The sequence below is a fragment of the Microcoleus sp. Pol12B5 genome (assembly GCF_036701335.1).
Taxonomy (GTDB): Bacteria; Cyanobacteriota; Cyanobacteriia; order Cyanobacteriales; family Microcoleaceae; genus Microcoleus.
This window is the reverse complement of the sequence record NZ_JAUBQQ010000031.1, coordinates 1-57671: the sequence shown is the minus strand read 5'-3', so window position 1 is coordinate 57671 and position 57671 is coordinate 1. Positions and strand designations below refer to the sequence as shown.

At 46.3% G+C, this 57671-nt stretch carries 52 protein-coding genes, 1 tRNA gene and 1 riboswitch (1 of these 54 running past the window's edge); of the genes, 29 read left to right on the top strand and 24 right to left on the bottom strand.

Features of this window, described 5'->3' with window-relative positions:
- On the bottom strand, positions 1-55 hold the 5' portion of the coding sequence (locus tag QUA24_RS15430) for a precorrin-8X methylmutase (RefSeq protein ID WP_333230629.1). It extends 575 nt beyond the left edge of the window; the window shows 55 of its 630 coding nt (coding positions 1-55); the start codon lies at positions 53-55; the stop codon falls past the left edge of the window.
- Between the two features lie 154 nt (positions 56-209).
- Entirely contained in the window at positions 210-1784 is a 1575-nt protein-coding gene (cobG, locus tag QUA24_RS15425; protein WP_333230628.1) for a precorrin-3B synthase, read from the bottom strand.
- An 8-nt stretch (positions 1785-1792) separates the two neighbouring features.
- A riboswitch (adenosylcobalamin-variant (AdoCbl-variant) riboswitch) is annotated at positions 1793-1872 on the bottom strand.
- Between the two features lie 209 nt (positions 1873-2081).
- Between cobG and psbA the strand changes: the two genes are divergently transcribed.
- Both psbA and QUA24_RS15415 read left to right on the top strand, forming a co-directional pair.
- Entirely contained in the window at positions 2082-3164 is a 1083-nt protein-coding gene (gene psbA, locus QUA24_RS15420; protein ID WP_333230627.1) for a photosystem II q(b) protein, read from the top strand.
- A gap of 421 nt (positions 3165-3585) precedes the next feature.
- Positions 3586-4341 (top strand): GerMN domain-containing protein, encoded by a 756-nt coding sequence (locus tag QUA24_RS15415; protein WP_333230626.1) that lies wholly within the window; start codon positions 3586-3588, stop codon positions 4339-4341.
- A 129-nt stretch (positions 4342-4470) separates the two neighbouring features.
- On the opposite strand, the gene QUA24_RS15410 is transcribed toward QUA24_RS15415, so the two are convergent.
- From QUA24_RS15410 to efp, 3 genes are all read right to left on the bottom strand, one after another.
- Complete coding sequence (locus QUA24_RS15410) at positions 4471-4863, bottom strand: ArsR/SmtB family transcription factor (RefSeq protein ID WP_006631662.1); 393 nt, start codon at positions 4861-4863, stop codon at positions 4471-4473.
- Positions 4864-4893: 30 nt separating this feature from the next.
- Positions 4894-5451, bottom strand: coding sequence for an acetyl-CoA carboxylase biotin carboxyl carrier protein (gene accB / locus QUA24_RS15405; RefSeq protein WP_333230625.1), 558 nt, complete (start codon positions 5449-5451; stop codon positions 4894-4896).
- Positions 5452-5649: 198 nt separating this feature from the next.
- Complete coding sequence (gene efp, locus QUA24_RS15400) at positions 5650-6207, bottom strand: elongation factor P (RefSeq protein ID WP_041622404.1); 558 nt, start codon at positions 6205-6207, stop codon at positions 5650-5652.
- A gap of 438 nt (positions 6208-6645) precedes the next feature.
- Between efp and QUA24_RS15395 the strand changes: the two genes are divergently transcribed.
- The 3 genes from QUA24_RS15395 to thiL all read left to right on the top strand — a co-directional run bounded on the left by QUA24_RS15395 (position 6646) and on the right by thiL (position 9355).
- The gene (locus tag QUA24_RS15395; protein ID WP_333230624.1) at positions 6646-7770 is read left to right on the top strand and encodes a peptidylprolyl isomerase; all 1125 of its coding nucleotides are present in this window, start codon (positions 6646-6648) and stop codon (positions 7768-7770) included.
- A 242-nt stretch (positions 7771-8012) separates the two neighbouring features.
- On the top strand, positions 8013-8327 hold the full coding sequence (locus tag QUA24_RS15390; RefSeq protein ID WP_333083817.1) for a hypothetical protein: 315 nt from the start codon (positions 8013-8015) through the stop codon (positions 8325-8327).
- Positions 8328-8359: 32 nt separating this feature from the next.
- Complete coding sequence (gene thiL / locus QUA24_RS15385) at positions 8360-9355, top strand: thiamine-phosphate kinase (protein ID WP_333230623.1); 996 nt, start codon at positions 8360-8362, stop codon at positions 9353-9355.
- Positions 9356-9426: 71 nt separating this feature from the next.
- Here the strand turns inward: thiL and QUA24_RS15380 are convergent, their stop codons facing one another.
- From QUA24_RS15380 to QUA24_RS15370, 3 genes are all read right to left on the bottom strand, one after another.
- Complete coding sequence (locus QUA24_RS15380; RefSeq protein WP_333230622.1) at positions 9427-10083, bottom strand: hypothetical protein; 657 nt, start codon at positions 10081-10083, stop codon at positions 9427-9429.
- 237 nt (positions 10084-10320) lie between these two features.
- Positions 10321-11511 carry a cysteine desulfurase family protein gene (locus QUA24_RS15375; RefSeq protein WP_333230621.1) on the bottom strand — a complete coding sequence of 397 codons (1191 nt, stop codon included), beginning with the start codon at positions 11509-11511 and terminating at the stop codon, positions 10321-10323.
- Positions 11512-11592: 81 nt separating this feature from the next.
- The gene (locus QUA24_RS15370) at positions 11593-11994 is read right to left on the bottom strand and encodes a DUF7682 family zinc-binding protein (RefSeq protein ID WP_006631653.1); all 402 of its coding nucleotides are present in this window, start codon (positions 11992-11994) and stop codon (positions 11593-11595) included.
- A 191-nt stretch (positions 11995-12185) separates the two neighbouring features.
- Between QUA24_RS15370 and QUA24_RS15365 the strand changes: the two genes are divergently transcribed.
- The gene (locus QUA24_RS15365; RefSeq protein WP_333230620.1) at positions 12186-13850 is read left to right on the top strand and encodes a DUF655 domain-containing protein; all 1665 of its coding nucleotides are present in this window, start codon (positions 12186-12188) and stop codon (positions 13848-13850) included.
- Positions 13851-14331: 481 nt separating this feature from the next.
- On the top strand, positions 14332-14697 hold the full coding sequence (locus QUA24_RS15360; protein WP_333230619.1) for a hypothetical protein: 366 nt from the start codon (positions 14332-14334) through the stop codon (positions 14695-14697).
- Between the two features lie 254 nt (positions 14698-14951).
- Here QUA24_RS15360 and cax read toward each other — a convergent pair whose 3' ends face one another.
- Positions 14952-16052, bottom strand: a complete 1101-nt coding sequence (cax, locus tag QUA24_RS15355) for a calcium/proton exchanger (protein WP_333230631.1) — start codon at positions 16050-16052, stop codon at positions 14952-14954.
- 194 nt (positions 16053-16246) lie between these two features.
- On the opposite strand from cax, the gene QUA24_RS15350 reads away from it, so the two are divergent.
- The gene (locus tag QUA24_RS15350; protein ID WP_333230618.1) at positions 16247-16975 is read left to right on the top strand and encodes a Uma2 family endonuclease; all 729 of its coding nucleotides are present in this window, start codon (positions 16247-16249) and stop codon (positions 16973-16975) included.
- A gap of 225 nt (positions 16976-17200) precedes the next feature.
- Here the strand turns inward: QUA24_RS15350 and QUA24_RS15345 are convergent, their stop codons facing one another.
- The 4 genes from QUA24_RS15345 to QUA24_RS15330 form a co-directional block, all read right to left on the bottom strand.
- Positions 17201-17821, bottom strand: coding sequence for a DUF6391 domain-containing protein (locus QUA24_RS15345; RefSeq protein WP_333230617.1), 621 nt, complete (start codon positions 17819-17821; stop codon positions 17201-17203).
- Positions 17822-17998: 177 nt separating this feature from the next.
- Complete coding sequence (locus tag QUA24_RS15340; RefSeq protein ID WP_333212119.1) at positions 17999-18712, bottom strand: MORN motif-containing protein; 714 nt, start codon at positions 18710-18712, stop codon at positions 17999-18001.
- A gap of 105 nt (positions 18713-18817) precedes the next feature.
- A complete protein-coding gene (locus QUA24_RS15335; RefSeq protein WP_333041824.1) occupies positions 18818-19570 on the bottom strand; it encodes an MORN motif-containing protein in 753 nt (250 codons plus the stop codon).
- A 183-nt stretch (positions 19571-19753) separates the two neighbouring features.
- Entirely contained in the window at positions 19754-21148 is a 1395-nt protein-coding gene (locus QUA24_RS15330) for a hypothetical protein (protein WP_333230616.1), read from the bottom strand.
- A 224-nt stretch (positions 21149-21372) separates the two neighbouring features.
- Here QUA24_RS15330 and QUA24_RS15325 point away from each other — a divergent pair, with 224 nt between their 5' ends.
- From QUA24_RS15325 to QUA24_RS15305, 5 genes are all read left to right on the top strand, one after another.
- Positions 21373-22020 (top strand): retropepsin-like aspartic protease, encoded by a 648-nt coding sequence (locus tag QUA24_RS15325; protein WP_333230615.1) that lies wholly within the window; start codon positions 21373-21375, stop codon positions 22018-22020.
- Positions 22021-22449: 429 nt separating this feature from the next.
- Positions 22450-24048, top strand: a complete 1599-nt coding sequence (gene gpmI, locus QUA24_RS15320; protein ID WP_333230614.1) for a 2,3-bisphosphoglycerate-independent phosphoglycerate mutase — start codon at positions 22450-22452, stop codon at positions 24046-24048.
- 334 nt (positions 24049-24382) lie between these two features.
- A complete protein-coding gene (secG, locus tag QUA24_RS15315) occupies positions 24383-24622 on the top strand; it encodes a preprotein translocase subunit SecG (RefSeq protein WP_015175238.1) in 240 nt (79 codons plus the stop codon).
- A gap of 100 nt (positions 24623-24722) precedes the next feature.
- Complete coding sequence (locus QUA24_RS15310) at positions 24723-25448, top strand: peptidase (RefSeq protein ID WP_333230613.1); 726 nt, start codon at positions 24723-24725, stop codon at positions 25446-25448.
- Positions 25449-25485: 37 nt separating this feature from the next.
- A complete protein-coding gene (locus QUA24_RS15305; protein WP_333212086.1) occupies positions 25486-25953 on the top strand; it encodes an NUDIX domain-containing protein in 468 nt (155 codons plus the stop codon).
- A 259-nt stretch (positions 25954-26212) separates the two neighbouring features.
- Here the strand turns inward: QUA24_RS15305 and QUA24_RS15300 are convergent, their stop codons facing one another.
- Complete coding sequence (locus QUA24_RS15300; protein ID WP_333230612.1) at positions 26213-26692, bottom strand: rhodanese-like domain-containing protein; 480 nt, start codon at positions 26690-26692, stop codon at positions 26213-26215.
- A 126-nt stretch (positions 26693-26818) separates the two neighbouring features.
- Positions 26819-26950: a hypothetical protein gene (locus QUA24_RS15295; protein WP_333230611.1), complete on the bottom strand. Its 132-nt coding sequence runs from the start codon at positions 26948-26950 to the stop codon at positions 26819-26821.
- 154 nt (positions 26951-27104) lie between these two features.
- On the opposite strand from QUA24_RS15295, the gene QUA24_RS15290 reads away from it, so the two are divergent.
- The 3 genes from QUA24_RS15290 to QUA24_RS15280 are packed head-to-tail and all read left to right on the top strand — an operon-like array spanning position 27105 to position 31145.
- Positions 27105-27824: a hypothetical protein gene (locus tag QUA24_RS15290; protein WP_333230610.1), complete on the top strand. Its 720-nt coding sequence runs from the start codon at positions 27105-27107 to the stop codon at positions 27822-27824.
- 17 nt (positions 27825-27841) lie between these two features.
- A complete protein-coding gene (locus QUA24_RS15285; protein WP_333230609.1) occupies positions 27842-29662 on the top strand; it encodes a hypothetical protein in 1821 nt (606 codons plus the stop codon).
- A gap of 1 nt (position 29663) precedes the next feature.
- Positions 29664-31145, top strand: coding sequence for a DUF1802 family protein (locus QUA24_RS15280; RefSeq protein ID WP_333230608.1), 1482 nt, complete (start codon positions 29664-29666; stop codon positions 31143-31145).
- Positions 31146-31204: 59 nt separating this feature from the next.
- Here QUA24_RS15280 and QUA24_RS15275 read toward each other — a convergent pair whose 3' ends face one another.
- The 3 genes from QUA24_RS15275 to QUA24_RS15265 all read right to left on the bottom strand — a co-directional run bounded on the left by QUA24_RS15275 (position 31205) and on the right by QUA24_RS15265 (position 36169).
- Complete coding sequence (locus QUA24_RS15275) at positions 31205-31921, bottom strand: Uma2 family endonuclease (RefSeq protein WP_333230607.1); 717 nt, start codon at positions 31919-31921, stop codon at positions 31205-31207.
- A 133-nt stretch (positions 31922-32054) separates the two neighbouring features.
- Positions 32055-35066, bottom strand: a complete 3012-nt coding sequence (locus tag QUA24_RS15270; protein ID WP_333230606.1) for an EAL domain-containing protein — start codon at positions 35064-35066, stop codon at positions 32055-32057.
- Between the two features lie 269 nt (positions 35067-35335).
- Positions 35336-36169 (bottom strand): prohibitin family protein, encoded by an 834-nt coding sequence (locus QUA24_RS15265; protein WP_333230605.1) that lies wholly within the window; start codon positions 36167-36169, stop codon positions 35336-35338.
- 727 nt (positions 36170-36896) lie between these two features.
- On the opposite strand from QUA24_RS15265, the gene nfi reads away from it, so the two are divergent.
- The 12 genes from nfi (at position 36897) to QUA24_RS15205 (ending at position 50383) form a co-directional block, all read left to right on the top strand.
- Positions 36897-37544 (top strand): deoxyribonuclease V, encoded by a 648-nt coding sequence (nfi, locus tag QUA24_RS15260; protein WP_333230604.1) that lies wholly within the window; start codon positions 36897-36899, stop codon positions 37542-37544.
- A 458-nt stretch (positions 37545-38002) separates the two neighbouring features.
- Complete coding sequence (locus QUA24_RS15255) at positions 38003-38233, top strand: KGG domain-containing protein (protein WP_333083789.1); 231 nt, start codon at positions 38003-38005, stop codon at positions 38231-38233.
- A 476-nt stretch (positions 38234-38709) separates the two neighbouring features.
- Complete coding sequence (locus tag QUA24_RS15250) at positions 38710-39240, top strand: FHA domain-containing protein (protein ID WP_333230603.1); 531 nt, start codon at positions 38710-38712, stop codon at positions 39238-39240.
- A 234-nt stretch (positions 39241-39474) separates the two neighbouring features.
- Positions 39475-41478: an FHA domain-containing protein gene (locus QUA24_RS15245; protein WP_333230602.1), complete on the top strand. Its 2004-nt coding sequence runs from the start codon at positions 39475-39477 to the stop codon at positions 41476-41478.
- Positions 41479-41537: 59 nt separating this feature from the next.
- Positions 41538-41966, top strand: coding sequence for a hypothetical protein (locus tag QUA24_RS15240; protein WP_333230601.1), 429 nt, complete (start codon positions 41538-41540; stop codon positions 41964-41966).
- A gap of 118 nt (positions 41967-42084) precedes the next feature.
- The gene (locus QUA24_RS15235) at positions 42085-43239 is read left to right on the top strand and encodes a DNA cytosine methyltransferase (RefSeq protein WP_333230600.1); all 1155 of its coding nucleotides are present in this window, start codon (positions 42085-42087) and stop codon (positions 43237-43239) included.
- Between the two features lie 253 nt (positions 43240-43492).
- Positions 43493-44833: a tRNA (N6-isopentenyl adenosine(37)-C2)-methylthiotransferase MiaB gene (miaB, locus tag QUA24_RS15230; RefSeq protein ID WP_333163413.1), complete on the top strand. Its 1341-nt coding sequence runs from the start codon at positions 43493-43495 to the stop codon at positions 44831-44833.
- Positions 44834-45031: 198 nt separating this feature from the next.
- The gene (locus QUA24_RS15225; RefSeq protein ID WP_333230599.1) at positions 45032-46102 is read left to right on the top strand and encodes a D-alanine--D-alanine ligase family protein; all 1071 of its coding nucleotides are present in this window, start codon (positions 45032-45034) and stop codon (positions 46100-46102) included.
- Positions 46103-46363: 261 nt separating this feature from the next.
- Positions 46364-47446: an AI-2E family transporter gene (locus QUA24_RS15220; RefSeq protein ID WP_333212058.1), complete on the top strand. Its 1083-nt coding sequence runs from the start codon at positions 46364-46366 to the stop codon at positions 47444-47446.
- A gap of 236 nt (positions 47447-47682) precedes the next feature.
- A complete protein-coding gene (locus QUA24_RS15215; RefSeq protein ID WP_333230598.1) occupies positions 47683-47922 on the top strand; it encodes a hypothetical protein in 240 nt (79 codons plus the stop codon).
- Between the two features lie 102 nt (positions 47923-48024).
- The gene (locus tag QUA24_RS15210) at positions 48025-49263 is read left to right on the top strand and encodes an HhoA/HhoB/HtrA family serine endopeptidase (RefSeq protein ID WP_445242618.1); all 1239 of its coding nucleotides are present in this window, start codon (positions 48025-48027) and stop codon (positions 49261-49263) included.
- A 247-nt stretch (positions 49264-49510) separates the two neighbouring features.
- Positions 49511-50383, top strand: coding sequence for an MBL fold metallo-hydrolase (locus QUA24_RS15205; RefSeq protein ID WP_333230596.1), 873 nt, complete (start codon positions 49511-49513; stop codon positions 50381-50383).
- Between the two features lie 102 nt (positions 50384-50485).
- Here QUA24_RS15205 and QUA24_RS15200 read toward each other — a convergent pair whose 3' ends face one another.
- The 3 genes from QUA24_RS15200 to gcvH form a co-directional block, all read right to left on the bottom strand.
- Positions 50486-50758, bottom strand: coding sequence for a hypothetical protein (locus QUA24_RS15200; protein WP_333230595.1), 273 nt, complete (start codon positions 50756-50758; stop codon positions 50486-50488).
- Between the two features lie 196 nt (positions 50759-50954).
- On the bottom strand, positions 50955-53906 hold the full coding sequence (gene gcvP / locus QUA24_RS15195; RefSeq protein WP_333230594.1) for an aminomethyl-transferring glycine dehydrogenase: 2952 nt from the start codon (positions 53904-53906) through the stop codon (positions 50955-50957).
- 309 nt (positions 53907-54215) lie between these two features.
- On the bottom strand, positions 54216-54605 hold the full coding sequence (gene gcvH / locus QUA24_RS15190; RefSeq protein WP_333085720.1) for a glycine cleavage system protein GcvH: 390 nt from the start codon (positions 54603-54605) through the stop codon (positions 54216-54218).
- A gap of 59 nt (positions 54606-54664) precedes the next feature.
- Here gcvH and QUA24_RS15185 point away from each other — a divergent pair, with 59 nt between their 5' ends.
- Positions 54665-55507 (top strand): alpha/beta hydrolase, encoded by an 843-nt coding sequence (locus tag QUA24_RS15185; protein WP_333230593.1) that lies wholly within the window; start codon positions 54665-54667, stop codon positions 55505-55507.
- 100 nt (positions 55508-55607) lie between these two features.
- On the opposite strand, the gene gcvT is transcribed toward QUA24_RS15185, so the two are convergent.
- The 3 genes from gcvT to QUA24_RS15170 all read right to left on the bottom strand — a co-directional run bounded on the left by gcvT (position 55608) and on the right by QUA24_RS15170 (position 57382).
- Positions 55608-56759 (bottom strand): glycine cleavage system aminomethyltransferase GcvT, encoded by a 1152-nt coding sequence (gene gcvT, locus QUA24_RS15180; RefSeq protein ID WP_333230592.1) that lies wholly within the window; start codon positions 56757-56759, stop codon positions 55608-55610.
- A gap of 193 nt (positions 56760-56952) precedes the next feature.
- A tRNA-Ala gene (locus QUA24_RS15175) sits at positions 56953-57025 on the bottom strand.
- A gap of 153 nt (positions 57026-57178) precedes the next feature.
- On the bottom strand, positions 57179-57382 hold the full coding sequence (locus QUA24_RS15170; RefSeq protein WP_333085722.1) for a hypothetical protein: 204 nt from the start codon (positions 57380-57382) through the stop codon (positions 57179-57181).
- Positions 57383-57671: the final 289 nt, after the last annotated feature.

Genomic DNA, 57671 nt, shown 5'->3' with positions numbered 1-57671 from the left:
TTGTGGCGAAGGATTTGGTGTAGATTTCTGTTCCGTCTCGAATGTAGTCAATCATTCTTTAAAACTGCTATGGGAAGTTTGTGGGATTTGTGAAATAGATTTTTTGAATTAACCGCGAAGGCGCGAAGGACGCGAAGGAAGAAATATCAAGAGAGATAGGAAGAGAAATGCTTAAAATTTGTCTTTTTTCATGGGCTCTTTTTTGACTTTCAATGCCGATTTTCGGTGTTCAACAACTCCTGCAATTGGTCGATCGCCCGCCGATCGATAAACTCACCAAATGACTCCAAAGGATCTCGAAACCGCTGATACACTTGCAACAAAAGCTCGATAGCACCGGGCATCTCGGCCGCACTTACCGCCGGAAAAATTGGTCGCCCGAAGGGCAAATCTTTTCTACCCGCATAAATGTCGTAACCTTCGATCGTCTCGTGTCCTCGCTCAATCTGAATTCCCACCAGGGTGATATCAATTGGCCGGTGCTGGGCGCAGGACTTTTGGCAACCGCTGAAATGAATGTTAATCGGCAGGTCGATCGTCAATTTTTGCGCTAAATCCCTCGCCATTGCTAGGGCGTGACTTTGAGTATCTGTCGCCGCCGACGCACAGCCGCTGCTGCCGGCACAAGCCACCAAGCACGAATCTAGGCGAGTCGCCGACGAGTGCAATCCCAAATCGGCGATTTGCTGTTCGATCTCAAAAAGCTGGGGGTTGGGGATATCAGAAATCAACAGATTTTGCCACGGCGTAAGTCTCAGGGTACCGCTGGCTAGATTTTGGGCTAAATTTGCCAAATTCCGCAGTTGCTTTGATTCTAGCCTACCGAGAGGCAGCGCAATTCCTATGTACGAGAAATCCGACTGTCGCTGAGGGTGGATGCCGAGATGTCGGGATTGTTCGATCGCCCTTGCAGATGGGTCGATCGAGTGGGCGGGCAAGAGGCCCACCCCACAAGGAAATTCACTCTTTGTGGAACAGGCATCTTGCCTGTTTTTGGGAAAGGTGCAAGATGTGTGTTGCAATAAAAATGGTAAATTCTGCTGTACCCGTTCTAGATAACTTTCAGCGCCCCAATCTGCCAGCAGGTGACGCAAACGCGGTTTTTTGCCATCAATTCGAGGCTGATTTTTTGTGTATTCAAGATATGCGCTCGCAAGGGCGGCTAAGACTGAAATACATTGCGATTCTTGGATTAAAATCCCTGTATCGCTGTTTAAATGCAGCCGAAAAACGATTTCTGATTTTGCCGATCGCTCTGCTGCTAATAAAATATCGTTGCGCAAATCGCGGATCGAAACCGATTCCCCGCCATCCCAGCCAATGCTGAACTTAGGCGAAAGTTCCGACAATTCGGGATGCGTTTGCAGGTAATCATCCCAAGCTTTCACTAGCGGGCGAGTATCCAGTAACTGCTGGCGATCGATCCCTGCTGTCGGACTTGCCATTATATTGCGAATCGGGTCAACTTCAACGCGGCGAGACGCTATCCCCAATTCCTGCAAGCGGTTCCACACTTCAGGGGGAATTTCCGAGTGGACTTCTCGGATTTGCAAATTTGCCCGATTGGTCACTTGCAAACAGCCGATACTGTATTGATCTGCCAAATCGGCGATCGTCCAACACTGCTGCGCGTTTAAAATTCCCCCCGGAATCCGCATTCTCGATAAAACTCCGTCTCGGGCGATCGAACCGTAAAATAAACCCGGACAAGTCGGCAAATCAGTCAAAGCTAACAAATAATCTCCTCCCCGTGCTGCGCAGGGAATCCAAAAGTAAACGCCCACAAAGCGCCCCCGAAATCGGCATTCTGACTTTTACAGTTGCGGCACAGCGCCGGAATTGCACCGGACTTTCCCGCTTTCAGGTTTTAGAAAGGTATCACGAGCTGACCCACAGAAAGCAAAACTCTCAACTTTCTTAACAAAACCCCTGGCGATCGCCCCTGTCAATCATTTTATAAGCTTTCCTGATGAGTTCAATCAGTTTAACTGTCGCTAGACCCCTTTACAAACACTCTTGATACCGTTAATAATAGAAACATCATCCGAACATTGAAAACCAAATAAAGCAATCATAAACAAATGACCACAACTTTACAGCAACGCGAAAGCGCCAATCTGTGGGAACAGTTTTGTAACTGGGTAACATCAACCGACAATCGCATTTATGTAGGTTGGTTCGGCGTCTTGATGATTCCTACCTTGCTAACTGCAACCATCTGCTACATCATCGCCTTCATCGCTGCTCCTCCAGTGGACATCGACGGCATCCGCGAACCTGTTGCAGGTTCCTTAATGTTTGGTAACAACATCATCACAGGTGCTGTTGTTCCTTCTTCTAACGCCATCGGCTTGCACTTCTACCCAATCTGGGAAGCTGCTTCTCTCGATGAGTGGTTGTACAACGGCGGCCCTTACCAATTGGTAATTTTCCACTTCCTGATCGGTGTATTTTGCTACATGGGTCGCGAGTGGGAACTGTCTTACCGCTTAGGTATGCGTCCTTGGATCTGCGTCGCTTACTCTGCACCAGTTGCAGCAGCCACCGCAGTATTCTTGATTTACCCGATCGGTCAAGGTTCGTTCTCAGACGGTATGCCTTTGGGTATCTCCGGCACATTCAACTTCATGATCGTGTTCCAAGCAGAGCACAACATCCTGATGCACCCGTTCCACATGTTGGGAGTAGCTGGTGTTTTCGGTGGTAGCTTGTTCTCCGCAATGCACGGTTCCTTGGTAACATCTTCCTTGGTTCGTGAAACAACCGAAACCGAATCACAAAACTACGGTTACAAATTCGGTCAAGAAGAAGAAACCTACAACATCGTTGCAGCCCACGGCTACTTCGGTCGTTTGATTTTCCAATACGCTTCTTTCAACAACAGCCGTTCCTTGCACTTCTTGTTAGGTGCATGGCCAGTAGTCGGCATCTGGTTTACCGCTTTGGGTATCTCCACGATGGCTTTCAACTTGAACGGTTTTAACTTCAACCAATCGATTATCGACTCGCAAGGTCGTGTTATCAATACTTGGGCTGATGTGATCAACCGCGCTAACTTGGGTATGGAAGTAATGCACGAGCGCAATGCTCACAACTTCCCGCTTGATTTGGCTGCTGGTGAGACAACTCCTGTAGCTTTGGTTGCTCCTTCTATCAATGGCTAAGTTTTAGCTTTTGATTGATAAAAAGCGCTCCTAGTAATAGGGGCGCTTTTTGTTTGGGGAAAATATTTTAGAGACCTGTTTTTATCCGTTAAATCCCTTAAATCCGTTACCCCCTTACCTCGGTTGCCTTCCTTATTGCTTTTTACTTATTTTTTTTCCTTTATTCTTTAATTTTTTATGATTACTATAGAATATAGCCACTAGGCCGATCGAGATACTGTGACATACTCCACGGGCGAAATCTTATATGATGGTCTAGGATTCCAATAGTCGGATTCAGAATATGTTGGGCTTGCTATAAAGTGTTCGCTAGCAGCAATGCAATTGTGTCAATTCCAGAATCTAACCATAGACAAATGTAGCTGATCGGGAGTCGCTCCTCACCGTCCCAAGCGCTCTATCTGTAAGGAGAATTTGTATTATGAAAGATGGACAAGAAGTACGCCGCGTCTCCACAGCCGTCATTGCCGGTGTTTGCGGGTTGGCTTTACTGACGGGAGGGGGCATTGCCTGGTGGACCGCGAACCGTTCGCCAAGCCCCGCAGACACACAGTCTTCCGCTCCGACTAACGCTCCGGCGCTGTCTCCAAGTCCTGGGGAATCCCCTGTTGTAATTATCCCGGTACCCCCTCCAAATCCTGTACAAGTGCCACAGGTTCAGACGCCACAGGTTCAGACGCCGCAGGTTCAGACGCCTAACGCTCTGATCCCAAAATCGCCGCAGCCAAAGCCTTTGCCGCAGACTGATGTCCAGACAGTGCAAGTCTACTGGGTTAAAGATGCCAGCGGCAAATTTGAGGGAGTTCCTACGAAAGTAGCTGTCAAACAAGCTGACAACCCTGATGCAGCTTTACAAGCTGCTTTTAACAGTTTGTTGGCTGGGCCGAAAGATGGAACTGTTTCTAGCGAAATTCCTAATGGGACAAAACTCAGGGGTTTGAGTGTCAAAAATGACGGAGTTTATGTCGATTTGTCGGCCGAATTTACTTCGGGGGGAGGGAGCAATTCGATGACTGGCCGGTTAGGGCAAGTTATCTATACGGCTACGAGTTTACAACCGAATACCAAGGTTTGGATTTCGGTGGAAGGCAAGCCTTTAGAACTTTTGGGTGGCGAAGGTTTGGAGGTGGCTCAGCCGAGTACCCGCCAAAGTTTTGACAAAAATTTTCCCCTTTAGTAATTATGAGTCATTAGTTAGGAGTCATTAGTTAGGAGTCATTAGTCACCGGTCTGAAGGCAGAGAGTAGGGGTTGATAACTTATGACTCATGGCTGATGACTCATGACAGGGGGCTGGGCACTAATTTTTAGTGCTTCGTAGTTAGACTAAATGCCCGAAAGTGTAGGGCTTGCTGTTCGATCCGGCTGGCAAGCCGATCGCACACCATATTACACAGCTCAAAAATTAACTCGTCTTGCACCTTATAATAAGCTGAAGTCCCTTCACTCCGGCGAGTGAGGATACCAGCTTGGAGCATGAGTTTTAGGTGCTTAGAAACATTGGCTTGACTCGTTTGAGTAGCTTCCACCAATTCTTGCACGCATTTTTCGCCGTCGCGAAGCAAGTTCAAAATTCGTAAACGCATGGGTTCGCTCAAAATACTGAAATACTCAGCAACTTGTTGCACAACCTCTTGCGGGACAGGCTGGGATGACTTCATCAAACTCACCGGAGAGAAGTGATCGGGAAATATTAGCATTTATTCTGTCCATAACAATAAAGTAATCCTTCAATCCGGATTAATTCGCATCAACACTTGACCGTATTCGACAGGTTCGCCATTTTGAACTAAAATTTCCATCACTTGACCGGAGACTTCATCAGCATCGATCTCGTTCATCAGCTTCATCGCTTCGATAATACAGACTGTCTGGCTGACCTTGATGCGATCGCCCACATTGACAAAAGGTGGCTCGTCAGGAGCAGCAGCGCGATAAAAGGTTCCTACCATTGGCGAGATAATTGGCACCCATTTAGTATCGACAGAAGCAGGTACGGCAGCAGGTACGGCGACAGGGGCGACGGGTACAGGTGCAGCCAGATCCGCTGCTAAATGTTGGTCAATAGCAGGAGGTGACGCTAAGGTGGGGCTAGCAACAGCGCCCAACAGGCTCGGAGCGACACTCGTCACAGCAGCAGGGAGCGCAGCAGAGGTGCCTGGTGAACTTGCCAGAATGCCTTTGCGTACTGTCAGTTCGATATCCCCACTTTTTAAGGTGAGTTCCGAAATGCTAGTTTTGTCTAATACAGTTAGCAGGTCACAAAGCTGGTTTAAGTCTAGTTGCACAGCAGATTCAAGGGTAATTGAGAATTGAAAATTGAGAATTGAAAAGTGAAAATTCAGAATCAGGCGAAGCTAGGAGTATCAACGACTTTGGAGGAAAAAGGGATAGTTTTTAAGCTGTGAGAGATGAGTATTGAATTTGGAATTCTTTAACTCATAACTCAGAACTAAAAACTAAAACTCCCTTTTATTCCCTCGTTTCTATTCTCGGCCGAGGTACTTGTCTTCACGAGTGTCAATCCGAATCCGTTCTCCAATGGAAATAAATAGAGGCACCATAACCTGAGCTCCGGTGGAGACGATCGCGGGTTTGCTGCCACCGGTGGCAGTATCTCCTTTGACTCCGGGATCGGTTTGCAGCACTTCCAAGACAACAGAGTTGGGCAGTTCCACTTCCATGATTTGGTCGTTCCAGCGCAGGATGCTGACTTCCATCCCTTCACTGAGGTACTTGACTCGATCGCCTATTTGCTTAGCATTGAGGCGACTTTCCTCGTAAGTTTCCATATCCATAAAGACGAAATCGTCGCCCTCTTTATAGGTATGCTGCATCACACTCTTTTCCAGGTTGGCTTGAGGCATAGTCTCGCCCGCCCGGAAGGTTTGTTCTACTACGTTTCCGGTTTGGACGTTTTTTAATTTTGTCCGCACGAAAGCCGAGCCTTTTCCTGGCTTGACGTGGAGGAATTCGATAACCCGCCACACGCCGTTATTCCATTCAATTGAAACACCTGGTCGAAAGTCGTTACTGGAAATCATATAAATTTTTGCGGGCAATCCCGTCGCCTTGGCGGCACGGGGGAACTACAGTCAGTCGATTTTAGATTTTAGATTTTAGATTTTAGATTTACTCCACAGATGAATTTGGGAGATTGAACCTTGGTCTAAAATTTTGATCTCTCCACGACAGGAGTCTGGGGATTGTATCCGTTTTTGAGCGGGTCAGCTTAAAGCCGCAGTCTAGCTGACGGCATCAAAAAGCAATTGGCATTTTATTTTACCGTTCAAAGGGAGCAAGTGCTTTACTGAAATGTTAATGGCAGTGGGCTGTTGTCAGTTGTCAGTTGACTGTTGACTGTTGAGTGTTGTTAGTGGGCAACTCCTCCCCAGCCAAATCAACAGGCACTTTAGATGGGTAGCAGCTTAGAGGGCGGGCAGCGCTGTGGGAAGATAAGAGAGGCAATAAAAGTTAAAGTTATGTTGCAGTGGCCTAATTTCTCGATCAATACGTGCAAGCGCTGGGTCAAAACCGTCGCTTTAGCGCTCTTGCTGTTCACTCTCTCCCTGAGTTTCAGTGCAGTCTCCCATGCCAAACGCCCCAGCAGCAGTATGCCTGCTGGGAATGCGATTACGGACGGGCGGGCGCTGCTGCGCTTCGCTTTACCTATTGACAATCAGACTGTACGAGAGTTGCAAATCAGTCTCGAAGACATTGGCAACCACATACGGTCTAAACGTTGGGGGCCCATTAGCAGTGATGTCAGCAAGGCTTCCAGGATTCTCAACCTTCGGGAATCTGACCTTTTAGAGAGTATTCCCGACGCCAAAAAGCCGGAAGCTGAGGCGCTAGTTGCAGGAGTCAAGGAGAAAGTTGCTCAACTGGAAAAGGCTGTTGAGGCTAAAGACAGGGACAAAGTGATTGACTTGAAAGCCACAATCTTAGGTTCGGTAGGCGAAATCGAAGAGTTGATGGTGACAAAGTTTCCGTTTGAAGTGCCTGCCAAGTATGCTAATCTGCCTCAACTGAAAGGGCGCGCTACTGTTGCTGTACAAACTGAAAAAGGGGAAATTACTGTTGTGCTTGACGGCTACAGCGCCCCGGTTACGGCTGGTAATTTTGTGGATTTGGTCGATCAAGGTTTTTATGACGGTTTGCCGTTTATTCGATCGGAAGAATCCTACGTTTTGCAAACCGGAGACCCCGAAGGCAAGGAAGAGGGTTTTATTGACCCAGCTACTGGCAAATACCGAAATATACCGCTAGAAGTGCTCGTTAGGGAGGAAAAAGAACCTATTTACGGGATTACTCTAGAAGATGCGGGGCGTTATCGCGACGAGCCTGTTTTGCCTTTTTCTGCTTTCGGTACTGTGGCCATGGCCCGTACAGAAACTGACCCTGATAGCGCTTCTTCTCAGTTTTTCTTTTTCTTGTTTGAACCTGAACTCACGCCCGCTGGCCTGAATCTGTTGGACGGCCGCTATGCTGTTTTTGGTTACATGATTGAAGGAAAAGAAGTTTTGGAGCAACTGAAGCAGGGAGACAAGATTGTATCTGCTAAGGTAGTTAAAGGAATCGAAAATTTGGTGCGACCTCAAGTTTAATTAATGACGGCGATTGAAATCGCTTTGACACCAAAGTGACGGCGATTGAAATCGCTTTTACAGAAACAAAGCCCGCCTGCGCGGGCTGAAAAAATCAATAGTGACAGGCATTAAAATCTTTTCTAAATACAGATGACGGCGATTGAAATCAATTTGACACAGACAAAGCCCGCCGGAATCAGGCTGGAAGAAGAGATAATTTTTATAGTTTCGTTATTGAAAATAGGAATTCAATCGAGAATATGGCTATTTTACAATTTTTATTGGTAATGGGTTTGGGCGGATTCGCAGGCTTGTTGATTGTAAAAAATGTGAATGAAAACAAGCAAAAGCAGCGGTTGGATGAGGCTTTTTATCAGTTGTTGGAAACTCAAAATAGTCAAATTGCGCTGATTCAACTGGCGGCTAATGCTAGGGTTGAGGCTGAAGTTGCTCAGCAGTATTTAACTCGGCAAGTTAAGATTTTTTCGGCGGTTTTAGAGGTAGATGATGAAGGAGATACTTTTTATAGGTTTCCTAGGTTGCGCTTACCACCGAGTTCGGGTAAGGAATGGTGAAGTGAGAAAGCGCGATCGACTAATTCAAATTTATGCAAGTTAAAGATATCGGTGAACAAGGTCTTTTAAGAATATTGCAAAAATTCTGCCCCGCAGAAATAGTTGGTGATGATTGCGCTGTCATGCCTACAAATCCCAACCAATCTCTGGCTATCACTACAGATATGTTGGTGGATGGAGTGCATTTTAGCGATCGCACTACGGGGCCTTATTACGCAGGATGGCGCGCCGCAGCGGCGAATTTGTCGGATCTGGCTGCGATGGGAGCAAAGCCTCTGGCGGTGACTGTAGCCATTGCTGTGGCGGCGGATACGGCTGTGGAGTGGGTTGAAGAGTTTTATCGGGGAATGACGGCTTGCTTGCAAGAATATCATACGCCGATCGTCGGTGGGGATGTTGTGCGATCGCCTGTTGTGACTGTGGCGATTACTGCTTTTGGGGAGGTTGAGTCCGATCGTACCATTAGTCGGTCAAATGCGCGATCGGGCTGGGCGATTGTCGCCACGGGTGTTCACGGAGCCTCCCGCGCGGGATTAGAATTGCTGTTAAATCCAGAATTCGGGCAAAATCTGGAAAAGGTCGATCGAGCTTCTTTAATTATCGCTCACCAGTGTCCTAAACCGAGGCTGGATGTTTTGCCGATTGTTTGGGAGATTTTAGATTCTGCGGGTGAGTTTTCCATCGCCGGAATGGACAGCAGCGACGGTTTAGCAGATGCGATTATTCAAATTTGTCGGGCTAGCGGTGTTGGCGCAAAAGTCGATCGCACAAAAATACCAATTCCCGATATTTTCAGCGAAATCGTATCAACCGAAAAAGCTTTAGATTGGGCATTATACGGCGGGGAAGACTTCGAGTTAGTGCTGTTTTTGCCAATAACAAGCGCTCAGTTATTGGTAGAAAAAATAGGAAACCGAGCCGCGATTGTGGGAATCGCTACGGATAGCACCGATATCTGGTTGACTGATAGCAGCGGTATTTATTCTGATGCTATATTAAAGCTCGATCGAGGATTTCAACACTTCTGAATTATCTCGCTTCTCCGCATAGGCGGACTTGATTTGTGTAGACGCGGTTTCAACCGCCTGGTTTTTGCCCGTTACAGATTTTCCGCCAGCGAACCGTTGACTCTGTTATGGTAGGCAGTCGCCAGATTATTTTGGGTTTGCGTCCATTTTTCACTACCGGGTTCCCGATTATTTAAAACTATTTGATAGCCCGTAATAGCAATTTCAATATTATTCGCTATATTGCCACGAGGAAACTCACTAATATGAATACTCAAATTTTCAATAAGCCCGATAATTGAGCTAATTGTTTCTGAGTTTTCGCCGGCTATTAACTTCTGCGCTACTTGCTGTAAAGTCTCGGCAAAAGTGACATTGAGGAGATGCTGTCGCCCTTCCAGCATGGAGTGAATTACTGCTGTATCCCCGTTGCTATCTTGTTCGGCTTGCAATAATTCTAAGAAAAAGTTTGCATACTCTTGGAAATTTTCACTGGCAGAGTTATTGCTATCTCCGTCATCGTTAATCTCGATGATTTGCGCTAGGTAACTAGCTAGATGTCGGAGGAATTTAGCGCCATTTTCTCCTCCTTGTTCTGCCAAGGTTGAGGCTACTAACTCGCAAGTTTCCAGAAATCCGCGATCGAGTAATTCTGAGTTATCCTGTAATATCTGCGCTTCCTCTCCGTTGGGGGCATTCAGCAGGGTGTGAATTAATTGCAGATAGGCTTGGGCGCGGTTTTCTTCCATTTTGGGGAGTTGTGAATAACACCGGGATTTATTTTACCATGATTAGTGGGTGGCCAGAAACCGGGTACCGGGTTTTAGCGAGCTACTTAATTACAGTGCGAAGATTCGGGAAAAAACCCGGTTTCTTTGATTGTGCGCGAGTGACCATAAAACGGGGTTTTTTGACTTGTCAACCTTAGAGTGCGAAGAGATGGGAAAAAACGCGGTTTCTTTGGTTTTGAATCGCAGATTTTCCTGCTAACGCCTAGATAATGCCACCTTGGGCATTAATCTATCCAAAATTTGCTCGATCGCAATTACTGTCCAATCAATATCAGCTTCTGTGGTTTCTCGTCCTAGAGTCAAGCGAATTCCACCAACGGCACCGATTTCGTCATATCCCATTGCTAATAATACCGGACTAGGAGTTAGTTGGCCGCTGCTACAAGCAGAACCGGAACTAATGCCAATTCCTGCTAAATTTAGCTGCCGCACTAGAGTTTTGCCTGTTATTCGCCCTGTATCTCTCTGTTGATAAGGGCGGGAGGAAGGGGAGACTATGCAAAAACTGACGTGGTGCGGCAGCCGACAATATCGATCGCCAGTTGGTACTAAACTGGGTACGTGGGATAATCGGTCAAAAAGCCGATCGCGCAATGCAATTAACCTCGGCGTTTCCACATCTATTTCCTGCAATGCTAACTCTGCCGCCACCCCAAAACCGACGATTGCCGGCAGCGCTTGTGTCCCGGAACGCATTTTCAATTCTTGGCCACCACCGCCCAACATTGGCACTAATTCTACTCCCGGACGCACGTAAAGCGCGCCTGCACCTTGTGGCCCGTAAAGTTTGTGACTGGAAACCGAAAGCAAGTCTACGGGCAGTTTCTGCACGTCAACTTGCAGCTTGCCGGCAACTTGAACTGCATCGGTATGAAACATGATATTGCGATCGCGCGCAATTTGTCCTAATGCCTCTATTGGTTGCAGCGTGCCAACTTCACTTTGTCCGTAAATGATTGAAATTAACATTGTATTCGATCGCAGCGACTCTTGCAAATCTAAAGGGTGAATTCGCCCCAATTTATCGACTGGTAGGCGCGTCACTTCCCATCCCAACTGTTTGAGTTGTCGCGCCGGTTCTGCTACTGCGGAATGCTCTACGCTGGAGATAATAATATGTTGCGGCTTTGTATAAAGACGCGCAATTCCCATAATTGCCAAATTGTTCGCTTCAGTGCCGCCACTGGTAAAAATCATCGATTCCGGTAGCGCGTTAATTAAGCTAGCAACCTGCATTCTTGCTAATTCTAAAGCTGTCGCCGCCCTTTGTCCCCACTCGTGCAAGCTGGAAGGATTACCCCACTGCTGAGTCAGGGCTTTTTGCATGGCTTGAATCGCTTCTGGGCGTGCGGGTGTTGTGGCACTATAGTCGAGGTAAATTTGCATAATAACTAATTAATGAATGTTGACTGTTGACTGTTGTGAGTGGCTACTAATAACTAATAACCAATAACCAATAACTAATGACTAACTTCCTGGTTTGCAGACGTTGTAGTCTTCGTGCGACAATACTTTTTGGGGAATTAAGAAAGTGCCGCAATCTTCACAAAGCATTCTGTAGTTGCGAGTTACAGGAATACTGATTATCAAACGGTTGTGACGCAGGCGTTTGCCGCCGAAATCTCTGTAATTCTTATTTTCGCCCAAAGCTGCTATAATTGCCCGGGCTTTAGTGACTACGTGGTCGGGCAGACCTCTGAGATCGATGATATCTCTAGCAAATGATGCTTCCCTCTCTTGTTTTTTGGTTTGTTTTTCTGCCAGCACTTCAACGTAATGCTGCTGCGCCACCAACTCTTGCGTGCAGCGATGGCACGCTTTACCATATCCTTTGTGACCGCACGGAAAAATTGTTTTTCTTTTAGCCATAAAGCAGCGGTATAGGGTTTGACCCACGCCCCTGAATGCTGCTACCCTACCAGTGATGCTTCCGGCATCGAGGCAGTTCTACAAGACGTAAAATCTATTCCCTTGCATAAATTTAATAGGTTGTAACTTTACTTGATCCAATAGCTTTGAACTGTGGTTCGGCTAATAACCTCTATATTTTTTAAAATTTTGTGGCTGTAGTGTATTATCATTTACTCGGTTTCTGCTGTGCTGGGCTGGTGGCGATCAATCTGGCGGGCTGCGGACAAAAAAAGCAAGACGTGCAGAATTTACCTCTCAGTCTGGCTCCATTACCTCAAGACCCCTTGTTGCAAGTATACTTCAATCAGTCGATCGCTTCGAGTTATACAGAGCCTTACCGCCAGCAAACTAGACCTGGAGATGATTTAGAAAAGTTGATCGCTGTTGCGATCGCTAGTGCTGGATCGACGGTAGATTTAGCGGTTCAGGAGTTTCGCTTGCCCAGTATTGCGAGGGTTTTGGCCGATCGACAGCGATCGGGAATTAAAGTGAGATTAATTGTCGAACATATCTATAGTCGCCCTTGGAGCGATTTTACAGCTCAGGAGTTAACGAAATTACCGGAAAGAGAGCGCGATCGTTATACCGAATTTGTGCAACTTGCCGATCGCAATAAAGACGGTAAATTGAGTTCCGAGGAAATCAAGCAAAATGATGCTTTGGTAATTGTCAAGGATGCGGGCATTCCTGTAATTGATGATACTGCTGACGGCAGTAAAGGCAGCGGTTTGATGCACCACAAATTTGTGGTAATTGATGGCAAAACCGTAATCGTCACTTCTGCTAATTTTACCACAAGCGATATACACGGCGATTTTAAAACAGCAGCAAGTCGCGGCAATGCTAACAATTTACTGAAAATTGAAAATCCTCAAGTAGCGCAACTATTTACTCAAGAATTTAACATCATGTGGGGCGACGGGCCGGGAGGCAAACCGGACAGCAAGTTTGGCATCAAAAAGCCGTTTCGTCAAGTGCAAAAAGTAAGAGTAGGGAATTCGACAGTTGGGGTGCAATTTTCGCCCACTACTGCGACTTTGCCTTGGGAAAAAAGCCCTAACGGTTTGATAAATCGAACTTTGGGTAGTGCGAAAAAGTCGGTTGATTTGGCACTGTTTGTATTTTCGGCTCAGCGGTTGTCAAATACTCTGGAAATTGAAGCTAGCCGGGGAGTTGTGGTGCGAGCTTTAATTGACTCTAATTTTATTTATCGCTCTTACAGTGAAGGGTTGGATATGATGGGGGCGACTTTGATGCAGGATTGCGGCTTAGAAACTGACAATCGCCCTTGGAGAAAGCCGCTGACTACGGTGGGAGTGCCTCTGTTACCAATGGGCGATCGCCTGCACCACAAATTCGGCGTTGTGGACGGAAAAACGTTGCTTACAGGTTCTCATAACTGGAGTGAGGCTGCAAATCACGGGAATGACGAGACGTTGCTGGCGATCGAGAGTCCCGTAGTTGCAGCCCATTTTGAGCGGGAGTTCGATCGGCTTTACAAAGGTGCAACCTTGGGAATCCCCGCCCGAATCAAACAGAGAATTGATGCTAAGAAAAAAGAGTGCGATTCACTACAAGCAGCATCAAAAGCGACGAGTGCTAAACCTCAAATTGCTGGAGGTAAAAAGTTAGTTAATTTGAATGCCGCGACTCAGGAAGAATTAGAAACCTTGCCTGGGGTTGGCCCGAAGTTAGCCGAGAGAATTATTGCAGCGCGGCAACAGCAACCTTTCACCTCTTTGGAAGATGTGGCACGGGTACAGGGAATTGGGGACAAGATTTTAGAGAGATGGCGCGATCGAGTAACTTGGTAGTTAAGTTCGTACTCAGGACTTCATTCCTGACTCCACAAAGTTCGCACGCACTCAGGAGTTCAGTTTTCCCTTTAGCAACTCAGGATCAAAGACTCAAGTCCTCACTAGAAACCTATTAGATCTACTTTGACAACACATCAGCTCTCAAGTTAAAATAACTTCTAAATAAAATGCTATCTATTCACCTGAGAGGTAGAGAGAGATGGAACACGCCAGATTTGTTACGGGGAACCCACAAATCAAATTTCTAGCTATTTTTCTGGGGGCAATTTTTTTGGCGCTAGCAGCTTTCACAGTTAGCGCCCAGCAGACTAGCGAAGCACAATTTAGGGTCAAAAACGAAAACGCTTTTAATATTAATTTAATTCAATTTAAGCGCACTGAATATGTAGGTCCATGTGCCGGTACTGTCTTCTCCCCTGATTCGCAAAGCGCTCGATTTGTCTCCAGCAAGACTCCTCCCGGCCCTAACAGAAGGGTAATGATTAAAAATGTGACTGATGGCATGGAAACTAACCCCTATCCTTACACAGACCGAGGTTACAATAAAGGTGAGTTCTCCGAGGATTTTGGATTCAAGTTGGGTAACAGTCACAAAACAAGAACTTTTTCGGTTTTAGAGGGAGAAAATAAGTTTCTCTATGAAATTAAAGAAAATGACCAAGTTATAGAACAGGGTGCGCTTACGGCTGAAGTTTCTATACAAAACTTAGGTACTTTTCCCCGTCAGCAAATTTGTCAAGATCAGGTAGAATGTCGGGATACTTCTGATTGTCGCGATCGTAAAGGCAGAAAAAGAAGTTGCAGACAAGAGTGTTTTCCTGTTCAACAATGTCGCTGTCCCTAACTACTTTCTGTCCAAAAATTATTTTATTTAATTAAGGCCAGAAGACAAAGAGGAATAACAAACCAGAAACAAGATGAGTTATTACTCGTTACCAGGCAGAGCCTGGTAACGCAGATCCGGAAGCTCTGCCTCCAATTTTCATGGAAGCAAACGAGGCAGAGCCTCGCTTATATGCGTTCCCAGGCACAGGGAACCAGTTAAGAAAATTAATTGAGTTTTTGTGGAACAGGTCGGAGTGTCTGTTCCACGAGAAATCAAGTAATGGGGTGAAAGTAAAATGCGGCTCCTAACACGATGTATGTTGCTAAAAGCAACACTCCTTCGAGCCAATTCGATCGCCCGTCAAGACTAATTAGATTAGCAATTGTCACGGCAATGGCAACTGCAACTACTTCAAACGGATTGAAGTTTAAATCCATCGGCTGATGAATTATTAATCCGATAATTACCAACACCGGCGCTACCAGCAAAGCAACTAGCAAACTCGAACCCATTGCGACAGAAACTGACAAATCCATATTGTTTTTCATGGCAACTCCCACCGCAGTTACATACTCGGCCGCGCCGCCAACAATCGGCAACAGAATTACCCCTGTAAACAGTGGCGTCAATCCCAATCCTTTGGTAGTCTCTTCGACAACACCCACGAAAATTTCTGATTCAAAAGCAACGGCAACAGTTGAGGCAACTAGCACCCCTATCCACAGCCACAAATTAGGTTTGTGCGTAGTAGATTCCTCTTTGGTATTTTGAGGATTTTCTGACTCTAGTTCTAGTAAGCTCACCTCGTAAAGATAGCTGTGAGTTTTTAATGAAAATAGCAGAGTTAGAGCGTAAACTGCGATTAGGACGATCGCAGTTATTAAGGAAAGATTCTGAATGGCTGCGGGTTCGACTCCATTGGAGGTGTAAATTACCATTGTCGGCAGCAGGATGGCAATCACTGCTAGAGTCATTGTGGAACCATTCACCCGCGCGATTATTGGCTTAAATTCCTGTTCTTTGTAGCGAATTCCTCCTAACAGCATGGAAAATCCCATGACTAAAAGCAAGTTGCTGATAATTGTACCGGTTATGCTGGCTTTCACAATGTCAATTAAGCCAGCTTTTAAGGCAACTATGGCAATAATTAATTCCGTAGCATTGCCGAAGACTGCATTTAATAAGCCGCCTATGGAGGGGCCTGTAACGATCGCCACTTCTTCTGTTGCTGTGCTCAACCAAATAGCCAGAGGTATAATGCCTAAAGCGGATGTGATGAAAACTGCAAGGGAACCCCAGTGCAAATACTCAGCGGCGATGGAAATGGGGATAAAAATTAACAGCGCTATGGAAAGAATCTTTTTGATTGACATAGGAAATCGGATGGTGTATGGAAAGGTGAGGTCGAGTTGTCGGGGCGATCGCAAAGTTGATTTTACACTATTCAACTATTCTCTGACTGTTCGGGTGGCGAGTGCGATCGATAAGTGGGAATTTTTAACCGCAACTGTACCCAGATCGAGGCAGATTGAATATAATAGAATTATATCGACATCGGTGAAAAGATATGTCTCAATCTGTAGTGCCAGTTGTTGAATCAAAGCAAATTGATACTTCACCCACCTTGACCTTTGAAGAATACCGATTTTATCAAACTGATTCCGATCTACAATATGAACTGTACAAAGGCAAATTAATTCCGATGCCAACCGCAACAGTTTTACATATTAAAATTTGCGAATACTTAGTTTACAAATTGCAGCGTTACCTAGCGGAACACAATCTTGACTTAGTAGCAAAAACAGGGCTGGGAGTAAGAACAGAAGAAGATATCTCTCGGATTCCTGATGTAGTTGTTTGCACTCAAAGTCTTTTGGAACAAGCTGCTGCTAGACCAGGTTCGGGTATCCTCGATTTTGAGGAAAAGCCCCTGTTAGTCATAGAAGTAGTGAGTCAAAATCGGCGTGCCGATTATGTGATTAAACGAGCTGAGTACGAACTAGCTAACGTACCTGAATATGTAATTGTTGACCCTACACCTAACAAAGAACTGGTGCGAGTTCTAGCCTTTCCTGAAGGTGAAGACATCTATACCCAGACAGATTTTGTGCCGGGGCAACAAATGGTGTCTGTAGTATTTCCAAATCTGACATTATCAGTGAATGAAATACTGTCTCCGCCATTAGTTGAAGGGTTGATTAAAGCGGAACAAGCTCGGTTCCAGGAACTTGAACAACGTGCTGAAAGATTGGCGGTGAGGTTGCGAGAATTAGGAGTAGATCCCGATCGCATTTAGAAGCTTGGATGACCCAGAAGTCATAAGTTAATTGTTATTAGTTATATCAAATCCGCTCTGCATCGGAATTATTCAGATATCTATGCTTTTCATCTGCGTGAATCCGCGTCAATCGCTTGTCATCTGCGGTTGCAAAATTCTATTTTTTTGACCGCAGATACAGGCAGATAAACACAGATTAATGCAGATGAGTTAGATATATCGATCGCGCTTGATACTGTGCAACTATTCAACCCAACGCACCCGCACAAAATGAGCTTCGCGTCCCCAGAAGTCGTGACTTAAAGTAATATCAACCACACTCAAATTAAACGGAATAGCAGTTGTGACGTACCGCTGAGCCAGAGCTCCCACATCAGGAGCTAACTGAGCCGCTGCCGCCGCTGCTGCACCCAAACCTAACAGTTGCAGAATGGGCCCCCGAGGCAGGGCTAAATTGATGCCAACAGCAAGTCCTGCCGTCAGCAGCATTGCCACCGACAAATTCGTGCCACAACGGGGATGTACAGCTAAATCCCACTCTCCGCTGGCAATCCGCTGCAAAGCCTCGCGCACTGCCTGACGCAACTGTGCAATGTTAACGTGACCATAAAGATAAAACCCTTGGTCTGTGGACATTCCGCCCAATAACTCATTATCGGTTCTTGCTGTCGTCGCACCAAACGATTGACTTAGTACCCAAACAGTAGCGTGTTCCAAAGCATGAACTTGGCGCAAAGTCAAGACTTCCTTCAAACCGGGCACAAAATTGAGTTGTCGCAACAAATCAGCATCTTGAGTCCGCTGCGGGGCAAAGTCGAAGGGAAACTGGCCGGTACGGTCGGAAGCAGAAGCAGTAGTTGTCATATCAAAACGCCTCCATTAATTCGATTAAGTGGATATTTAACATTAGCAATTCGGTTGAGAAAAAGCCGGTCATAAATTATCAATAGTTTTGACTTTAAAACCTAGCAATGGCAGGTTTTGTGCAAAAATTATTAGCCCTCAACCTGCCCTTACTAATAGATCGCACTTATTCCCAGTTTATTGCTCTTGCCGCTGGCCGTCGCGGAATACTCCCGGAATTCGCCGGCCTCTGGTATCGATAATTGTGCCTTTACCGTGAGGTAATCCCTTGCGTAACTCTCCCTCATAGCGGATACCGTTGGAGAACGAACAGTTACCCCTGCCATCAAGTTCTTGAGTATAGAACTGTCCCGAACACCGACTGCCGTCAGCGCGGGTAAACGCTCCTGTACCTAAAGGCTTGCCTCCTAAAAATTGACCCACAAAGCGATCGCCATTAGCAAAAATGAATTGGCCTTGTCCCGTGGGCACGCCTACTTTTTGATCAAGAGAAAACGACCCTATATAGCGATCGCCATTAGTAAAAATAGCGGTCCCGGAACTAACTTTGCCATCTCGGAATATGCCCTCGACGCGGGCGTCGTCCTTAAATATAAATTGTCCTCGACCATTTGGTTTGCCCAGACGGAACTGCCCCTCATAGCGATCGCCGTTGGAATATATGTATACCCCAGCGCCACTGGGCAAACCGTTAACGAACTGTCCGATGTAGCTATCACCGCTGTCATAATCGCACCTAACTCTACCTGTAGCGATAGCTGGCACGCAGCGGCCGGTTCTAGCTTCTGTTCCTTGCGCCATTGAGGGCAAAGGATAAGTCGCGTAACTACCAATTCCCAACACTGATGCAACTAATAAAGCGATTCCACTGGTCCAAGAACGGGAAATCATCAATCAACTTGCTCCTATGCGCTGTTAGATATTATCTTCTTCTGTCCTTTGTCTTTTATCCCATTTGTTGTCAAAAGTTAGCTGAAAACCTCAATCATTTATCCTTTACGAAACTCCGGGCTTGCCATTGCGAAATACCCCCGGAAAGCGCCTACCGCTAGCATCGATCATCGTCCCGACACCGTGAGGCACTCCCTTTCGCAATTCTCCTTCATAGCGCGTCCCGTTGGGGAAAGTGCAGGTGACACTAGCATCAAGTTCTTGATTAAAAAACCTGCCAGAACAGCGAGTGCCGTCTTTGCGTACTAATACCCCTGGGCCAAAGGGGGAACCTGCAAAGAATTGTCCTTCATAGCGATCGCCATTAGTATAAAAAAATTGACCCCGCCCTGCTGGTTGGCTGCTAATAACTTTAGTCTGAAGGTTCTGGACGACTCCGAAGTCTCCCACGTAGCGCTCACCGTTGGGGAAAACCACCGTCCCAGATCTCATCGTGCCGTCTTGGAACACGCCTATGTAGCGGCCATCATCTTTAAAAATGAATGTCCCTCTACCATTGGGCACTCCCCTCCGAAATTGTCCTTCGTAGCGATCGCCATTAGCGTACACGTAAACTCCGCTGCCGTCGGGGAGGCCGTTAACGAAGTTTCCCTCGTAGTTATCGCCTGTCTCGTAATTGCATTTCACTCTTCCCGTAGGAAGGCTGCCTTGGCAGAAGGGAGAGCGTTTTTCTTCTTCGGGTTTTGGATCAGGTGTTGCTTGAGCCATTGATGGCTGGGGATTGAAGAGATTAGTAGCGCTGCCGATAGAAGAAGCAACTAATATCACCATCCCTAATTTTTGAATTGAACCGAGCATGATCAATCTCCTTGAACTTCAATTACTAATAGGGATTTTCTAGAAGCTAATACTCACTGAAAAGTCGTCTATTTTTTAATCCCTGTACTAATTTTACCTTCAGGTTTGAGATCTGCCCTAAATGCAAAAAGGCAAAAATTAGAGTTTTTGCCTTTAGCATTTTTCCTGCTTTACTGTCAATTTTCAGCGTCGCGTTGAGCTATTCGGATTTGGGAGACGGCTAATAACTGCATTGGCTGGTTGTGGTTGGCGACTGGCGGGTTTTTCGCCCACACCTTTGGCTACCTCAACGCCGTTTTCCTCCAGAATCACGATCGGATCTGCTCCTTGCTTGAGATCGACCCGTTTCACCAACACTTGCCCGTTAGACAGCCGCTGCCCGACTTTGACATATCGGCTGGTTGGTTCATTCGGTACTTTGACAATCACTTGCGTCTCGTTCCCGACTTTTACCACCCCGCTGACTTCGGTGCCTGTAGCGAGGTCAGTAGAAGGCGGTGGCGGAACTACTGGGATCACGGGAGGCGGCGGGGGATTTGGGTCTACCCACTGGGGCGGGCGCTTGTCTACTGGCAGTTCCGGCAGATCCGGCACTCCTATGGGTCTCGCTGCTATTGGTTGGGGCGGGCGCGGGGGTGCTGGAGGGCGACGCTGCGGATTCCGCGCATCTTGGGCTCTACCTCCTATTGGCCCAGTGCCAGGACCTCTTCTTACCCTGGCATTGGGGTCTCTCCATTGGGGGGGGCGCTTGTCTACTGGTAGTTCCGGCAGATCCGGCACTCCTATGGGTCTCGCTGCAATGGGTTCGAGTCCAGGCGGGGATGTACGATTACGACCTAACTGAGGAGCATCTAGCCCCGGAACTATGGGTGGCAAGCCAATTTGTCCCCCGGTGCTGCCTCCGGGTAAGGAACCATTTCTGCCACCGGCACCGCCACCTAACCGAGGAGCAGTTGGCCCTGGAACTATGGGACGCGAGTCAATTTGCGCCCCATCACCTTCGGGAAGTAAATTTCCAGATCCATCTCGTAGTTGCTGAGTGCGTCCTCGACGATCCGTGCGTGACATGGGGATAACCGTCTGATTAGGCCTGTTAAGTGGGGGAGGAGCCAATAACTCGGGAAGTTCGGGTAGCACGGCAACTTGTCGCTGTGGCAGTTTGGGGAGTTCTGAGGTAGTCCCACCCGCTCCGTTGGCTCCTGGAGGGATTTGTAATACGATCGGCGGCAGCGGCCCAAAGGGGTCTAACTGAGAAGGATTGGCTGTCACAGGGCCTTGGGGCACGGGCTGAAGCGGAAGCGTTGGATTCCTGTCTTTGTTGTCGCCGATATTTGTTTGAGCCTGTCTGGCCCGTTCGTCTGGGTTGGTCGATCGAATTAACCCTGGAGGCTGGGCGGCTACTACTGGGGACGGGAAAGCCTGAGCTGCTGGGGTGGGGCTGGCAGAGGCGGTCGGAGATGGAGAGGCTGCACTGGGGCTGGGGCTGGGGCTGGCTGTGTTGCTACCCTCGTCGCCACCGCATCCTCCGATCGAGAAAGCTAGTAGTCCTATAGTCGCAAAATATAAAAGTTTGTGCATTGCCGATCGCCCCCAAATGCTTAATTTCAAGATATCCAACAAGGTTATGCAATTACAGCCTGTTGCCGTTTATCAGTTTATCTGTGTTCGATGTTATGCGATCGCTTGAAAATTGCCAAGTTTTCCTGACGATCTGATCGGGCGATCGATCGGTTTTCGGGAGTATGTCACGATATCAGTGGCGGTCATTGTTCGACATATTGAATCAATTAAGGTATTAGATCATGGAAAAAGTGATTCTCAAGAGGATTTGGCGATCGGGCTTTGTTTTTGCAACCGTTTTGGTGGGTGTGGGATCGGTGGGGGGCCGCGAGGTGCATTCTGATTCACGTCAGCCAGAAGCCCAGGTGATGACATTGGTTCCCGATGTGAGTTCCCAGCAGCTCGATCGCACTATAACAGGCTCGGCATTCACCACTGGCGAATTGTACTCTCAGTTTTGGAACCCGTCAAATCCTGGTGCCAAACCGCCAGCAAGTCAACCGGCGAAGCCACCGGGGAATCCGCAGGTATTTCAAGCTAAAATCAAGCGCCGCGCTGGCGGGACGCCGGTGATTGACGTGGTATTTAACGGCAACAAAACTTTTGAGATGATTCTCGATACCGGGGCGAGCGGCACTTTGATTACTCAGGGGATGGCTACTGCACTGGGAGTGAGGCCTGTGCGTACCGTGAGAGCGGGGATCGCTGACGGTAGCGTTGTCGAGTTCCCGATCGGTAGAGTGCGATCGATTCGGGTTGGGGGTGCTGCGATCCAAAATGTGGAAGTGGCGATCGCGAAACAAATGCCCATAGGTCTGCTCGGTCACGATTTCTTTGGCAATTACGATGTCAAAATTAAAAAAGATGTTGTAGAATTTTATGTTCGCTGAAAGTGAGCGGAGTAGGCAAGGGATTTTTGCTCAACTCGTTTCCTATAAAGTGATTCGCAGCCCGGTCAAGGCTTTTAAAATTATTGGTTGAGGCGGTAGCAAAATGTAACCAAATGTGGTATTGTTCTTAGTGTTTCAAGAGCAACCGACGGTTAAACTATCCGTGAAATCCGGCCAAAAAAGCACGGCTGCTGTTGGTGAGATCGGTAACAGTCTGCGACAACGATTCACAGTACAAGCCAAGGCAATCAATTAAACAATTCGCCAAGCCGGTCGAAATAAGTTCCCAAAATGCTGTGGCTGAGGGAATTTTGGTTGGCATTGTTCAGCCGGAGCCTAGAAAATATGTAAACTGATTAGCGGCAGATGTTCCGCAAAATCGGAAATCATGACGATCGAGAAATTAATTATTGTAAATAAGGTATTCACATGGCACAAGCGTCTGTATCTCCTGTAGTGCTGATTATTCTAGACGGCTGGGGTTATCGTGAAGAAAAAGACGGAAATGCGATCGCCGCTGCGAAAACACCCGTGATGGACAGTCTCTGGGCCGCTTATCCTAGCACTCTGATTCACACATCGGGTCGGGCGGTAGGGCTGCCAGACGGGCAAATGGGTAACTCAGAGGTTGGTCACTTGAATCTGGGCGCGGGCCGCGTGGTTCCTCAAGAGTTGGTGCGGATTTCGGATGCAGTGGAAGACGGTTCTTTGCTCAACAACCGGGCGCTGGTTGAGCTTTGCGAAAAAGTCTGCGCCACGGGCGGCAAGTTGCACCTGACTGGTCTTTGTTCCGAGGGTGGGGTTCATTCCCATCTCAGTCATATTAAGGGTTTGCTGCAATTAGCAAAGGCACAGGGAATTTCTGAGGTTTGCATTCACGCGATTACAGACGGTCGTGATACTACTCCGAAAGAGGGTGTCGAAGCTTTAGGCAAGATTGAAAGTTATATCGCAGAGGTAGGGGTGGGTCGGATTGCGACTATTAGCGGCCGCTACTACGCGATGGACAGGGACAAGCGCTGGGATCGGGTGCAGCGCGCTTACGAGGTGATGACGACTGAGGGTGCGCCTGACGGTCGATCGGCTGTGGATGTGTTGCAGGCCTCCTATGCTGAAGGAGTGACCGACGAGTTTGCAGTTCCGACTCGAATTGCCCGCGGAGCAGTGGCATCCGGCGATGGGGTAATTTTCTTCAATTTTCGCCCGGACAGGGCTAGAGAATTGACTCAGGCTTTTGTATCTCCCGATTTTAAGGGGTTTGAACGGCAGTTAATTGAACCCCTGGCGTTTGCGACTTTTACTCAGTACGACCCGAAACTGTCGGTAATGGTGGCTTTTGAACCGCAGAATTTGAACAATATTCTGGGCGAGGTGATTTCTAAGCACGGTTTGCAGCAGTTGCGGACGGCGGAAACTGAAAAGTACGCTCATGTGACTTATTTTTTTAATGGGGGTCTGGAAGAGCCTTTTATCGGGGAACACCGGGAGTTGGTGCAGAGCCCGATGGTGGGGACTTACGATGAGGCGCCCCAGATGTCGGCGGACTTGGTGACGGATGGGGTGGTGACGGCTTTGGAAAGAGGCATCTATTCGTTTATGGTGATTAATTACGCTAACCCGGATATGGTTGGTCATACGGGGATGATGGATGCGACGATAATTGCGATCGAAACTGTGGATAAATGTTTGGGGCGGCTGTTGAGCGCCATTAGTAAAGCTGGGGGAACGGCAATTATTATTGCTGATCACGGAAATGCTGAGCAGATGTTTGACGAGGACGGGAATCCCTGGACGGCTCACACTACTAACCCCGTGCCGTTTATTCTGGTAGAGGGTGAAGGTCGGAAGATTCCGGGTCACGGAACGGATGTTCCTCTGAGGGCGGATGGTTGTTTGGCGGATATTGCGCCGACAATTTTGGAGCTGTTGAGGTTGCCTCAGCCCCCGGAGATGACGGGACGTTCTATGATTCGATCGGCTGAGTTTGAAGTTCGCGCCAATCGCACTCCTGTGCGAGTCCGATTGTAGTAGGGACGCAGCAGTAGGGACAAAGGCGTTGTGCATTGGTGTCAATTTAAGGTATAACCCATAGTCCGACAGTCCGACAGGGGTTGAAACCCCTGCCTCATAGCAAAAGTCCTCTCAAGAGGACTGAGAAGAACAATTTTTAAACTCATGAGTCCTCTTCAGAGGACTTGGGCTTTGAGACAGGGAATTCATTCCCTGGCGGACTGGCGGACTACTAACAGCTTAATTCGACAACAATGGGCACGATGCTGTGTCCCGGAGGAGTTTGTGCGCGATCGACCAAATTTGATATGATAATAAATTACCGATTACTAATTACCAATTACTCCAGATTATGAATATTGTTTCTGTGTTACAAGTTATCTGGTCTTTGTCTGCTTTAGGACTTGTGGTTTTTGTGTTGCTGCACAGTCCTAAAGGCGATGGCATTGGAGGGATTGGCGGACAAGCTCAATTGTTTACCAGCGCCAAAAGTGCAGAAACGAGTCTGAACCGGATTACTTGGGGTCTGTCTATTGTTTTTATGGGTTTGACTGTGATTTTGAGTGCTGGTTGGTTGGCGCCTAAGTTATAAGATTTGGATTTTTAACCGCAGATGAACGCAGATAAACGCAGATAATATCAAGTTCATCTGCGTTTATTTTCGTGTATTTTTGTCTATTTGCGGTTGCAAAATGCGGTTGTGGAAAGTTACAGTAAAACCTCGATTGCTGGCCGGTTTGGGATTGGCTTTATGTTGTTTTAGCGTGATAATTTTTACTCAGGTTAATAGTCCGGCGGCGAGTCTTTCTCCTCTCCCGAATAGTTTGCCGCATCCACAGGTTCACCCTTTGCCGCCAATGCTAGCGAATTGGCAAGATTCCACGGATAGCGGTGATTATTTTGACCAGGTTAAGCCACCGAATTTCGGTCATTTGCTATGGTCTAAGTTTCCGATTCAGGTTTATGTTGAGCGTCCAGTTGATGCTAATAGGTCTGAAGAATGGGTGGCGGCTGTGTTGAATGTTGTCCGGGAATGGGGGGTTTATTTGCCTTTGGAAGTGGTGGATAGTTCGGAGGTGGCTGATATTAGGATCTTACGTCGGGCTCCGCCTTTGCGTCAAGGGGTTTTGCGATCGCGTTCTGGAGAGGCTACCTATGAATTGTACGCCCGTCGGGATGGGGATAAAACTGTGTTATCTCATCGGTTTTCGGTTTATTTGAATCCGACTCAAGTGGGTAAGTATATTCCGGCGACGGCGCGGCACGAGTTGGGTCACGCTTTGGGAATTTGGGGTCACAGTTTGATGGAAACTGATGTGCTTTATTTTTCTCAGGTGAGAAATCCTCCGCCTATTTCAGCTAGGGATGTTAATACTTTGAAGCGGGTTTACGAACAGCCGACTCGGTTGGGGTGGTAATATTAGTTTTGATATGTAAAATCGTGTCAGTAAAAAGATGAAAGATGAAGCTTTTGGCATTGTGCCAGTTTTTGCGACTGAAACTGATAGTTTGTTTTTGTTGATTCAACATCAAGCCGGACATTGGGCGTTTCCAAAAGGTCACGCGAATCCGGGAGAATCGGCGCTAGAAACTGCGAAGCGGGAGTTTGAGGAGGAAACTGGCATCCGCGATTGTGAAGTGCTTGAGGAGCCTAGTTTTGTGGAACGTTATTCCTTTGTTAAGGAAGGGAAGCCTAGTTCTGTGGAACATTATTCCTCTGCGAAGGAAGGGGAATCAATTGAAAAGACTGTTACTTACTTTTTGGCTTTTGTAAATTCAATGGAAGTTCAGTTGCAAGTAGAGGAAGTTCAAAATTCGGCCTGGAGTTCCTTTGAGGATGCAGTTAAGCTGATTACTTTTGATGGGAATCGGCAAGTTTTAAGGGAAGTCAAAGCATTTTTGGACGCGAGGAAGGAGTGTTAATCAGTCTTGGCTACACACACTTGTTTATGTAGAATGTGCATTATTCACTTTACGCTATAAGTAGCCTGTTAAAGCACTTTTGCGTCCGCGAATGTTAATATCTAGTCCGGTTATACGATCGCAATTAAGTTTGTAGTAAGGACTTTAGTGCTTAGTGACTGCAAGCTTTAAGAGAGAGTTCGATTCCTTACTACAAACAAATTATTTGGTTAAATACCCAACTTCTTCAATAAGTCGGGTATCTAGGTATTCGGTGTGATTATTTGTTGATTTTCTGAGCTTCGGCGTGGTGTTGCAAGCGAGAAAAAACGTTATAGGCGTCGGGGCCGGGAGTATTGTGTTCGACAGCGCCGTCCGTGGGGCCGTCAATGGCTTTCCAAGCAGGAATTCCGCCTTTTAGTTCGGCTACTTTTCTAAAGCCTGCTGCACGGAGAAGATTGGCGGCTTCGGCGGTTTGTTCGTCGTTTTCGCCGTAAATGTAGATATCGCGGATGGGTTCTAAACTCGATTGTGCTCGGCCGACTAATTCGTCCATTGGCATCATTACCGCGCCGGTAATGTGGCTTTTGGTGAAGCTTTCAAAATCACGAGCGTCGATGATTGTGAGTCCGGGTTCGCCCCAATCTAAACGGGCTTTGAGGTCGTGGCTAGATGCTTGAGCTTTTAAACCGGGAGGTGTGGGAGTAAAGTCGGGAAGTTTGTCTTTGATGTTGGAAATTTGGTCGGGAATAGTTTTCATGGGTAAAATTTTGTTCAATGTTTTGATTGCCATTGCAATGTAACAAGATGTTTAACTTGAATTCGTCTTTCTAAAGGCAGAATCGAGCATTGAACTAAAGTCGCAGTTACGCTGGTTTCCGGGTTATTAGCTGCGGTTGGGATCGCTACATTTGTTGAGGTTGCTAGAGCCTAGCGGGCTGTGCTTAAAATTGTTTCGATCGCATTTGGTGCAGAGAAGTTGAAGTGCGATCGCTTGTTCGAGTTGGTATTTTATCAAAGAATTCAATTTTAGTCAATCCTTATTATTTTTAAATTAAATTTGCCTAACTTGTGCGTAGCCTCGCGCGGATTTTTGCGGAAAAGTTTAAATGTTTGCCAGCAAGGTTTCTGGTAAACTTTAAAAGTAAAAACAAGTATTTAAAGGTATAGATATGTCTGAGAAAGATGAAATTGCGGTGCCTAAACCTTTGACACCGGAAGAGCAAGCGGTGTGGGATGCGAAGGCTAAAGTTCGTGTACTGCTGAATTTGTGGGATTTGAGCGGCGGGAAGATGAAGGTGAAAAAGGGGGAGTTGACTAAGCGGATTGTTCGCACTAATGAGACGAGTCAGAGATATCTGGAAGTGCTCGGCGAATTGCAGGCGACTGGGGCGATCGAGTATTCGCTAGTAAATCGGGTGACGCTGGTGGAATTGACGGCGAAAGGGAAAGAAGTTTTAGCGGAAGGCTTGAAAAGTAAGGATTCTTTGTTTGAGTTTGATGGTTCTCAAATTGGTACTCGGCTGGGAAATTCTTTGTTGAAGTGGATTCGGCATCAGGATGGTGCGGCTAGTGTTCGGGTTGAGAAAGGGAAGGGGGATGTAGGGACGATCGCATCCTATGAAGATTTTAAGTCCCAAGCCCTTGCCCTATTTGACAAATTGGACAAAGGCTACAACTACATGGGACTTGTCCCAATCTGGCATCTGCGCCGTGAGCTAGGGGAACAGGTGAGCCGGGAGAATTTCAAAGACTTGATTATGCAGATGCAGGCCGATCGTTTATTTTATCTCCAAAGTGGAGAGGCTCGTGGAGCAACTGATGAACAAAAGCAAGACTCGATCAGCGATGACATAAGAGGTCTTTTATTTTTCGCTAGCAAACCATCTTGAGATTGAGGCACAAAACAATGACTGATCCGTATACACCGTTTGAAGAAGCACGCAAGCAACAGCCGAATCCTTTCAAATTGAAACCCATCGTAAGCGCGGATGAGGTTTGGGGTGAAGTCGTAACTGATCTCCCTGACCTCAACCAACAGGTTGACCAAACAATCTATAAAGCAATTTCTGAAGTCCGCCAAAAATATTCTGATAAAATCGGGATTGCAGTCAGAGGTGATAGAGGCACAGGCAAAAGTCATACAATCCACCGGATATGGAAAACTATTGAGCGCGACGGTGGCTCTGTATTTGCCTACATTCCTCAATTTACTAACGCTAGTCGAATTGACTCCCATGTGCGGTTCCATCTTTCACTCAGCTTTAAGCACCAAGATGTCAGAGGAGTAACGCAATGGCAGCAACTTGCTGCGTCTATGATTGCGACTCTTAAGGGAACAGAATTTGAAGAAAAATACCAGCCCTATCTTGAAAAATGCCATCATCCTGAAGAATTAAGGAAATACCTCATTCAAAATCTCAACCAACCTCAAAGATATGAATTTATTGATGAGGTAATTGAAGCAATCTTAGAATCTCAACATGACCTTGACTTTAATTTTTTGAAAGCCGTTTTATTTCTCATATTTAAATCGGCTCCAATCGCTCAAGTTGGTATGGCTTGGATTCAAGGTATAGATCATCCTGAAACCAAGCAAAGGGGTTTACCAGAGTTTTCGCAGCAAGAACAAGATGCAAAGTCTATTTGGTTCATAGAGCAGATATGTAAGCTTGCTGGAGTTTCATCACGACCCGTATTGATTTGTTTCGATCAACTAGACCAAGTTAGTGTCGGTAATGACTGCGGAGATAGCGCTGCTCAAATAGTAGCTAGCTGCATAGATAGAATTTACTTTCAATGTAGCAATGTACTTCTCCTCTGTTGTGTTATTAGCGACACATGGAAGGAAATTGAACAAATGGGAAGTGGCATACCCGATCGTGTAGGACAAAGGTCTGTAGCTACAAACCCACCTACTTCTGATCAGATGTTAGAGCTTGTTAAATTGAGGCTAGCTTGGTTTCACAGCAACAATAATCTAAATTCTGATGATTACCCTAATTTACATCCTTTTGATGCTAATCAAATCAGAGCTATTGCAAGTAAAGCTGCTGGTGTGCGAGACTTGATGAAATGGTGTGCTGAACAATTTGATTCAGTGGAAATTGTAGATCCAGGAACTTCAACGAGAGACCCGATTAACAATAAACAGCAAGAGTTTCTGGATTCTTATTATGAACTCTTGAATCGAGTTTCAGTTCCCGAAAAAAACGATGACCAGTTAGCTGCTATTATTGCCTCTACAATGGCAATGATTCCTAAATGTGGAACAGAAAATGTAATAATTACTTCGGTTACACATATTAATCAGGCAGGTCACGATTTACATTTGATTATTGATGGCTACGATGCAGTTCAACAAAAAGCAGTAAGAATTGGAGTCAGAGTTTCCGAAACTTTGACTGGCATGACATTCAATGCAGTAATGCAACGACTGTTGAAATATGCCAAACATAACATTACTCGTGGTTGCTTAGTCCGCTCAACACCCGTTCCCCTCAGTTGGAAGAAAGGCAAACAGCTTGAAGAAAAACTTGTACAGGAACAAGGAGGTGAAGTTGTTGTTCTAAAGAAGGATGAGATCAAGCCTTTAGCAGCACTTCATCAAATTTACGAGGAGGCTGAGAACTACGGGTTTACTAAGCAGGAAGTGATTGACTTCGTTCAAGAATTAAACCTGGCTGCTAAAAATCCACTACTTTGTGAAATTCTAAGCGCTCCTACTTAATATGAATCTTGGAATCATTAAGGGTATTCAATTACCAGCTTGTGATGTTGACCTGCTAACATTAGGCAGGCTAATTGCTGTACCATTCAGGCAAAATATCAGAGAAGGTGAGGTACTTTGGCTCTATCCCAGTCAACACCTTCCTGATAATTTTAGCCTCGATCAATACTATCAGACTCAATATTTGACGAAAGCGGAAAGTGCATTTGCTGAACTTCAAACATATCCTATTCAGATTAAAGTATGGGCGCGTTGTGAATATCATTGGCGGATTAATCCACAACAAAAGTACCTTCTAGAGAAGATTGCCAAGTCAACGGTTTGGAAATTGGAAGCTTTGGAACATATTTTTGAACAATACCAAGTTCTCAAGCTATTGATTTTACGAGTTTATCGCCTGTCTAATCCTTGCGTAGTCAATGGGCCAACAGAGTCAGGAGCCTTCTATTGGCCGCAGCGTGAGGATGTGATGGCAATGAACCGCGAGAGTGATACTCCAGTGATTTCTGAAGCTAATTTTTATCAGCGTAAAGCTCTTTTGGTGGGTGGAGAAGTCTATCCTTATAAAGATTTAGAAGCTTTGCAGTTGCAAGTTGAGCAAATTGGTAGTATCAATTTAGCTGCCAATCAGCTCAACGATGATATCAAAATATTTTTAGGTTGGAGTAGCGACAAGCCTGTAAAACCAATCAAACCGGATTTAGATTGGATTAAAACAATTGCACGAATTGGCAACTCTAGCGATGGTAATACATTTGAAAAGTTAGTCCGCAAAAGTTTTATCAAGCTAGGATTTGCCAATTCTAACAATAAACCCGAAGCTAGCCTCGATCCAGAATCAACAGGCGGTGCTGGCGGATTAGATTTCTACTGTGAAACTCCCTATCAGGTAGTGGGAGAATGCAAAGCTACCAAAAGTGAAACCGTAGCTGATGGAACGCCAGCGCAACTTATTAAGTTAGGACATAAGCATCTCCAGGAACAATACGACTGCTGTATTAAGATAATTATGGCCGCTGGTCAGCTAAATAGACACGCTAAACAAACTGCTATCGGAAACCGCATGAACGTAATTCGCCCTGAAACATTGCAAAAGCTGGTTGAACTGAAAGCTAAGCAACCAGGTTCGATCGATTTATTGCAGTTAAAACCGTATTTAGAACAACAGCCGTTTGGTGAGGAAGCCGATGCTAAGGTTAATCGCTATATTGACGATGTGCGCGAAAAGCTTAAAGTGCGATCGCACATAGTTCAGCTAGTCAAAGACTTTTTGGAAAGAACAAAATCAACAAGTGTTGAATTTAATCAGCTTCACGGTGCTTATGCCTTTTCCATGTCGCCCCACCCTTTAAAATATGAAGAAATGCACCAAATTTTAATAGAACTTTCCTCACCTTTGACGGGTTACTTAGGGCGAATTAAAGGCGAAGATTTAGGGCGCGATCACTTTTATTTCCTGCGCGACTTGCCCCTAGATGATTGAGATACGTCAAGGGCGATTAAGAGCGGGATAACTTCGCTTCACGTACTTCATCCAATTTCCTACACAGCATCAGGATCTACGCCCAATTCCCGCAACCTCGCCGCCAACCTTTCAGCTTTCTGCAATTGAGCTTGTTCGGCCTTAATTAACCCCTCTACCAATGGCGGATCTAAAATTTCATTGACTGATAATCTCAGATTGGGAAATACTACAGATACCATTTCCTCACTCGGCAAGTAATCTACCTGTGTATAAACGTCATCACCTTCGGGAAATGCCATAACTCGCACCCGCTGTCTGTTTTGTGTCGGATCAACAATCACATATTCCGGCACGTTAGCCTGTTCGTATTCTGTTCGTTTAACTACATAATCTGCTCGCCGATCTTGGCTCACTACTTCTACTACAAATAAAGGTGTTTCGCTCAAGTCTAAGATGCCAGAACCAGGTCTTGCTAGAGCTTGTTGCCACAAACTTTCTGTGCAGACAACCACATCGGGAATTCGCGATGTCGCATCTTCTGTTCTGACTCCTACAGAAGTTTTTACTACTAAGTCAAGATTGTGTTCCGCTAGGTAACGCTGCAATTTATAAACCCAAAATTCGCAGATGCTTGTATGTAATGCGCTAGCCGTTGCCATCGGTATTAATTTGCCTTTGTACAATTCATATTGTACATCGTCATTGCTTTGATAAACTCTGTACTCTTCAAAAGTTAATGTCGGGGAAGTATCGATCTGTTTTTCTTCGACTGCGGGTACAATAGATTGAGACATATATTTTTACCTATCTCGATAGTTTTCTATTATACTCAATTTTGATTTTAACACTCAAGGCATTGAGTACGAAAAGATCGATCGCCCTTATTGACAATCAAGCAATTTGATCCGGTTAAATGTTTAGTTCAGTTCACCATTTGGGCGATCGCCTCAACAAGGCTGTAGCTGCCTCACTGTCGAGAGGTTTAGAGAAAAAGTACCCTTGACCGTACTCGCAGCCGATCGCCCGCATTTGAGCCAATTGGACGGCGGTTTCGACACCTTCTGCGACTACCTCCATCCCCAAACTGCGGGCCAGCATGACGATCGCCCGCACGATTTCCAAATTTTCACCCTTTTCTCCGATGCGACTGACAAAAGAGCGATCGACCTTCAAAATATTAATCGGGAACTTGTGCAAATAACTCAGAGACGAATAACCAGTGCCGAAATCATCAATACACAGCCCGATACCCAAGTCTCTTAACTGCGAAAGCATCGCCGCCGCCGCTTCCCCATCTTCCATCACCACACTCTCAGTAATCTCCAACTTCAAACACCGAGCGTCAACACCCGTTTCCTGCAAAACTTGTTTAATTTGCTCGATCGACTCGGGTTCCGCAAACTGCCTCCCGGAAAGATTTACTGCTACAGTCAGCCGCGAATTTCCCACAGGTAAATTCAAACTTTGCCACTGAATAATTTGGCGACAGCTTTCGTTCAAAACCCACAAACCCAAAGGCATAATTAACCCTGTTTCCTCCGCCATCGCAATAAATTCCATAGGGGAAACTAAACCCCGTTCCGGGTGCAGCCAGCGCACCAAAGACTCAAATCCGATAACAGAGCCAGTTTTCAAACAAACGATCGGCTGATAATAAACAGTAAAAGGACATTCCAATTTTAAAGTAGGCAATTGCGGCTTCGGACGCCCCAATCTGCGATCGATTTCACTCATGGGCAAGTTTTCCGCCGCCGTCCCACAGGCAAAATCCACTATCGAATATTTCAAATTTAGTTCTTCAACCGACTCCCGTAAATCGTGTTCCAAGTGCATCAAAGCCACAGCCTGAGTGTGCATCGCACTGGTAAAAACTTCGTAGCGAGCTTTACCGAGAGCTTTTGCCCGGTACATCGCAATATCAGCATCGCGCAAAATATCTCCCGGCCACTGATATTTGTTGGTACTTAAAGCAATGCCAATGCTAGCAGTAATTAAAACTTTATTACCTTCCAAATAAAGCGGTCGTTCGATTGTTTTGAGAATTGCCTTTGCTTGGGCGATCGCCTCATCAACACCTTTAATTTCCTCAAGCAAAATCACAAACTCATCTCCCCCCAGACGAGCCACCGTATCCCCTGGGCGCAAACAAGTCAAGAGACGGCGAGCCACAGCCACCAACAGCCGATCGCCCGTACGGTGTCCTTGACTGTCATTAATTACCTTAAACCTGTCCAAATCCAGAAACAGCACCGCAAACTGCTCGCTCGAATGCCGTTGGGCGCGGGCAAAAGCTTGTCCCAACCTGTCAGTCAACAAAGCACGGTTGGGCAACTCTGTCAGCGCATCGTGCAAAGCATCGTGCAACAGTTGTTCTTCAGCCATCTTGCGCTCAGTCACATCGTGACAGTTGACCACAATTCCCCGCACCGAAGGTTCGTTGAGCAAATTCGTCGCCACCGCTTCCAACACGCACCAGGAACCGTCCTTGTGCTGCACTCGGTATTCGGCCATTCCTTGGCTAACTCTCGGCGTTTGCATGACACCTTTGAACACTTGATCCACTATCAGCAATTCGTCAGGGTGAATCAAGTCAAATATAGATCTGCCGAGCACTTCCGCCGTCGGGTAGCCCAAAATCCGCTCTAGAGAAGGAGAGACATAGCGGCAAAAACCTTTCTCGTCGAGAATCACAATAATATCTCTAGCATTTTCAATCAACGATCGAAAGCGCTTTTCGCTTTGCCGCAGCTCTTGTTCCGTGCGCTTTTGGTCGGTAATATCGGTATTCATGTAAATCAGACCGACAATTTTCCCTGTGCGGTCTTTAATAGCATCGGCCCGCAGCAAAACTTGCAAAGTTTCACCGCTTTTAGTGCAGTTAGTAATTTCACCAAACCAAGAATAACCTTGGGCGATCGTGTCGAGTACCTCCCTGGCGACTGCGGGGTCAGCAAAAACTGCCGATATACCTCCGGCTAGTCTAAATTCCTCTGCGGTATCCCATTCAAATAGCTGAGAAAACGCTTGATTTTGATAGATGTGAGTGCCGTTCGCATCGCTGATGCCGATCGCATCACTCGAACTTTCCACCGCCTTGCGAGTCAGCACCAGAGCTTCTTCTGCCCGCTTGCGCTCGGTAATGTCAATCCCTACCAGACAAGCTGCTTTGCCCCGATCGTACTTTTGAGCCACAATCAAATAGTATCCCTCCGACAGTCCCCCGTCGGTTTGTAGCTTAACGCTGAGTTCTTTAACCGCTTCCGTAGCGTCGCCGGCAAAAAACTCCACCACAAAAGAGTTAAAATCCGAGCTAGCGCCCAGAAAACCAATATCTTGACCGACGAAAGCCGACGGCCGCAAACCATGCAGTTTGGCTAAGTGCTGGTTAACCCCCAAATATCGCAAATCCGAGCTAATCCAAGATACTGTTCCCGGAACTGCTTCCAAAATCGTTTGCAGTTGGTCGTTAGCTTGCTGCAATGCTTGCTGCACTTCACATATGGGTTCCGCCAAGTCCGACTGAACTCCTACGAAGTGAGTCAAATTAGCGTTGTCGTCTCGCACGGGAGATAGCGATAATTTGCTCCAAAAAGGAGTGCCGTCTTTGCGGTAATTTTTAATTGGTGTCTGGATTTCTCGACCTTGGCGCAGGGCCTCGCGGATTTTAGCTACGGTAGTTCGATCGGTATCCGGGCCTTGCAAAAATCGGCAATTACGCCCCAAGATTTCACTGGCGCAGTAACCCGTCATCCGTTCAAAGGCCGGATTGCAATAAATTATGGGACAATCTGGTGCATTAGCGTCAGCAATGACAATGCCACTGCTAGTAGCTGCCAAAGCTCGATCGCTTAGCCACAGTGCTTCTGATGCAGTATGGCGATCGTCGGCACTCCCCACTTCACCTAAATTAGAAATTGACTGGTTCTCCCGATCTCCCATCAGCCGAACTTTCAAGCAAACCTTTACAATTTCCGAGTTGCTTCTTACTTTAACGTTTTTCAGGACTCGCGCAACGTAAATTGTATCTCCGCATTTTAGTAAGCGAGATTTCACCTTAGTGGTTAGTTGTATTTTCTACCCTTGCTGTTCGGCATTTAAAAAAGCACATCTTCACTTCCGCAGTGAAAAACCCTCTATTCTTCTCCCCCTGAGACTCTCTCCCCCTCTCCCCTTCTCCCCGCGCCCTGGCAATCATGATCTGCAGCAGCTTATTTAGCAGGAGTTGCACCTTGAGAAGTCGGCGGCGCAATATTAATTAATGGCAAAGTTCCGCCTCCTCCCATTACTGTCGGAAACTGGCCGTTCCATTTTTCAATTGCTTGCTGCTGCAAAATTTCGGCTGTTAATGTTTGCCGCTGCAAGCGTTGAGCTTCAGCTTTACCTTTAGCACGGTTAATTTCAGCTTGAGCATCTTGGGTTGCTTTTTGAACTGTAAATTCTGCTTGTTTAGCTTCTTGTTCGGCTATTTGTTTGGATTCGATGGCTTTGCTAAATTCTGGAGAAAAGCCAAAATCTATTAAGGAAACATCTCTGACAATCACACCGTAAGGTTCCAAACGCTTTTTGAGGCTGTTGTCGATTTCTGTTTTGAGTTCCGTGCGCTTAGTGATTATTTCTTCGGCAGTCTTTTTAGAAGTTGCTGCTTTGAGAACTTCCGAAATTGCCGGACTCAGAATGCTGGTAACAATTTGTTCTTCGTCTCCCACTTGTTGGAAAACTTGATTTACTTTGGCGGGGTCAACATTCCAGTTGACGGCCAAATCTGTAGTAATGCTTTGCAAATCTTTGGATGCTGCATCTGCTTTTAAATCGGTTTTTTGTACCCGCACGCTGATAGTTTTTACAGAGGTGACGATCGGTAAAATTGGGTGGATGCCTTCATCTAATATCGCGTCTTGAACTTTGCCGAAGCGCATCATGACGCCGCGTTCCCCTGCGCCGACGATGGCAAAAGGTCTTAAAATTAAGGCGGCGATGATGAAGACGATGCCACCGACGATGTAGAGAGCTAGGTTGTACTGAACACTTTTCATGGTTTTCATATGTTGATTCACCTATGTTGTATTACTTGACGTTAGTTTTATATTCGATATTATCTAAGATTATAACTTCATGTTAAGGGTGCAACAACTCATAAATTCATTGATTTTTTTTCACAAAAGTCATATATTTACTAGGGTGTGGGAATCTTTTAGCTCGATGAGCGGGGATGAAAAATGGCACTTGTATAGCAATCCTTGCAGGAGTCGTAAATTTTTACCCCACTCCAACCCTCCCTGCGGGTTCGGGGAGGGAGTAAGAAATTCACCAATGATTTAGGATTGCTATAGCTGGGTGAGATTATTGATGAATAAATGTTTCAATTATCTTGACAAAGTGGATTTTTTTAGATAGAGCAGAAGTAGATAGATAGCTCGATCGCTCTTTGACAAGCGATCAAATGGCGATCGGAAAGAGAAAGCTTTCTAGAAAGCGAAAAAATCAGAATTGAACAGCTAATTTTTGGGTAAATTTTAATGGTAAATGGCAGGTGCGTGCCACAAAAACCTTTGCGGGTTGCTGCAAGCCACGAAAGATAGAATTTCCCTCTCCGACCTACAGACTCTATTTGTAGAATTGGCATCTGCCCGACTTGCTCAACCCTCCTGAGTAGAAAAAAAGACTCCTTGGGCAAGTTGGGAATTTATAGCGAAAAACGATAAAAATCTGAGTTTAAAAATGCCCGAAAATAAGTTAAGCTTAGATGAGAACGGTTGAGGAGAAATCAAGATGTTGCAGCGACACCCTTGGCCGCAGACAGTTGAAGAGGCGATCGCCATTCAAGAACAGCTTCGGTCAGAGGTAATTACCGAAAATCAACTGGACACAGTTCGGTACGTCGCCGGTGTAGATGTCGGCTACGACAGTGCAAACGACCTATCGCGGGCCGCTGTAACAGTTCTGAGCTTTCCCGACTTGCAATTGCAGCAGCAAGCTGTGGTTCGCAGTCCTACAACTTTTCCTTATATTCCGGGTTTCCTGTCTTTTCGAGAAGTGCCTGCAGTTCTCGAAGCTTTAGAAAATATCAGTTTGAGGCCAGACTTGATATTGTGCGACGGTCAAGGACTAGCCCATCCCCGCAGGTTCGGTCTTGCCTGCCATTTGGGGGTTTTGACAGGGATTGCCACGATCGGAGTTGCCAAAAATCGATTTATTGGAGAACATTCAGAAGTCGGACTCGACCGGGGCAGTTGGCAACCCTTGCTGCTAGAGGGATCAACGGTAGGCGCAGCGCTAAGGACGCAAACAGGGGTAAAACCGATGTATGTTTCGATAGGTCATAAGGTAAACTTGATAAGTGCGATCGAGTACGTCCTGCGCTGCGCCCCAAAATATCGCTTGCCAGAAACCACTCGATCGGCAGACCAACTAACATAGGGCTCAGTGGCAAGCGCGGAATGCCTCAAAAAAAAAGTAAAAGGACCAAAAAAGCATCCGTCTTTGGACTTTTAATTTTTGAGGGGGCGCGGTTAAGTCGAAAAATCCTATGAGTCTACTGCCAATCAGCTTTCGGTTCCATCCTTCCAGCGAACTAAAGAATGACTATACCTGAGAAAGAGGTATAAAAGTTGGGGGGTTTATAGAATGATTGAAAGACAGTAACCAGCTTAAAAAATTGGCGGCTCTAACTATAGTGCCCGGGCGTGAACTATTTTTAGTTCACATTTGTAAGTTATGAAATATTCATTCTGCGAGTTAAACCAAAAGCTTAGATTCGTCTGAGGAGGTTTCATAATTTACCGTCGGATATCTCACCACTGACTGGGAGTAACCACGACAGTGGGAGGCGAAGGCGCGATCGAGCTAAAAAATCAGAAAAAAACAAGGAGACAGTCATGGCTGAGAAAAGCAAACGCGGATTCGCTTCTATGGATGCAGAAAAACAGCGCGCAATTGCTAGCAAAGGCGGAAAAGCTGCACACGAGAAAGGAACTGCACACGAATTCACCTCTGAAGAAGCCAGACAAGCTGGTCAAAAAGGTGGCGAAGCTGTCAGCAGAAATCGTGAACATATGGCTCAAATTGGTCGCGAAGGCGGTCGGAAAAGCCGCAAGAGCGAAGCTTAAGTCTCTCAAGGCTGGCCCTGTAATGAAAGATTGCACAGTTGCAGCGTGAGAGATAGCACTAGGACAGTAAACGTTTGAGGAGGTAGGGCGATCGAAGTTACCGAGGTAGTTCGATCGTCCAACCTCCAAAATTCGTCACTAGCGCACCAAAGCTTCGCAAATGTGAAAACCCCACAGGAATTAGTTTTTAGCAATCGCTGGCAAATCTTGAACAGCAATTTTTTAACCAAGCTGCACTGCGGTTAATAATTTTACGGTAAAGAAAAGCTGGCAAGCGCGATTCAGTCTCTCAAAAAAAGCCAATACGAGCACTAAAAGCCCCGAATTCAGGGCTTTTTTGTATAGCTGTACATAATATTTTTAGAAGTGCGATCGAGTCGGCGTCAATAATTATAATTAAGTTTTTTTGTGAGGAACTCCGTCCTCAAAATAAATCAGTTAATATTTTTTTATCTTTTTGAGCAAACTATACAATCATGACAAACCAGCTCACTTTAGCATGGACAGAAGCTGGGGTGCGTCAAACTCAGACAATTGAAAACGGACAGCCGAGCAAAAATCCGGGAACCGTGAGGCTAGGGCGCGATCCGGCGAAGTGCGATATAGTATTTTCGCATCCCAGCGTATCGGGGCTGCACGTTGAAATATTTTTTAATCAGGAATTGCAGGAGTATGCAGTGCGGAATTTGCGCGAAAGCAATCCGCCGCTGGTAGATGGAAAAATGCTCGCCCAAGGCGAAGCAAAATTGAACTCGGGAAGTCACATCCATTTAGGCCAAGTGCAAATCGAGGTGGTGAATGTGACGGAGGTGCAGCTAGCCGCGCCCCAGACAGTTTTGCTGTCTGGGCCTCCCGCACCTGGTAACTTTCAGCCGACGGGGCCTTCAAAATATGGTTTGCAGTGTCCCAAATGCAGCCGAATTGCGCCTTACGCACAGTTGAATGCGGGGTGTCCGTGGTGCGGTACTTCTTTGGCAGCGGCGGCGAGTGTGGTGATTTCTCCGTGAAAGTTGGAAAAACTGAGATGTTGCACCATTCTCAAGAACGGGCAAGATGCCCGTTCCACAAAGAGTGAATTTTCTTCTGGAACAGGCCGGAAAGCCTGTTCATAAAAGGCTAATTGACAATGGTGCCACATATGAGAAAAAGGGAAAATAGGGCTATCCGCTAAACACTCTCAACTTCACAAATCTTTTTTTGCAGAAAGCTCAAAGCCGATGGCTGATGTTTAAAAAATAATCATGAATTCTCAACCCTTGCGCCTGCGACTGACTTGGACAGATACAGCTACGGGGGATTGTCGATCCCCCATACTCGACTTACCCATCGCTTTGGGACGAATTTTTGAAGCTATGCCCGCCACAATCAACGGGAAACGAGTTTCTCGAATTGCCCTCAGCAGCAGTCAAGTTTCTCGCTTTCATGCAGTGATTGGCAGCGAAGGTAACAGTATTTTACTTACTGACACGGGTAGCCGCAACGGTACTTTTGTTAACGGCATTCGCCAAACCCGTTGCGTGCTGGCAAACGGGGATATGCTGCAAGTTGGGCCCTACGCGATCGGCATTTCTTTTGCTGTTAATTCCCCTGAAACGCCGTCGGTCAATTCTCACATTTTCTTTAACCCGCAGACTAATGGCCCAGACCCCGCACTGGGCCAGCAAATAATGTTGCAGGTTCCTCAAACAGGTAGTAGGAGAGAATTTCCGCCGATCGCATTTTTGCAAGCTTCTCAAGTGTCAATGCGATCGCTCCAATCTATGGGACTCCCTGTGACAGAAGTTGATTGGGCGGCAGTTGGCGGTGGTTTGGGCAGCTTTATTTGGGTGGATTTGCTGAGAATTTGCGGCGTGAAAATCGATCGAATTGCGATTTTGGGCATGGAAAACCAGCCTTACGCCCGCTATCTGCGTCTATGCCTGAATTCTCAAATTCCGCTGCGGGAACGCCTACGCTCGAATTCTGACTCTTGTCCAGACAACATTTGGGGGTGGCCTCCCTATGCTTTGCGGGAAGCTTGGCAGGAATTGCTCAAGGGGCGTGTGGGGATGTCGTTGAAGTTGATGTGGCAGGTGTTTGCTGAACCGACTTTTGCCGAAACTTATACGCCTCGCGCGGTGAATGTGTTTGATTCTATTGACAGGGAAGTCGATCGAATTGGGTGGAATCAGATGTTTCGCTACGGTAGAGTGCGGGGAATTCGCAAAACAGATGACGGCAGGTACGCGATCGCTTATTCTCGATCAAATGCAGATCACCGCGAGCACGCTTTTTTAATCGCCAAATACGTACACTTAGCCACTGGCTATCCCGCCATTCAATTTCTGCCCGATTTGCAAGCTTACCGCGAAAAAACCCAGGATTTTGAGTCGGTTGTCAACGCTTACGAAAAGCACGACGGGGTTTACGAAAAATTGGAGGCCAGCGGCGGCAGCGTGTTAATAAGAGGCCGGGGAATTGTGGCTTCGCGGGTGGTGCAGCGAATTTACGAAGCGCGACAGCGGAACCGCAACATTCAAGTATTGCATTTGATGCGATCGCCCAAACCTCAAGGTAACAAATTTAAGCTCGCTGAGCGAAGAGTCGAAAATCACTACGAATTTCAACCTTTTAACTGGCCGAAAGCTTGCTGGGGCGGGGAACTCCGCGTACTTTTGGAACAAGCCGCCCCTGAATTGCGGCCGCAGTTGCTCACCGACTGGGGCGGCACTACTACAGCCCAGCGCAGCGACTGGCGGCGGATTGTCAAAGAAGGTTTAAGTCAAGGATGGTATCAAATTACCTTCGGGGAAGTCGAGCGAGTCGAACGCGACAGTCAAAATCGCACGGTGACGTACATTCAGGAGAAGGAACTCAAGGGGCAAATTAAGTTAGAAGCTGATTTTATTATTGATGCTACGGGTTTGGACGCTAAGGTAAAAACCAGTCCCCTGTTAAACGATTTGGTAGTTCAATACAATCTTCCCCTCAACGGTTTGGGGCGGCTGAGTGTTAACAACGATTTTGAAGTGCCCGAATTGCGGAATTCTTCTGCTAGCAACACAGAAGGCCGAGTATACGCAGCCGGTGCGATTACTTTGGGGGGGCCTTACGCGCCGGTAGACAGTTTTTTGGGCTTGCAATACGCCGCCTTGCGATCGGTGGAAAGTCTGGCCGCCAACCGATCTCCTGGTGTGCGGAAATTGAGTGTTTGGCGATCGTTTGTGCAGTGGTGGAAGTGGATGTTAAATAAATCTCCAGATTGATTAGAAACAAAACCATTTCGCATTCAATCTAAAATCCAAAATCTAAAATCTAAAATCGAATGACTCCCACCTTATTTGGTCGATGGCAAACTCGAATTTTATTATTTGCAACAGTCGGCGTTTTAGTAACACTGCCATTTTTTCTAGGTTTAATCGCTGGTAAATCAGGCTCGATATTTTTCGGGATTTTAGGGTATATAGCGATTTTTGGCATCGGCTGGGATGCCTTATATATCTACATCCAGCAGTACCGCTGGGATCGAGATTGGCCCGGCGCATTTCAATTGCTCGCTGGGATTTTGGAAGCACTTTTTGTGTTATTTTTAATCAAAACTATCGGTTTGCCGGGGATACCTGCACAAGATTTTGACTTGGGAGCTTTTGCTTTGCATTATAGTTTAGTGTGGCTGGCTATTTATCTGGCATCGCAAACACTGATGCGGATTTTGTTTCCCCACTGGCGTTTCCGAGGCGGCCAATGGTTGTAATAATATTGTGTGATTTTTGTGAGGTTTGTAGGGACTGGTTTTATAAATAATAATCGCCTCAAATTAATAATCTCATAAACCAGCCCCGCCCCGGTCAATTACCAATTACCAATTCCCCATGCCCAATTCCCAATTCCCCATCCCCTGTATTTTCTCATTTTTTTCAGGTTCAGGCTTCCTCGATTTGGGCTTTGAGTCGATCGGCTTTAATGTAGCGTATGTCAATGAAATTTTCCCACCTTTCATGCAAGCATACCGCTATTCTCGGCAGTGCATGAATTTGCCACTACCAGAATACGGATATTGCGAAAGAGAGGAAGCAGATGTAACTCGACTTGTAGGGGGAGAACCAGCTTTTCGGCTGCGGGAATTAATGCAGGATGCCCGCAAGCATCACGATATTGTGGGATTTATCGCGGGGCCGCCTTGTCCTGACTTTTCTATTGGTGGCAAAAACCGAGGTGGGGAAGGAGATAAAGGTCAACTTTCAGCTTCCTACATTGAATTGATTTGTCAGCAGCAGCCAGATTTCTTTTTATTTGAAAATGTCAAAGGTTTGTGGAGAACCAAAAAACATAAAGCTTTTTACGACGAACTCAAAAATCAGTTGTATGAGTCTGGATACGTTTTTGCCGAACGTTTAATTAATGCGATAGAATACGGTGTTCCGCAAGATAGGGATAGAATTATTTTGATTGGATTTAGAAAAAACCTTGTCAGAAATCTGGGCATTTCCCTAGAGGAAAAAAGCCAAATGTTAGCCGAAAGTTTATTTCCTTGGCAAAGTCAGGTATTATATCCCAAATCAGAAATTTTTTCTCATCCTTGGCCTGATAGAACGGCCTTTGCAGATGATGGTTTCGTGCCTTGTCCTGATGGCATTCCCCAAGATTTAACGGTAGAATTTTGGTTCCAAAAAAATGACGTTCTCAACCATCCCAATGCCAAACACTATTTCCAACCCAAAGCAGGCCTTAAGCGGTTTGCTTCCGTTGATGAAGGAGATGATTCAAAAAAATCTTTCAAGCGATTGCATCGATGGCGTTATTCGCCAACAGCTTGTTATGGCAATAACGAAGTTCACTTGCACCCTTACAAACTTCGCCGACTTTCTGTTGCAGAAACACTGGCTATTCAGTCACTGCCAAAAGATTTTGCACTGCCAGCCAAAATGACGTTGACTAATATGTTTAAAACTGTTGGCAATGGAGTTCCTTATTTGGCTGCACAAGGTGTTGCCAAAACAATTTTACAGTTTTTACAGACAAAATAAATAGATAAGCGCAAGAGTATTTCAGAAACCCGGTTTATTGCTAGATTTGTCGTGACTAATCCCAAAACTCGTAGAAATCGGCTTTCTAGCCCCATGTAACAGTTAATCGTTGCGCCTCACACAAGCTAGAGATTGGTGAAAGCCGTTGTTTAAATGAACTAATAAAAAGAAAAATTCACAAATGGTTTACACTTGTTATATAATAGTTGGTTAAGGTTGAAAACCTATATTTTTTATTTGCCTGCAATTCGCCATGACCGTTAAACCCCGCCGCTATCACATCACTACTTTCGGATGCCAGATGAATAAAGCCGACTCGGAACGGATGGCCGGCATTCTGGAAAATATGGGCTTTGAGTTCTCGGAAGACCCGAACGAAGCTAGCTTGATTCTCTACAATACTTGCACGATTCGCGATAATGCCGAACAAAGAGTTTATTCTAACCTCGGAAGGCAAGCTCATCGCAAGCGCCAAGAACCGGGTTTAACTTTAGTTGTAGCTGGATGCGTCGCGCAGCAGGAAGGTGAAGCGCTGCTGCGGAGAGTGCCGGAATTAGACTTAGTAATGGGGCCACAACACGCTAACCGACTTGAAGATTTACTCGAACAAGTTTTTGAGGGCAATCAAGTTGTGGCGACTGAAGCTGTTGAGATTATGGAGGATATTACTAAGCCACGCCGCGACAGCAAGGTGACTGCTTGGGTGAATGTAATTTACGGCTGCAATGAACGCTGCACTTATTGTGTTGTGCCGAATGTTCGCGGGGTTGAACAGTCGCGAATGCCAGAGGCAATTCGCGCGGAAATGGAGGATTTGGGCCGTCAAGGTTACAAGGAAGTAACTTTGTTGGGGCAAAATATTGATGCTTACGGGCGCGATTTGCCGGGGACAAAACCGGACGGCAGCAACCAGCATACTTTGACGGATTTGCTTTATTTTGTGCAGGATGTGCCTGGTGTCGATCGCCTCAGATTTGCTACTAGCCACCCGCGCTATTTTACGGAAAGATTGATTAAGGCTTGTGCTGAATTACCGCAGGTTTGCGAGCATTTTCACATTCCTTTTCAGTCGGGAGATAATGATATTTTGAAGGCGATGTCGCGGGGTTATACTCAGGAAAAATATCGCCGGATTATTGATACAATTCGCCGTTATATGCCGGATGCTTCGATTACTGCGGATGCGATTGTCGGCTTTCCCGGTGAGACGGAAGCGCAGTTTGAAAAGACTTTGAAGTTGATCGAAGATGTTGGTTTCGATTTGGTGAATACTGCGGCTTATTCGCCTCGCCCTGGGACGCCGGCGGCTTTGTGGGAAAATCAGTTGACTGAGGAGGTGAAAGCCGATCGCCTGCAACGAATCAATCATGTAGTGACAACAACGGCGATGGAACGATCGCAGCGCTATTTCGGACGCACTGAAGAGGTTTTGGTGGAAGTCCAGAATCTCAAAGATCCAACTCAGGTGATGGGGCGCACTCGCGGCAATCGTCTCACATTTTTTAAGGGCGATATTGCTGAATTGGCGGGTAAAATTGTGCGGGTTAAAATTACAGATATTCGCGCTTTTAGTTTGACGGGGGAAATGCTTTAAATAGCACCGGAATGAGATTAGGGGACGGCTTACTTGTGAACTTTTCTAAGAAGATGTAATTTTTTTTACCGCAGAGAGCGCAGAGGACACAGAGGAAGAGTGGAAGGGAGGAGATAAGTAGTCTTAAAGCGGTTCGTATGTGCCTTAGTTGCGCTCTCTGCGTGTATATTTGTCAAAAAGTACCGGGAGTATTAAAAAATGACAACCATGCGGATCGGGCTATTGTTCGGGGGGCGATCGGGCGAACACGAAGTCTCAATTAGTTCGGCGCGGGCGATCGCCCGTGCCCTCGCTGCGGAGGAAAATGCCTCTAAATACGAAGTTCTGCCCTTTTACATCCAAAAAAACGGCCGCTGGCTGTCGGGAACATTACCTCAACAAGTCTTAGCCACCGGAAAACCTCTGGAAATAGAGGAACAAACAGCACAAAACGACTCGCCCGCTGGACAGTTTCCTAATTTTAATGCCGTAGATGTTTGGTTCCCTGTTTTGCACGGACCAAACGGTGAAGACGGTACGGTGCAAGGGTTACTGAAATTAATGCAAGTTCCTTTTGTCGGTTCCGGCGTTTTAGGTTCGGCGCTGGGAATGGATAAAATTGCCATGAAAATGGCTTTTGCTCAGGCTGGTTTGCCACAGGTAAAATACATCGCTGTCAACCGTTCCGAAATCTGGTCTAATCCTTGCGTTTTCCCCAAACTGTGCGACAAAATTGAAGCAAGTTTGGGCTATCCTTGCTTTGTCAAACCTGCGAATTTGGGATCGTCTGTGGGAATTTCTAAAGCTCGCTCGCGCGCTGAATTAGAAGCAGCACTCGACAGCGCCGCCAGCTACGACAGGCGGATAATTGTCGAAGCGGGTGTGGTTGCTAGAGAATTAGAATGTGCAGTTTTAGGCAACGATAATCCCCAAGCTTCAACGGTGGGAGAAATTACTTTTCAAAGCGATTTCTACGACTACGAAACAAAATATACCCAGGGACAAGCCGACTGCTCAATCCCGGCAAAAGTCAGCGGTGCGATTATCTCGCAAATCCAAGAAATGGCAGTGCAAGCATTTTTGGCTATAGACGCGGCAGGTTTAGCGCGAGTAGACTTTTTCTACATTGAATCAACCGGAGAAGTTTTGATTAACGAAATCAACACTTTCCCCGGCTTTACAGCTACCAGTATGTATCCGCAAATGTGGGCAGCGGACGGCATTTCTTTTCCGGAATTAGTAGACCGTTTAATTCAATTAGCTATTGAACGGCACGGGGAAAAAGGTTGAATCGCGCCCTGCCAACTGCTGCCTTGCCAACAGCAAAAAATATTTTTTTCGCAGGTGATATATCCATATCAGCGCAAACGGTATAACATGGTTGTGGCAGGCAGTGCCTGCCAGCAACCCAATTTCCGCTGCGGGTCGAGCAACTGGGAATTTTCAGCAGTCGGGTATAAATAAATGCACTATAAAATGGTTAACGGAGAACGGCAAATAGCAGTGTCCATCTCGCATCTTGCATCTCAAATTTTAACTCGGTTAACTTAGATGAGACGTTTCACTCAACTGCCGCAGTGGTGGACTTACGGACTGGTATTTCCCCTAGCGGTACTCAACTGCTGGTTAGCCCTCCTAGTCTTTGAATATTTTCGCGCCCTGATTACAGTTTTGGTAGTGGCTACAGTGCTGTCTTTTTTGCTAGATTATCCAGTGCGCTTTCTGCACAGATACGGCTTGAAGCGCGATCGAGCAGTTTTGTCGGTATTGTTTTTGACTTTACTGCTATTGGTGGTTTTAGGTATCACTCTGGCCCCGATTCTGCTCAACCAAATCACTGAACTCGCCACCCGACTGCCGACTTGGATAGTTTCTGGCACCGAACAGATTGAAGCATTCCACAATTGGGCGGAAAATCGCAATCTCCGCATTGATGTTAGCGGTTTGACAACCCAATTGAGCGATCGACTCTCATTTCAATTGCAGTCTCTCACTGGCGAAATTCTCAGATTTGGTTTGGGTGCTGCAGACAGTCTGTTGAATTTCCTCCTCACAATAGTCGTGACATTCTACTTGCTCTTGCACGGCGATCGCGTATGGGAAGGATTGTTTAAATGGTTTCCTTCCAAGCTGAGCCTTCAATTGCGAGAGTTGCTGGCGCGAAGCTTCCACAACTACTTCGTCGGGCAAGCAACTTTGGCGGGTTTGATGGGACTGTCTATCACTGTTGCTTTTTTAATTATGCGAGTTCCCTTCGGACTTCTGTTCGGTTTGGGTGTGGGTGTCATGACTATGATTCCCTTCGGTGCACCTTTCAGTATTTGCATTGTCAGTTTGCTGATCACATTAAACAACTTTTGGCTCGGCGTCACAGTTTTAGCTGTCGCTACAGTAATTGAGCAAATAATTGAAAGCGGGGTTGCTCCTCGGTTATTAGGCGGTTTTATCGGTCTCAATCCTGTGTGGATTTTAGTGGCACTGCTGGTGGGGGTTAAGGTGGCAGGAGTAGCAGGTTTGTTAGTTGCTGTGCCGATGGCTGGTTTTATTAAGAATACTGTTGATGTTTTGGAAAGTTCGAGGAACAAGTCGAGGGAAATCGATTCGGTTAGTTCCATTGAACCTATGGAGCAATAAAGTTCCTCCATAGGTTCCAATTTTAGATTTGAAGAGAGTTTTTGCAAGCAATTTTGACTGAGGTTTAGTTGGTACTTTAGCTTGCGGCTTTAGAGGTTTTTTACTTCCTGCTTTTGGGTGAGGCTTTCGGGTGCTTTAGCTGCTACCCTTCCTGGATGCAGGCCGGGTCAAAAATCCAGTTTCTACGTTAACGTCGATCGCTCACAACCAAGATTTTTCCGAGAATCCTGGTTTTTTTGAGTGCAGGATTGTTGTTGACTTCGGATATCAATCCTGTGAAAACTTTACGGGAAATGCGGAATATGCAAGCTTGCTACCGTAGTTTGTATTATCGCACTCAGACAGTAATTCGCCAGTGCAGACCCAGTTCGATCGCACTCAAAAGCTGGAATCAACACTTTGCTTACTACTGTCCGGTTTATACCCCACCTGGTAGGGTAAACCCCACCAGTCAAACAGACATCACAAATGCTTGAATTAAAATTAAAGCTCCTTTACTTCTAACTTAATTACAGTAGGTGCTAAAAATGCAAAACCATAATTATAACTCTCGCTCTAACTGCCATCAAATCAATACTATGTCAACCAAAAATATGCCTGCTACCACTGTGACTTCTCGCCGTTTTGCTTTACCGAAAAAACTGGCTTTTTTATCCCTTATTTTACTCGGCTCCACCGCAACTGTTGGGTGCAACGCCCTAACTTCTCAAGTTCCTGGAAGTTCTAACGCCATTCAAGCTGAACCTTCAAGTACAGCGCCTATCTCAGCATTGCCTGCGAATATATTACCCTCTCAAGACTCTAATTTTGTCACTAAAGTTGTTCAGGAAGTCGGCCCGGCAGTGGTGCGGATCAATTCGTCTCGCACGGTGACGAACCCAGTTCCAGATGAGATACCCGAGCAATTCCGCCGCTTCTTCGGTTCAGAATCTCCCATTCAACCGGGAAATCGGGTAGAACGGGGTTCCGGTTCGGGTTTTGTTTTTGGTTCTGATGGTCGCATTTTGACTAACGCTCACGTCGTTAACGGGGCGGATACGGTGACGGTAAAACTGAAGGATGGCCGCGAATTTGTCGGCAAAGTTTTAGGCGTAGATACAGTTACTGATGTGGCTGTTGTTAAAATAGAAGCTAACAATTTGCCTGTGGTGAGTTTGGGCAAATCTGAAGAGTTACAGCCGGGAGAATGGGCGATCGCGATCGGTAATCCCCTCGGTTTGGACAATACTGTGACTGTGGGAATTATTAGCGCTACAGGCCGTTCTAGCGCCGATGTCGGCGTTCCCGACAAGCGCGTCAGCTTTATTCAAACCGACGCTGCGATCAATCCCGGCAATTCCGGCGGCCCGCTGCTGAACCAGCGCGGTCAAGTTATCGGCATGAATACGGCGATTATTCAAGGCGCTCAAGGATTGGGTTTTGCTATTCCGATCGATCGAGCACAACAAATTGCCGACCAATTAGTAACAGCAGGAAAAGCCGAACATCCTTATCTCGGCGTTCGGATGTTAAGCATTACTCCGGAAATCAAGAGAGAATTTAATCAAAATCCCAACACCAAATTGAGGCTGACTGAAGATAAAGGCGTGTTAGTTTTGGGGGTTGCGAAAAATTCTCCCGCGGCACAAGCTGGAGTTCGCCTTGCCGATGTCATCAAGAAAATCAACGGTAAAGAAGTCAGCGATGCTGGCAGCGTACAAGAAATTGTTGAGAAAAGTACAGTGGGCAGCGATCTGCAGCTTGAATTAAGCCGCGGCGGACAACCTGTCACTGTGGCGGTGAAAGCGGGTGCTTTTCCAGCGAATCAGCAGCAGTAGAATTGTTGATTGAAACTTATATCTTGCACGCAGAAGCAAGAGTCCGGCAGGGCTTTAAACCCCTGCCTCAAAGTATCAGTCCTATGAAAGAGGACTGATACTAAGCTACTGTCAATAAATAGGCAGTAATTATTAGTCGGTTTTAACCGGATTGTGCTTTAATACCGTTTCAACCCCCGTCGGGATGTCGGGGGTACTCGTTATTGTAAGTTACTATAATTTATATGGGTTATTAAGAGGTAGAAAAATGGCTAACATTAATCGGAGGCGTACTGAAAATATTAACGGTAACTTTTATGTAGACAGTACCTGCATTGACTGCGATACTTGTCGGTGGATGGCACCTGAAGTATTTGGTCAAGCGGGAGAACAGTCTGCGGTTTACCACCAGCCAACTAATGAAACTGAAGAAATGCGATCGCTCGCGGCTCTCTTGTCTTGTCCCACAAGTTCGATCGGCACTGTAGAAAAACCCAAAAGCATCAAACAAGCCCAGCAACTGTTACCCGCACTCGTAGCAGAAAATGTCTATCACTGCGGCTACCACTCAGAGAAATCCTACGCCGCAGCCAGCTATTTAATTGTCCGCCCAGAAGGAAATATTTTAGTTGATTCTCCCCGTTTTGTGCCCCCGCTAGTCAAAAACATAGAAGCAATGGGCGGCATTCGCTATATGTACTTGACTCATCGCGACGATGTGGCAGATCATCAACAATACCACGACCATTTTGGGTGCGATCGCATTCTCCATGCTGACGAAATTAACGCGGGTACTCGCAGCGTAGAAATTAAATTGTCGGGCAGTGAACCGCATCAAATCGCAGATGATTTGTTGATTATTTCTGTACCTGGTCACACGAAAGGTCACACTGTTTTGCTTTACAATAACAAGTTTTTGTTCACCGGCGATCATCTTGCTTGGTCGGAAAGTTTGCAGCAGCTAGTTGGCTTTCGCGAAGTCTGTTGGTATTCTTGGCCAGAACAAATCAAATCTATGCAGAATTTGGCTAATTACTCGTTTGAATGGGTGTTGCCGGGACACGGCCGCAGGTATAATGCCGATCGAGAAACAATGCACGAGCAAATGCAACAGTGTATTGCTTGGATGGTCGATGCTTAATAGTTTAAACCCCCTTTTCTACGAGGCGGTTGAAACCAATCCTACACACACTTTCGCCGCCAACCACGAAAAAGAAGTCATCGCCGCTGTTGGAAGAATCGACTAACCAGTTGTAGCGGCTGGTGTGATTAGCCCCCAGCGTTCTACCGGAATTCGCAACTTTCTGGCGAGGGCGGGTTCTAGTGCATAATCATTCATACCGTAGATGTCGGGACTTATCGGATGTCGATCGGCTTTAACGTCTACAGATAAGGTGGGATTGGCTGTTTGGGCGATCGGCGTTTTGAGGTAAGCTGCTGTTGCTACCACCCCTAAAGCAGCCAAAACACCTAAAAATAATAGGATAATCCAACGCGGTTTATTTTCGTGAGCCACTCACAAAAATCGTCTTTTCATTTTTTATTTTACCTAAAAAATTTTAGATTGTATTACATTGTTTTCGGCGCGTTTATCTAGATTTATCAGCAATTCTACATTTAAATTTAACTTGTGGGGCGGGCTAGAAGCCCAACCCCTACTCCCCACAATAGTATGTGTGTAAGATGCCCATTGTGCACCCGGAGAGACTTATTTAACCTTGACTGTAAGCCTCCATTGGCAAACAAGAACAGACAAAATTACGATCGCCAAACGCATTATCTATCCGCCCCACCGCCGGCCAAAACTTATGTTCGCGAGTCCAAGGTGCCGGATAAGCCGCTTGCGCGCGAGTATAAGGACGATTCCACTCATCAACCATCAGAGATTCTGCGGTATGCGGCGCATTTTTCAATACGTTATTTTGCGCGTCAACATTACCTTTTTCAATTTCCGCAATTTCAGATCGAATTGCAATCATTGCATCGCAAAAACGGTCTAATTCCTGCTTCGATTCGCTTTCGGTAGGTTCCACCATTACCGTACCAGCGACCGGCCAAGAAACCGTCGGCGCGTGATAGCCGTAATCCATCAACCGTTTAGCGATATCTTCAACTTCAATAGCCGCAGATTTTTTGAGCGATCGCAAATCTAGAATACACTCGTGCGCCACTAAACCCGCTTTCCCTTTGTACAAAACCGGATAATAAGATTCTAAGCGTTTGGCCATGTAATTAGCATTAAGAATTGCTACTTTTGTTGCCTCAGTTAAACCCACTCCTCCCATCATCCGAATGTACATCCAAGAAATAGGCAAAATGCTAGCACTTCCCCAAGGCGCTGCGGAAACAGCACCAACTGATGTTTGTTGACTGTTGACTGTTGACTGTTGACTGTTAAGAATAGAATGACTGGGCAAAAATTCTACTAAATGAGACATTACCCCAATCGGCCCCATTCCCGGCCCGCCGCCGCCGTGGGGAATACAGAAAGTTTTGTGCAGATTCAAGTGACAAACATCAGCACCAAAATCACCGGGGCGGCACAAACCAACTTGAGCATTCATATTGGCGCCGTCCATATAAACTTGTCCGCCGCAGTTGTGAACAATCTCACAAATCTCTTTAATTTCTTCCTCAAAAACGCCGTGGGTTGATGGATATGTCACCATCAAAGCTGCCAGTTCATTTTTGTGTTTTTCTGCTTTTTTATGTAAGTCAGCAACATCAATATTGCCTTGAGAATCGCACTCCACTGGAACTACTTTCATCCCCGCCATTACCGCGCTAGCCGGATTTGTACCGTGGGCTGACTGGGGAATCAAACAGAGATTTCGGTGAGATTCGCCTCGGTGTTCGTGGTATTGACGAATAACTAACAAACCCGCGTATTCCCCTTGGGAACCTGCGTTTGGCTGCAAAGAAATTCCCGCAAAACCTGTGATTTCCGCCAGCGACTGTTCTAGCTGCACGAACATCATTTGATAGCCGCGAGTTTGATCGCGGGGTGCAAAGGGATGTATCTTACCAAATTCCGCCCAAGTCACCGGCATCATCTCTGCTGTTGCATTCAATTTCATTGTGCAAGAACCCAATGGAATCATCGATGTATTTAGCGATAAATCCTTGGCTTCTAAACGGTGCAAATAGCGCAAAAGTTCAGTTTCTGAATGGTAGCTGTTGAAAACTGGATGGGCAAGATAGCTGCTGGTGCGATCGCAAAAATCTGGTAATGTCAAATAGCCACTCAATGCGTCGGCATCCAGCGGAATGTTGAGAGCTTTCTGCCCGTCTGCCCTGATATAATCTTTATTCTTTGCAAAAATTTCCCACAACTCTTGCACATCTTCAACGCTGACAGTTTCATCTAAAGTGATTCCCACTGTCGAATCATCGAAAACTCGGAGATTAATTTTGCGAACTTTAACAGCTTCTAGAAGTTCTGACAGGGGTTTGTCTCCCAATTCTACCCGCAAAGTATCGAAGAAAGGTTGAGAACCAATTTTGTATCCGAAACTTCTTAAACCGGATGCCAAAAGTGCCGTTAAACTCCATACTTTCTCAGCAATGTCTTTCAGTCCAGACGGGCCGTGATAAACAGCATACATACTCGCCATCACTGCCAGCAAAACTTGAGCAGTACAAATATTGCTGGTTGCTTTTTCGCGGCGGATGTGCTGTTCGCGAGTTTGCAAGGCCAAACGTAAAGCAGATTTGCCGTTGGCATCTTTAGAAACGCCAACTATTCTCCCCGGAACTTGCCGTTTAAACTCTTCTCGCGTGGCGAAATAGGCTGCGTGGGGCCCTCCGAATCCCATCGGCACTCCGAAGCGCTGAGTGCTTCCTACGGCTATATCCGCGCCGAATTCGCCGGGGGGTGTGAGCAAGCAAAGGCTCAAAATGTCGGCGGCGACTGTGACTAATGCGCCGACTTCGTGTGCCGATCGAATAAAATCGGTATAGTCGTAAATTGCGCCGTCTGTGGCGGGGTATTGCAGGAGAGCGCCGAAGATTGTACGATCGAACTCAAAGCTTTGATGGTCCCCGACAATTACCTCAATTCCCAGCGGCTTAGCGCGAGTTTGCACAACTTCAATAGTTTGAGGGTGGCAATCTTGGGAAACAAAAAACGCTTTTGCCTTATTTTTGCTGGCGCCGTAACTCACCGCCATCGCTTCCGCCGCTGCTGTCCCTTCATCTAGCAAAGAAGCGTTGGCAATTTCCAAACCCGTGAGATCAATTATCATGGTTTGGAAGTTCAGTAAAGCTTCCAATCGCCCTTGAGCAATTTCGGCTTGGTAGGGAGTGTAAGCTGTATACCAGCCGGGATTTTCTAGAATATTCCGCTGAATGACCGGGGGTGTGATGCAGTCGTGATATCCAGTGCCGATGTACGATCGAAATACCTGATTTTTTGCAGCAATTTCTTTCAATTCTGCCAAAGCGCTGTACTCGCTTTGCGCTGCGGGAAGTTGTAAGGGTTGAGAAATACGAATCGCCGCTGGAACCGTTTTGTCAATCAACTCATCGAGGCTTGAAATGCCCAAAACATTGAGCATTTGCTGGATTTCGCTGGGTGTCGGGCCAATGTGCCGGCCCGCAAAACCACCGATGGGAACAAGGTTTTGCTGCTGGTTGGGTTCAAGTTGAGGGCTGTAGAGTACCAAGGCGGATTCTCCTGAATAGACTTTTGCTTCTTTGTTTGTAACATTTTGCTAAGAAAACAAGGAAGATTTTCTGCGTCTATCAAAGTCCGACAGTCCGACAGGGGTTGAAACCCCTGTCTCATAGCTAAAGTCGTCTTCAGACGACTTTAGATTAAGCCTCACTTATCGGAACTCCTGGCCCAACTGCTTGGTATTTCAGTCGTCTTTAGACGACTTGTGCTATTAGCCAGGGGTTTCAACCCCTGGCGGATGGTGGAGGAATCAACGAGTCCTAGCCCCAAATTCCAACTCCAAACCCAAAACTCATAACTACTCGCCTTCCACCATTTTGCGATACTCCGGGGCCGAGAAAGCGTCGTCTGCTTCGCTGGGATTGTCAACGCGCACTTTCAGCAGCCACCCAGCGCCATAGGGGTCTTCGGCCAAATTTTCGGGAGACTCTATAATCTCATCATTCCGTTCTACAACTGTACCGGTAACTGGTGCTTTCAAGTCTTCAACCGCTTTCACTGACTCGACTGTACCGAAAGCTTCGCCCTTTTCCAACCCTGCACCCACTTCGGGCAAATCTAGAAACACGATATCGCCGAGTTGGTCAACTGCAAAAGCACTAATGCCGATGGTGGCAATTTCGCCTTCGAGTCGGATGTATTCGTGGGTGTCTAGGTATTTCAAGTCATCGGGGTATGTTAGTGCCATGTCTTTTCTCGCAATAAAAAAGTATCAAGTAAATCTTAGTGAACTATGGGCATTTATTGATGACTAAGTGGAACAAAAAAAATATTAAACGCTTGATTTTTGGAGAATTTTCTGTCAAAAGACTGATGCGCTCTATAATTTTTATTTACGCATTTCTGTGTTTTTACGGTTTCTTTTTTTCAGAACGACTAATTTTTCAACCTCCGCCATCTAGCGAGAGTGATAGCAGGGAAGTTATTCAAGTTAGCTCAGCTAATGGCGTGAAAATTTCTGCTGTTCATTTTCCTAACCCGCAAGCTAAATATACCATACTTTACAGTCACGGGAATGCGGAAGACTTGGGCGGGATTTTGTGGCTACTCAGAGAGATTCGAGATAACGGGTTTGCTGTGTTTGCCTATGATTATCAAGGTTACGGCACGAGTCAGGGAAATCCTTCTGAGGATAATACTTATTGTGATATTGATGCTGCTTACAATTATTTAACCCAACAGTTGGGAGTACCTGCAAAGCAAATTATTCTTTACGGGCGTTCTGTGGGGGGTGGGCCGGCAATTGATTTGGCTTCGCGGCAAAAAGTCGGCGGTTTGGTGGTTGAAAGTTCCTTTGTTTCTGCTTTTCGGGTGTTGACGCGGATTCCGATTTTACCCTTTGACAAGTTTGTGAATATTGATAAAATTGGCAAAGTGCGATCGCCTGTTTTGGTGATTCATGGTAAGGCTGATGAGGTTGTGCATTTTTGGCATGGAGAGCAGTTGTTTGCCACCGCCAACGAGCCGAAAGTGAATTTTTGGGTTGATGGGGCCGGTCATAATGATTTGATGGATGTGGCGGGCGATCGCTATGCTGCAACTTTGCGAAATTTTGCTAAGCTAGTAGATGAATCTTCTCGACAAAGATGAGCAACGGGCTAGAAGCCCGTTCCACAATAACACATACACTTCACTTTTTTTTCTGTCGTTGTTCCTAGTCGGCCCCTGAATTAAGGCTTGCCTACTTAATTTAAATCGGGCGGTTTGGCGATCGATAAAATGGTTTTTTCACTACACTAGCCGGATAGTTTTTACCGCGAATTTCGACTTCTAATTTCTGACCGATTTTCGCTAATTTTGCGGGAACAAATGCGAGGGCTACTGGCTGATTCAATGTAGGCGATAATGTACCGCTAGTAACTTCTCCTACTGTTTCGCCTTCAAATATTACCGGATAGCCGTGGCGTGCAATGTGCCGCCCCTGCATTTCTAACCCTACCAACCGCTTTGATACTCCACTCGCTTTCTGCTGTTCCAAAACCTCGCGACCAATAAAATTGCCTTTGGTGTCCAGGTGAACTACCCAACCCAATCCAGCCTCTAAAGGCGTGATATTGTCGTCTATATCTTGACCGTAAAGAGCCATTGCTGCTTCTAAACGCAAGGTATCTCTCGCGCCCAAACCGCAAGGAACAACGCGAGCAGCTAACAATTTTTGCCACAGTTCTTTTCCTACTTCGGCATCCACCATGATTTCAAACCCATCTTCGCCGGTGTAACCAGTTCTGGCGATAAAGCTCGGCTGTCCCAATAGATTTGTTTCTAAGTGGCAGAATGCCTTAATTGGTGCGAGGCTGTCTTCCACAAAAGGCTGGAGATAATTAACAGCTTCCGGGCCTTGAATTGCTATTAAAACTTTATCTTCGGAGAGGTCTGTAAAACTGAGTTCGCTCAATTCTAAGTGCGTGGTTATCCATGCTTTGTCGGCGATGCGAGTGGCGGCGTTGACAATGATTACTGCACGTTCTTCGCTAGTGATAGCGTCGGGTTCTTGGCAGTAGAAAATAATGTCGTCTAAGATGCAGCCTTTGGCATTTAGCAAGACTGTATATTGAGCTTGACCGGGTTGCAAGCGGCTCAAGTCTGAGGGTACTAAGGATTGAAATTTTTCTCTTACTTGTTTCCCTCTCAAACCAAATTTTCCCATGTGGGAAATGTCGAACATTCCTGCTTGCTGGCGTACTGCTTGGTGTTCGCTGCTGATGCCTGCGTACTGTACTGCCATCTCCCACCCGGAAAACGGCACCATTCGGCCTTTGAGTTCTAATGATAGGTCGTACAGAGGCGTGCGGGCAAGTTGGCTCGGACTCTCTGGATTGCTGGGTTCAGTTGACTTTGCCACAGGTAGCGCTTTGGTTGCGGGTAGACTGTTTTGATTTTACGGGAAAATTGGTTTTCGCGGTGTGTAGCCCGATCGAATTTAAGGACACGGCTATGCTGTTTCGGTACAAGTCGCGATCAAATTTAAGCACGCGGTGGTAATGTTTAGGTACAAATTAGGATACGGCAGTGCCGTTTCCCTACTGTAATGTTTATGGAGAATAGCGGGCTCGAACCGCTGACCCCTACAATGCCATTGTAGTGCTCTACCAACTGAGCTAATTCCCCTTTCTTTTCGTGCTCTCAATCATGCCTTAACTGACCAATATTTGTCAAGCTTTTTGGGGAAATTAGTTTTGAGCCTTCGGCTGGCAAGGCTTTCGGCTTTTTTTCCACAAAACTCTCCTCGCTTCTGGACAATGGTCAATCGCCTACTATCATTTAGTAAGTGTGTTGGGATATTTCGGTTAAATGGCTCAAACAAGACCCCATGAGAAAGTAGACGACTAGCAGAGCGGCGGCTGAGACCGCAACTAGGGTGCCGGCTAGCATTAGTGAAAATTCCCGTTGCGCGATCGCCTCTTGCATCAAGTGCAAAGACCAGGCAACGAGGGCAACGTCAATTATTAAAATAGGAACCAGCATAAGTTACGATTTGTAACAGCTCACCTATTGTAACAAAACTTTTGGTTAAGTGCAGATAAGCTCAGACGTATTTAACTATTGCTGTGAAACCCGAAGGGAGCAGCGGAAAGCCGCTGAGAAAAAGTTATAGCTTTTCTTGATAATTACAATATGCAAAGTTAATGAGAGCTAGCTCAGCCTTAGAGGTGCGTTTTTGACTCTTGAGCGATCGATTAACCCTCTTTTGTCACTCTAGGCAGAAGAAAAGTGCAAATAAGGGATATTGAGGTTTTGAAAAATTGAACGAGTT

Bases quoted from the DNA above. Each gene is read 5' to 3' on its own strand.
- psbA (WP_333230627.1), top strand. From the start codon at position 2,082: ATGACCACAACTTTACAGCAACGCGAAAGCGCCAATCTGTGGGAACAG.
- QUA24_RS15415 (WP_333230626.1), top strand. From the start codon at position 3,586: ATGAAAGATGGACAAGAAGTACGCCGCGTCTCCACAGCCGTCATTGCC.
- QUA24_RS15410 (WP_006631662.1), bottom strand. From the start codon at position 4,863: ATGCTAATATTTCCCGATCACTTCTCTCCGGTGAGTTTGATGAAGTCA.
- efp (WP_041622404.1), bottom strand. From the start codon at position 6,207: ATGATTTCCAGTAACGACTTTCGACCAGGTGTTTCAATTGAATGGAAT.
- QUA24_RS15395 (WP_333230624.1), top strand. From the start codon at position 6,646: ATGTTGCAGTGGCCTAATTTCTCGATCAATACGTGCAAGCGCTGGGTC.
- QUA24_RS15390 (WP_333083817.1), top strand. From the start codon at position 8,013: ATGGCTATTTTACAATTTTTATTGGTAATGGGTTTGGGCGGATTCGCA.
- thiL (WP_333230623.1), top strand. From the start codon at position 8,360: ATGCAAGTTAAAGATATCGGTGAACAAGGTCTTTTAAGAATATTGCAA.
- QUA24_RS15380 (WP_333230622.1), bottom strand. From the start codon at position 10,083: ATGGAAGAAAACCGCGCCCAAGCCTATCTGCAATTAATTCACACCCTG.
- QUA24_RS15375 (WP_333230621.1), bottom strand. From the start codon at position 11,511: ATGCAAATTTACCTCGACTATAGTGCCACAACACCCGCACGCCCAGAA.
- QUA24_RS15370 (WP_006631653.1), bottom strand. From the start codon at position 11,994: ATGGCTAAAAGAAAAACAATTTTTCCGTGCGGTCACAAAGGATATGGT.
- QUA24_RS15360 (WP_333230619.1), top strand. From the start codon at position 14,332: ATGATTAAAAATGTGACTGATGGCATGGAAACTAACCCCTATCCTTAC.
- cax (WP_333230631.1), bottom strand. From the start codon at position 16,052: ATGTCAATCAAAAAGATTCTTTCCATAGCGCTGTTAATTTTTATCCCC.
- QUA24_RS15350 (WP_333230618.1), top strand. From the start codon at position 16,247: ATGTCTCAATCTGTAGTGCCAGTTGTTGAATCAAAGCAAATTGATACT.
- QUA24_RS15345 (WP_333230617.1), bottom strand. From the start codon at position 17,821: ATGACAACTACTGCTTCTGCTTCCGACCGTACCGGCCAGTTTCCCTTC.
- QUA24_RS15340 (WP_333212119.1), bottom strand. From the start codon at position 18,712: ATGATTTCCCGTTCTTGGACCAGTGGAATCGCTTTATTAGTTGCATCA.
- QUA24_RS15335 (WP_333041824.1), bottom strand. From the start codon at position 19,570: ATGCTCGGTTCAATTCAAAAATTAGGGATGGTGATATTAGTTGCTTCT.
- QUA24_RS15330 (WP_333230616.1), bottom strand. From the start codon at position 21,148: ATGCACAAACTTTTATATTTTGCGACTATAGGACTACTAGCTTTCTCG.
- QUA24_RS15325 (WP_333230615.1), top strand. From the start codon at position 21,373: ATGGAAAAAGTGATTCTCAAGAGGATTTGGCGATCGGGCTTTGTTTTT.
- gpmI (WP_333230614.1), top strand. From the start codon at position 22,450: ATGGCACAAGCGTCTGTATCTCCTGTAGTGCTGATTATTCTAGACGGC.
- secG (WP_015175238.1), top strand. From the start codon at position 24,383: ATGAATATTGTTTCTGTGTTACAAGTTATCTGGTCTTTGTCTGCTTTA.
- QUA24_RS15310 (WP_333230613.1), top strand. From the start codon at position 24,723: ATGCGGTTGTGGAAAGTTACAGTAAAACCTCGATTGCTGGCCGGTTTG.
- QUA24_RS15305 (WP_333212086.1), top strand. From the start codon at position 25,486: ATGAAAGATGAAGCTTTTGGCATTGTGCCAGTTTTTGCGACTGAAACT.
- QUA24_RS15300 (WP_333230612.1), bottom strand. From the start codon at position 26,692: ATGAAAACTATTCCCGACCAAATTTCCAACATCAAAGACAAACTTCCC.
- QUA24_RS15290 (WP_333230610.1), top strand. From the start codon at position 27,105: ATGTCTGAGAAAGATGAAATTGCGGTGCCTAAACCTTTGACACCGGAA.
- QUA24_RS15285 (WP_333230609.1), top strand. From the start codon at position 27,842: ATGACTGATCCGTATACACCGTTTGAAGAAGCACGCAAGCAACAGCCG.
- QUA24_RS15280 (WP_333230608.1), top strand. From the start codon at position 29,664: ATGAATCTTGGAATCATTAAGGGTATTCAATTACCAGCTTGTGATGTT.
- QUA24_RS15275 (WP_333230607.1), bottom strand. From the start codon at position 31,921: ATGTCTCAATCTATTGTACCCGCAGTCGAAGAAAAACAGATCGATACT.
- QUA24_RS15270 (WP_333230606.1), bottom strand. From the start codon at position 35,066: ATGGGAGATCGGGAGAACCAGTCAATTTCTAATTTAGGTGAAGTGGGG.
- QUA24_RS15265 (WP_333230605.1), bottom strand. From the start codon at position 36,169: ATGAAAACCATGAAAAGTGTTCAGTACAACCTAGCTCTCTACATCGTC.
- nfi (WP_333230604.1), top strand. From the start codon at position 36,897: ATGTTGCAGCGACACCCTTGGCCGCAGACAGTTGAAGAGGCGATCGCC.
- QUA24_RS15255 (WP_333083789.1), top strand. From the start codon at position 38,003: ATGGCTGAGAAAAGCAAACGCGGATTCGCTTCTATGGATGCAGAAAAA.
- QUA24_RS15250 (WP_333230603.1), top strand. From the start codon at position 38,710: ATGACAAACCAGCTCACTTTAGCATGGACAGAAGCTGGGGTGCGTCAA.
- QUA24_RS15245 (WP_333230602.1), top strand. From the start codon at position 39,475: ATGAATTCTCAACCCTTGCGCCTGCGACTGACTTGGACAGATACAGCT.
- QUA24_RS15240 (WP_333230601.1), top strand. From the start codon at position 41,538: ATGACTCCCACCTTATTTGGTCGATGGCAAACTCGAATTTTATTATTT.
- QUA24_RS15235 (WP_333230600.1), top strand. From the start codon at position 42,085: ATGCCCAATTCCCAATTCCCCATCCCCTGTATTTTCTCATTTTTTTCA.
- miaB (WP_333163413.1), top strand. From the start codon at position 43,493: ATGACCGTTAAACCCCGCCGCTATCACATCACTACTTTCGGATGCCAG.
- QUA24_RS15225 (WP_333230599.1), top strand. From the start codon at position 45,032: ATGACAACCATGCGGATCGGGCTATTGTTCGGGGGGCGATCGGGCGAA.
- QUA24_RS15220 (WP_333212058.1), top strand. From the start codon at position 46,364: ATGAGACGTTTCACTCAACTGCCGCAGTGGTGGACTTACGGACTGGTA.
- QUA24_RS15210 (WP_445242618.1), top strand. From the start codon at position 48,025: ATGTCAACCAAAAATATGCCTGCTACCACTGTGACTTCTCGCCGTTTT.
- QUA24_RS15205 (WP_333230596.1), top strand. From the start codon at position 49,511: ATGGCTAACATTAATCGGAGGCGTACTGAAAATATTAACGGTAACTTT.
- gcvH (WP_333085720.1), bottom strand. From the start codon at position 54,605: ATGGCACTAACATACCCCGATGACTTGAAATACCTAGACACCCACGAA.
- QUA24_RS15185 (WP_333230593.1), top strand. From the start codon at position 54,665: ATGACTAAGTGGAACAAAAAAAATATTAAACGCTTGATTTTTGGAGAA.
- QUA24_RS15170 (WP_333085722.1), bottom strand. From the start codon at position 57,382: ATGCTGGTTCCTATTTTAATAATTGACGTTGCCCTCGTTGCCTGGTCT.